Source organism: Shinella fusca (assembly GCF_014203155.1).
Classification (GTDB): Bacteria; Pseudomonadota; Alphaproteobacteria; order Rhizobiales; family Rhizobiaceae; genus Shinella; species Shinella fusca.
Map to the genome: position 1 here is coordinate 1 of NZ_JACHIK010000026.1, position 46,382 is coordinate 46,382.

Annotated in this window: 49 protein-coding genes and 5 pseudogenes; 41 read left to right on the forward strand and 13 right to left on the reverse strand. The window is 62.4% G+C overall.

Translation table 11 applies throughout. From position 1 onward, the window contains the following. The first annotated feature begins 296 nt into the window (after nt 1–296). Nucleotides 297–434, forward strand: a complete 138-nt coding sequence (locus HNQ66_RS22195; protein ID WP_184146884.1) for a hypothetical protein — start codon at nt 297–299, stop codon at nt 432–434. 336 nt (nt 435–770) lie between these two features. On the opposite strand, the gene HNQ66_RS22200 is transcribed toward HNQ66_RS22195, so the two are convergent. Together HNQ66_RS22200 and HNQ66_RS22205 are read right to left on the reverse strand one after the other, a co-directional pair. Continuing rightward, entirely contained in the window at nt 771–1,205 is a 435-nt protein-coding gene (locus tag HNQ66_RS22200; RefSeq protein WP_210308862.1) for a KTSC domain-containing protein, read from the reverse strand. Between the two features lie 868 nt (nt 1,206–2,073). Next, nucleotides 2,074–2,904: a helix-turn-helix transcriptional regulator gene (locus tag HNQ66_RS22205; RefSeq protein ID WP_184146886.1), complete on the reverse strand. Its 831-nt coding sequence runs from the start codon at nt 2,902–2,904 to the stop codon at nt 2,074–2,076. A gap of 95 nt (nt 2,905–2,999) precedes the next feature. On the opposite strand from HNQ66_RS22205, the gene HNQ66_RS22210 reads away from it, so the two are divergent. Next, a complete protein-coding gene (locus tag HNQ66_RS22210) occupies nt 3,000–3,893 on the forward strand; it encodes an SDR family oxidoreductase (RefSeq protein ID WP_184146888.1) in 894 nt (297 codons plus the stop codon). Nucleotides 3,894–3,972: 79 nt separating this feature from the next. On the opposite strand, the gene dinB is transcribed toward HNQ66_RS22210, so the two are convergent. After that, a complete protein-coding gene (dinB, locus tag HNQ66_RS22215; RefSeq protein WP_184146890.1) occupies nt 3,973–5,097 on the reverse strand; it encodes a DNA polymerase IV in 1,125 nt (374 codons plus the stop codon). A gap of 3 nt (nt 5,098–5,100) precedes the next feature. Further along, nucleotides 5,101–7,170: an ATP-dependent helicase gene (locus HNQ66_RS22220; RefSeq protein ID WP_184146892.1), complete on the reverse strand. Its 2,070-nt coding sequence runs from the start codon at nt 7,168–7,170 to the stop codon at nt 5,101–5,103. Between the two features lie 207 nt (nt 7,171–7,377). Here HNQ66_RS22220 and HNQ66_RS22225 point away from each other — a divergent pair, with 207 nt between their 5' ends. The 3 genes from HNQ66_RS22225 to HNQ66_RS22235 are packed head-to-tail and all read left to right on the forward strand — an operon-like array spanning nt 7,378 to nt 12,828. After that, nucleotides 7,378–8,136: an ImuA family protein gene (locus HNQ66_RS22225; protein WP_184146894.1), complete on the forward strand. Its 759-nt coding sequence runs from the start codon at nt 7,378–7,380 to the stop codon at nt 8,134–8,136. Next, nucleotides 8,054–9,568, forward strand: a complete 1,515-nt coding sequence (locus tag HNQ66_RS22230) for a Y-family DNA polymerase (RefSeq protein WP_184146969.1) — start codon at nt 8,054–8,056, stop codon at nt 9,566–9,568. Before HNQ66_RS22225 ends, HNQ66_RS22230 begins: the two co-directional genes overlap by 83 nt. Continuing rightward, nucleotides 9,565–12,828 carry an error-prone DNA polymerase gene (locus HNQ66_RS22235; RefSeq protein ID WP_184146896.1) on the forward strand — a complete coding sequence of 1,088 codons (3,264 nt, stop codon included), beginning with the start codon at nt 9,565–9,567 and terminating at the stop codon, nt 12,826–12,828. Before HNQ66_RS22230 ends, HNQ66_RS22235 begins: the two co-directional genes overlap by 4 nt. A gap of 55 nt (nt 12,829–12,883) precedes the next feature. Here the strand turns inward: HNQ66_RS22235 and HNQ66_RS22240 are convergent, their stop codons facing one another. Then, entirely contained in the window at nt 12,884–13,237 is a 354-nt protein-coding gene (locus HNQ66_RS22240) for a hypothetical protein (RefSeq protein WP_343059604.1), read from the reverse strand. A gap of 143 nt (nt 13,238–13,380) precedes the next feature. On the opposite strand from HNQ66_RS22240, the gene HNQ66_RS22245 reads away from it, so the two are divergent. The 5 genes from HNQ66_RS22245 (at nt 13,381) to HNQ66_RS22265 (ending at nt 17,966) form a co-directional block, all read left to right on the forward strand. Beyond that, entirely contained in the window at nt 13,381–15,519 is a 2,139-nt protein-coding gene (locus HNQ66_RS22245) for a ParB/RepB/Spo0J family partition protein (RefSeq protein WP_184146899.1), read from the forward strand. Nucleotides 15,520–15,598: 79 nt separating this feature from the next. Next, nucleotides 15,599–16,072 (forward strand): hypothetical protein, encoded by a 474-nt coding sequence (locus HNQ66_RS22250; protein ID WP_184146901.1) that lies wholly within the window; start codon nt 15,599–15,601, stop codon nt 16,070–16,072. After that, nucleotides 16,072–16,296 (forward strand): hypothetical protein, encoded by a 225-nt coding sequence (locus HNQ66_RS22255; protein ID WP_184146903.1) that lies wholly within the window; start codon nt 16,072–16,074, stop codon nt 16,294–16,296. The genes HNQ66_RS22250 and HNQ66_RS22255 overlap by 1 nt, the downstream gene beginning before the upstream one ends. Before the next feature lie 211 nt (nt 16,297–16,507). Beyond that, a complete protein-coding gene (locus tag HNQ66_RS22260) occupies nt 16,508–17,698 on the forward strand; it encodes a DUF932 domain-containing protein (RefSeq protein ID WP_184146905.1) in 1,191 nt (396 codons plus the stop codon). 85 nt (nt 17,699–17,783) lie between these two features. Further along, nucleotides 17,784–17,966: a hypothetical protein gene (locus HNQ66_RS22265; protein WP_184146907.1), complete on the forward strand. Its 183-nt coding sequence runs from the start codon at nt 17,784–17,786 to the stop codon at nt 17,964–17,966. A 26-nt stretch (nt 17,967–17,992) separates the two neighbouring features. Here HNQ66_RS22265 and HNQ66_RS22270 read toward each other — a convergent pair whose 3' ends face one another. Beyond that, on the reverse strand, nt 17,993–18,139 hold the full coding sequence (locus tag HNQ66_RS22270) for a hypothetical protein (protein WP_184146909.1): 147 nt from the start codon (nt 18,137–18,139) through the stop codon (nt 17,993–17,995). A gap of 71 nt (nt 18,140–18,210) precedes the next feature. Continuing rightward, on the reverse strand, nt 18,211–19,401 hold the full coding sequence (locus HNQ66_RS22275) for a DUF1173 family protein (protein WP_184146911.1): 1,191 nt from the start codon (nt 19,399–19,401) through the stop codon (nt 18,211–18,213). 398 nt (nt 19,402–19,799) lie between these two features. On the opposite strand from HNQ66_RS22275, the gene HNQ66_RS22280 reads away from it, so the two are divergent. The 4 genes and pseudogenes from HNQ66_RS22280 (at nt 19,800) to HNQ66_RS22295 (ending at nt 21,914) form a co-directional block, all read left to right on the forward strand. Further along, nucleotides 19,800–20,741, forward strand: a complete 942-nt coding sequence (locus tag HNQ66_RS22280) for a DUF2493 domain-containing protein (protein ID WP_184146913.1) — start codon at nt 19,800–19,802, stop codon at nt 20,739–20,741. A gap of 63 nt (nt 20,742–20,804) precedes the next feature. Continuing rightward, complete coding sequence (locus HNQ66_RS22285) at nt 20,805–21,065, forward strand: type II toxin-antitoxin system prevent-host-death family antitoxin (protein WP_184146915.1); 261 nt, start codon at nt 20,805–20,807, stop codon at nt 21,063–21,065. Beyond that, a pseudogene (locus tag HNQ66_RS22290) lies at nt 21,055–21,469 on the forward strand (hypothetical protein). Before HNQ66_RS22285 ends, HNQ66_RS22290 begins: the two are co-directional and overlap by 11 nt. 82 nt (nt 21,470–21,551) lie before the next feature. Then, complete coding sequence (locus tag HNQ66_RS22295; protein WP_184146917.1) at nt 21,552–21,914, forward strand: HD domain-containing protein; 363 nt, start codon at nt 21,552–21,554, stop codon at nt 21,912–21,914. An 82-nt stretch (nt 21,915–21,996) separates the two neighbouring features. Here HNQ66_RS22295 and HNQ66_RS22300 read toward each other — a convergent pair whose 3' ends face one another. Further along, nucleotides 21,997–22,155, reverse strand: a complete 159-nt coding sequence (locus HNQ66_RS22300; RefSeq protein ID WP_246434379.1) for a hypothetical protein — start codon at nt 22,153–22,155, stop codon at nt 21,997–21,999. Nucleotides 22,156–22,157: 2 nt separating this feature from the next. After that, nucleotides 22,158–22,403 (reverse strand): hypothetical protein, encoded by a 246-nt coding sequence (locus HNQ66_RS23640; protein ID WP_246434380.1) that lies wholly within the window; start codon nt 22,401–22,403, stop codon nt 22,158–22,160. Nucleotides 22,404–22,808: 405 nt separating this feature from the next. On the opposite strand from HNQ66_RS23640, the gene HNQ66_RS22305 reads away from it, so the two are divergent. The 20 genes and pseudogenes from HNQ66_RS22305 to HNQ66_RS22400 all read left to right on the forward strand — a co-directional run bounded on the left by HNQ66_RS22305 (nt 22,809) and on the right by HNQ66_RS22400 (nt 40,931). After that, nucleotides 22,809–23,066 carry a hypothetical protein gene (locus HNQ66_RS22305; RefSeq protein WP_184146919.1) on the forward strand — a complete coding sequence of 86 codons (258 nt, stop codon included), beginning with the start codon at nt 22,809–22,811 and terminating at the stop codon, nt 23,064–23,066. A 96-nt stretch (nt 23,067–23,162) separates the two neighbouring features. After that, nucleotides 23,163–23,474, forward strand: coding sequence for a hypothetical protein (locus HNQ66_RS22310; protein ID WP_184146920.1), 312 nt, complete (start codon nt 23,163–23,165; stop codon nt 23,472–23,474). A gap of 117 nt (nt 23,475–23,591) precedes the next feature. Further along, nucleotides 23,592–28,064 carry a strawberry notch family protein gene (locus HNQ66_RS22315; RefSeq protein WP_184146922.1) on the forward strand — a complete coding sequence of 1,491 codons (4,473 nt, stop codon included), beginning with the start codon at nt 23,592–23,594 and terminating at the stop codon, nt 28,062–28,064. Between the two features lie 12 nt (nt 28,065–28,076). After that, nucleotides 28,077–28,361 (forward strand): hypothetical protein, encoded by a 285-nt coding sequence (locus HNQ66_RS23835; RefSeq protein WP_184146924.1) that lies wholly within the window; start codon nt 28,077–28,079, stop codon nt 28,359–28,361. Beyond that, a complete protein-coding gene (locus HNQ66_RS22325) occupies nt 28,361–29,413 on the forward strand; it encodes a DUF7146 domain-containing protein (protein ID WP_184146926.1) in 1,053 nt (350 codons plus the stop codon). The genes HNQ66_RS23835 and HNQ66_RS22325 overlap by 1 nt, the downstream gene beginning before the upstream one ends. 47 nt (nt 29,414–29,460) lie before the next feature. Then, nucleotides 29,461–29,814: an ArsR/SmtB family transcription factor gene (locus HNQ66_RS22330; protein WP_184146928.1), complete on the forward strand. Its 354-nt coding sequence runs from the start codon at nt 29,461–29,463 to the stop codon at nt 29,812–29,814. After that, nucleotides 29,811–30,251 carry an arsenic resistance N-acetyltransferase ArsN2 gene (arsN2, locus tag HNQ66_RS22335; protein ID WP_184146930.1) on the forward strand — a complete coding sequence of 147 codons (441 nt, stop codon included), beginning with the start codon at nt 29,811–29,813 and terminating at the stop codon, nt 30,249–30,251. The genes HNQ66_RS22330 and arsN2 overlap by 4 nt, the downstream gene beginning before the upstream one ends. Nucleotides 30,252–30,266: 15 nt before the next feature. Then, the gene (locus HNQ66_RS22340) at nt 30,267–30,794 is read left to right on the forward strand and encodes an arsenate reductase ArsC (protein WP_184146932.1); all 528 of its coding nucleotides are present in this window, start codon (nt 30,267–30,269) and stop codon (nt 30,792–30,794) included. Next, complete coding sequence (gene arsB, locus HNQ66_RS22345) at nt 30,794–31,852, forward strand: ACR3 family arsenite efflux transporter (RefSeq protein ID WP_184146934.1); 1,059 nt, start codon at nt 30,794–30,796, stop codon at nt 31,850–31,852. The genes HNQ66_RS22340 and arsB overlap by 1 nt, the downstream gene beginning before the upstream one ends. A gap of 2 nt (nt 31,853–31,854) precedes the next feature. Beyond that, a pseudogene (arsC, locus tag HNQ66_RS22350) lies at nt 31,855–32,277 on the forward strand (arsenate reductase (glutaredoxin)). Further along, nucleotides 32,270–32,980 carry an arsenical resistance protein ArsH gene (gene arsH / locus HNQ66_RS22355; protein WP_281396996.1) on the forward strand — a complete coding sequence of 237 codons (711 nt, stop codon included), beginning with the start codon at nt 32,270–32,272 and terminating at the stop codon, nt 32,978–32,980. The pseudogene arsC and the gene arsH overlap by 8 nt, the downstream one beginning before the upstream one ends. Nucleotides 32,981–33,078: 98 nt before the next feature. Further along, a pseudogene (locus tag HNQ66_RS22360) lies at nt 33,079–33,375 on the forward strand (toprim domain-containing protein); the annotation flags it as partial. Nucleotides 33,376–33,699: 324 nt separating this feature from the next. Then, nucleotides 33,700–34,641 carry a DUF2493 domain-containing protein gene (locus HNQ66_RS22365; protein WP_184146936.1) on the forward strand — a complete coding sequence of 314 codons (942 nt, stop codon included), beginning with the start codon at nt 33,700–33,702 and terminating at the stop codon, nt 34,639–34,641. Nucleotides 34,642–34,728: 87 nt separating this feature from the next. Next, nucleotides 34,729–34,995 carry a type II toxin-antitoxin system Phd/YefM family antitoxin gene (locus tag HNQ66_RS22370; RefSeq protein ID WP_184146938.1) on the forward strand — a complete coding sequence of 89 codons (267 nt, stop codon included), beginning with the start codon at nt 34,729–34,731 and terminating at the stop codon, nt 34,993–34,995. Beyond that, complete coding sequence (locus HNQ66_RS22375; protein ID WP_184146940.1) at nt 34,992–35,387, forward strand: PIN domain-containing protein; 396 nt, start codon at nt 34,992–34,994, stop codon at nt 35,385–35,387. The genes HNQ66_RS22370 and HNQ66_RS22375 overlap by 4 nt, the downstream gene beginning before the upstream one ends. A gap of 870 nt (nt 35,388–36,257) precedes the next feature. Further along, a complete protein-coding gene (locus tag HNQ66_RS22380) occupies nt 36,258–37,217 on the forward strand; it encodes a glycine betaine ABC transporter substrate-binding protein (RefSeq protein WP_281396998.1) in 960 nt (319 codons plus the stop codon). A 100-nt stretch (nt 37,218–37,317) separates the two neighbouring features. Next, the gene (locus tag HNQ66_RS22385; protein WP_184146942.1) at nt 37,318–38,187 is read left to right on the forward strand and encodes an ABC transporter permease; all 870 of its coding nucleotides are present in this window, start codon (nt 37,318–37,320) and stop codon (nt 38,185–38,187) included. Further along, entirely contained in the window at nt 38,187–39,257 is a 1,071-nt protein-coding gene (locus tag HNQ66_RS22390) for a quaternary amine ABC transporter ATP-binding protein (protein WP_184146944.1), read from the forward strand. Before HNQ66_RS22385 ends, HNQ66_RS22390 begins: the two co-directional genes overlap by 1 nt. An 89-nt stretch (nt 39,258–39,346) precedes the next feature. After that, a complete protein-coding gene (locus HNQ66_RS22395) occupies nt 39,347–39,640 on the forward strand; it encodes a helix-turn-helix domain-containing protein (RefSeq protein ID WP_184146946.1) in 294 nt (97 codons plus the stop codon). A gap of 49 nt (nt 39,641–39,689) precedes the next feature. Further along, nucleotides 39,690–40,931, forward strand: coding sequence for a mechanosensitive ion channel family protein (locus HNQ66_RS22400; RefSeq protein WP_184146948.1), 1,242 nt, complete (start codon nt 39,690–39,692; stop codon nt 40,929–40,931). 361 nt (nt 40,932–41,292) lie between these two features. On the opposite strand, the gene HNQ66_RS22405 is transcribed toward HNQ66_RS22400, so the two are convergent. Next, the gene (locus tag HNQ66_RS22405; RefSeq protein WP_184146950.1) at nt 41,293–41,718 is read right to left on the reverse strand and encodes a sugar ABC transporter ATP-binding protein; all 426 of its coding nucleotides are present in this window, start codon (nt 41,716–41,718) and stop codon (nt 41,293–41,295) included. A gap of 50 nt (nt 41,719–41,768) precedes the next feature. Between HNQ66_RS22405 and HNQ66_RS22410 the strand changes: the two are divergent. The 4 genes and pseudogenes from HNQ66_RS22410 to HNQ66_RS22425 form a co-directional block, all read left to right on the forward strand. Beyond that, nucleotides 41,769–41,987, forward strand: a pseudogene (locus HNQ66_RS22410) (sugar ABC transporter ATP-binding protein); the annotation flags it as partial. 77 nt (nt 41,988–42,064) lie between these two features. Further along, the gene (locus HNQ66_RS22415) at nt 42,065–42,346 is read left to right on the forward strand and encodes a type II toxin-antitoxin system RelE/ParE family toxin (protein WP_184146953.1); all 282 of its coding nucleotides are present in this window, start codon (nt 42,065–42,067) and stop codon (nt 42,344–42,346) included. Next, nucleotides 42,346–42,648: a HigA family addiction module antitoxin gene (locus HNQ66_RS22420; protein WP_184146954.1), complete on the forward strand. Its 303-nt coding sequence runs from the start codon at nt 42,346–42,348 to the stop codon at nt 42,646–42,648. Before HNQ66_RS22415 ends, HNQ66_RS22420 begins: the two co-directional genes overlap by 1 nt. 62 nt (nt 42,649–42,710) lie before the next feature. Continuing rightward, nucleotides 42,711–42,948, forward strand: a pseudogene (locus HNQ66_RS22425) (hypothetical protein). A gap of 90 nt (nt 42,949–43,038) precedes the next feature. Here the strand turns inward: HNQ66_RS22425 and HNQ66_RS22430 are convergent. Next, complete coding sequence (locus tag HNQ66_RS22430) at nt 43,039–43,422, reverse strand: MarR family winged helix-turn-helix transcriptional regulator (RefSeq protein WP_281396997.1); 384 nt, start codon at nt 43,420–43,422, stop codon at nt 43,039–43,041. Between the two features lie 32 nt (nt 43,423–43,454). Then, nucleotides 43,455–43,973, reverse strand: a complete 519-nt coding sequence (locus HNQ66_RS22435) for a PTS sugar transporter subunit IIA (protein WP_184146959.1) — start codon at nt 43,971–43,973, stop codon at nt 43,455–43,457. A gap of 661 nt (nt 43,974–44,634) precedes the next feature. On the opposite strand from HNQ66_RS22435, the gene HNQ66_RS22440 reads away from it, so the two are divergent. From HNQ66_RS22440 to HNQ66_RS22450, 3 genes are all read left to right on the forward strand, one after another. Further along, the gene (locus HNQ66_RS22440; protein ID WP_184146961.1) at nt 44,635–45,156 is read left to right on the forward strand and encodes an NUDIX hydrolase; all 522 of its coding nucleotides are present in this window, start codon (nt 44,635–44,637) and stop codon (nt 45,154–45,156) included. A gap of 156 nt (nt 45,157–45,312) precedes the next feature. Then, nucleotides 45,313–45,609, forward strand: a complete 297-nt coding sequence (locus HNQ66_RS22445; protein ID WP_184146963.1) for a type II toxin-antitoxin system TacA family antitoxin — start codon at nt 45,313–45,315, stop codon at nt 45,607–45,609. Beyond that, on the forward strand, nt 45,606–46,103 hold the full coding sequence (locus HNQ66_RS22450; RefSeq protein ID WP_184146965.1) for a GNAT family N-acetyltransferase: 498 nt from the start codon (nt 45,606–45,608) through the stop codon (nt 46,101–46,103). The genes HNQ66_RS22445 and HNQ66_RS22450 overlap by 4 nt, the downstream gene beginning before the upstream one ends. Before the next feature lie 10 nt (nt 46,104–46,113). On the opposite strand, the gene HNQ66_RS23435 is transcribed toward HNQ66_RS22450, so the two are convergent. Beyond that, the coding region (locus HNQ66_RS23435; RefSeq protein ID WP_210308864.1) for a hypothetical protein at nt 46,114–46,382 on the reverse strand (269 nt) is incomplete at its 5' end.

The following is a 46,382-nucleotide window of genomic DNA, read 5'->3' on the forward strand; positions in this document are numbered from 1 at the left end:
CAATCATGCGAAAACTCATCGTCCTCGCCAATGCACTGCTCAGCAAAGGCAGAAAATGGGTCCCATCCCTACCTTGACCAACACGGATACTCTAGGACTGCGCCGTCGTTTAGGGATGTATTGCGCGCCTGAATTCCCGCCCATCGAATTTAACCAATACAATGCCCGTAATGGGAAGCCCAGCCACCACCACCTCGGATGCTAGGCCATTTTCGCAAACGGCTAACTTTCGCTGCTTGTCAAATTTGCAGGATACCTCGGCCTGACCGGGAGCCCGGTACCTAATGTGGTCACGTTTGAACGAAATTGTCGCGCCATCATCAGAAAATACCGATGGTGTTCCAGCGCAGCCGGAGAGTAGCCTTGCCGCCAACACCATTAATGCGCTGAAGAAGGCGGGAATTTTTGAAGAACTGGTCATTGATTTCCCATGAAGGCGGGCCACCACTCGCTTTATTGAACACCCGCTGAGTGGGTGGCTCACACGAACAGCCAACCAAAGGAACTCAGGAACAAGATTGCGACAATCCCTATCAGGACAAGCAAAACACCGGATTCATTTTCCGGCTCATATGGCGGTTCAGGTGGGGATTTGTCATATCCGGAAACCATAGTCGGCTTTCAATCTGCAAACGGTCACGAACCGAGCCAGCCGATACCAATTAGGAGCAGAATGACGAATGCTCCCATTCGGACAAGTGCGATACCGGCTTTGGGGTCGTAGGGTGGTTCGGACGATGAACCGTTATATCGATATGCCATTATCAGCCTCAGAACGTCGGCACTGGATGCGTTCGGCAATCGAAACGGCCGTTGGTGGCGCTTCCCTTGATATGCTTGTTGTAGAAGCGGCCAATCGACTGAGAGGTGAGTAGGTCGGATACGGTTGCCGGATCAACGTCGCAGTAATGGTAGTCGGTCTTCTTCAACCGGATAATCATGTAGGCTTTCGCCTCGTTGTAGCAGACGCGCGTGACAACGCTGCTCCGATCAACCTCTTGGCAAGCGAACTGATCCGCCGGAACGCATTTCCCATATTTCGGGCATAACTCTTCGGCACTTACAGGCGAGACGGCAAGGACAGCGAAGACGAACGCGATGCGTAATCTCATTGATACACCTCTCAGCGCAATGAAGATCGCGCCAAAGTTGCGGTAGGTCAACGGATATTTCCCATCCACGCGTCCATCATCTAGCGTGGACATTCTCAGTCTCGATCCGAACAAGGCCGCCAACCTCGGGTGAAGCCGCGGCTCATCGCGTGATCCGCAACTTCGATCTGGTAACGGAGCCAAGCACAATCAGCGAGTAGCGTGGCAATACAAGCGCGTGCATCGCCGCGATGCCAAGCAAGCGCCTCATCGACGGTCTCGGCTATTGGATTTTGTTTGGCGACTGGACGCATGAATGCGATCTCCTACGGGCGTAGTGAGCAGGGGAATTCGGGTGGACTGACGTTCCCATTATGTTCTCACTCTGGCCGGAGTCAAGGACAAGATTCCTAACTGCACATGTTGAGCGCTAGGACTAATCAAAAGCCCTCCAGTGCCGCAAAAAAGGTCGACATCCACTTCGGTAGATAGTCAGGCGTGTAAATGGCGAGCACAACGCTTGCCGCGACTAACAAGGATCGCGGGGCAATCGCGATCTTCATTCCCACGTTCTTTCGCCAAATGAATTCCATTGCCTGCTTACCTCGTTGAGGTCCGTTCAATCATCGAGCCAAGGATAACCCCGAACACTTGTGATGGTATCAATAGATAGTTAATGCATGCATATCTAATTGATTTCGTTGATGGTATTCCAGAAGACCGGATAAATTGATCCCCGCATACCTGCGCCGCCTTGTTCCAAGGCAACCGTGACGCGCTCGACGGCTTCACAGCGGAGGAAACCACTTACTTCATCGTCTTGCTCGATCGCCTGATTGCAAACCTCGAACGGCTTGGAGCCGAAGCATCCGCAGCGCGGGAATCATGATCTAACCCGGTGCGCGGCGCCAAAGCTACCGAACCCAGGACATCACCGACATGGTCCAACAAGGGCAATTCGAGCAATCCCGGTATAACAGGCTCAACGCACGCTAGCGATCAGTGAGCGAAATTGCGCCGCTACCTCGGAATTTGCGGGACTATAGACCATCATCTTGAGGTCGGATCGGCCCTCGACCGCAAAAGTCGAGAACTCCAGCTCGATCGCTCCCAGTTCAGCGTGGTGAAGGCGCTTGATGCCATCGCGCGTGGCCGCGATCTCGTTGTCGGCCCACATCGCCTTGAAGTCTGGGCTACTGGCTGAGAGCTCGTCGACGAGCTTGCGGATTTCTGCCCCCGCGCCGGCGCGCGCGGCGTCGGCTCGGAACGCACCGACGACATAGCGGGCAACGTTGCGCCAATCGTCCTGCGCGGCACGCACGCGCTCGTCGGAAAACATCATGCGCAGGATGTTGCGCCGCTCTATGGGCAGCTTTTCATAATCGGTCAGAATGACGGTCGCGGCCCTGTTCCACGCCACCACATCCCACGTCGCGGTTCGAATGATGGCGGGGCTGAAGGGTATGGCATCCAGCACATGCTGCAGCCGTGGCGTGATGGATTCCTGCTGGTGGTAGCGCGGTTCGGGAGGATGGCCGAAGGCGAGGATGTGAAGGTGATCACGCTCGGGCTCGGTCAGCATCAACCCCCTTGCGATGCGATCGAGCACATCGGCAGATGGCGCTCCGCCCCGGCCTTGCTCCAGCCAGGTGTACCAGGTCGGGCTTATATTGGCGCGCTGGGCGACCTCTTCCCGGCGCAGGCCCGGCGTCCGTCGTCGTCCTGCCTCGAAGCCGAACGCGACTGGATCGAGGCGCATGCGCCGGTCACGCAGGAATGTGCCGAGCCCATTTTCGGGAATGCTCTCGCTCATGCGACCCTATTAATGATTATACTAGGATAAACTCACTACTTTAACAGGATAATTTTTCATGAGATCGCTTGCTTCGTCAATGCAGGAGATTCAGCATGCGTGTTTTTCTCACCGGTGCCACCGGATTCATAGGATCGCGTATCCTCGGCGAACTGCTCGCCGCTCATCATGACGTGATCGGCCTTACCCGTTCCGAAACAGGCGCGAAGGCTCTGGCGAATGCCGGCGCCGCCGTTCACCTGGGAACGCTTGAAGATCCGGCGGCCCTGGCCAAAGGGGCTGAGAATGCCGATGCTGTCATTCACACGGCGTTCGACCACGACTTTACCAATTTCCTTGCCAATTGCGAAAAGGATCGCCAGGTCATCACCGCCATTGGATCGGTTCTCAAGGGTTCGGATCGGCCGCTGCTCATCACCTCGGGCGTCGGCATCGGCGATCCGGGCAATGGCGAACTCGCGCGCGAGGACGTCTTTGACGCCCATCATTTCAATCCCCGCACTGCCTCTGAACTGGCCGGACAGGAACAACTCGAGGCGGGCATCAACCTCGGCGTCGTCCGACTGCCGCAGGTGCATGATACCGCCAGGCAGGGCCTCGTCTCGTACTATATCGAATTGGCCCGCCAGAAGGGCGTCGCCGCCTATGTCGCGCAAGGGGCCAACCGCTGGGCCGCCGGCCATGTGGATGACGTGGCCAAGCTCTATGTTCTGGCGATCGACCGTGCCGAGCCCGGTGCCCGCTACCATGCCGTGGCCGAAGAGGGTATTGCCGCGCGCGACATCGCCCAAACCGTCGCGACCGGCCTCGGTCTCGCTGCCGTCTCGATCCCGCAAGGCGAGGCGGAAGACCATTTCGGCTGGTTCGCTATGTTCGCGTCGGCAAACATCACGGCTTCGAGCGTGCAAACGCGGGAAAAGCTGCGCTGGACGCCTAAGGGGCCGACCCTGCTGGATGACCTAAGCGCAATGGACTATTCGGCGAGATAGGTCTGAACCTCCAAGGCAGCTTTTCCGGGCTGCAATTCACACCTCAAAAAGAGCGCCTTGGACCGGCCCACCGGTGCACCTAGATCTCGAACTGGAGTTGACCGGCGGATCCGTTCGCGGCCTCGTCGGTGAACGACGACAGCGTGACGCCGAGGAGGCGGATCCCTTTCGCCGTCGGGAACAGGGGATCGAGAAGTGCCTGGACCGTCGCCACGACCTCGCCGGGCGCGCCGAACGGGGAGGCTTCGGTCCTGCTTCGCGTGATGATCTGAAAGTCGGCATACTTCACCTTCAAGGTGACGGATCGGCCGTAAAGGTTCTTCGCCTCGCAATGCCGCCAGACCTTGTCGACCAATGGGGAGATTTCCGCACGCGCTGCATCCAGATCGACGATATCCGTCATGAAGGTGTCTTCGGCGCCGACGGATTTTCGCTCCCGATTGGGTCGGATCGGGCGATCGTCGATGCCGCGGGAGATATTGTAGTACCAGACGCCAGACTTTCCGAAATGCTCCTGCAGGAAGGCAAGCGACTTTTCCCTGAGATCGGCGCCGGTCAGGATGCCGAGCCGCTCCATCTTGGCGGCGGTCGCAGGCCCCACGCCATGGAACTTCTTGACGGCCAGTCCCTCGACAAACGTCGGGCCATGCTTAGGCGTGATGACCGCCTGACCGTTCGGCTTGTTGAGGTCGGAAGCCATCTTGGCGAGAAACTTGCAATAGGAAATTCCGGCGGAGGCATTCAGCCCGGTGACATCCTTGATGCGGCCGCGAATCCTCGTGGCAATCTCCGTCGCGATCGCAATGCCATGCTTGTTGTCGGTGACATCGAGATAGGCCTCGTCGAGCGACAGGGGCTCGATCAGATCGGTGTATTCGGCGAAGATCGCATGAATCTGCGATGAAACAGCACGATAGACGTCGAAGCGGGGCGGAACGAATATCAGGTCGGGGCAACGCCGCTTGGCGGTGATCGATGGCAGGGCGGATCGCACACCGAAAGCGCGCGCCTCGTAGCTTGCCGCCGCCACGACGCCGCGGGCGGCCGCGCCGCCGACAGCGACGGGTTTGCCCCGCAGCTCCGGGTTATCGCGCTGTTCGACGGAGGCATAAAAGGCATCCATGTCCACATGGATGATACGCCGGACCCGATCTTCGCGATCCGGTTTCTGCGCCTCGATCTCGGACGAAGTGATGGGCTGCATGGCTCATTTCCACATCGATCGCATCCGCGCACCGATATCGACGCGAACCTGGCGGTTGCTTTGCTCGCTCGCAGTGGCCGACGCCTTCGGCCAGCTTGCCATCTCGAAAAATTGCAAGAGGGTGGCCGGTATGAAGCGGGTCCGCGACGCATAGACATGACGGTCACCCTTGGCGTTCTGGCCGTGCGAAAAGAAGCGCTGCGGCGTGATCAGCGTGAGGCTGTCGCGCGCCCGGGTCATGCCGACATAAAGGAGGCGTCGCTCTTCTTCGATCTCGGCTGTGGTGCCGGCGCCAAGATCGGAGGGAATGCAGCCGTCGATGACATTGAGCATGAAGACGGAACGCCATTCCTGTCCCTTGGCCGAATGGATCGTGCTCAAGACCAGGTAATCCTCGTCGAGGAGCGGCACCCCGGCCTGGTCGCTGGTCGCCTCCGGCGGGTCAAGGGTCAGTTCGGTCAGGAACCGCTCGCGGCTCGCATAGCCGCTGGCGATCTGTTCGAGCTGCAAGAGGTCGTCCTTGCGGGTGTCCGCGTCCTCGTGGATGCGATCGAGATGCGGGTCGTACCACATCCGAACCGTGCCGATCTCCGCCGGCCAGCCCGCTTCGCCCTTTCGCAGCGCCGTGACCAGCGTCACGAAGGCGCCCCAGTCGTCGCCGGTCTTGGCCGGCGGCGGGATTTCGGCGAGCGACTGCAGCGGCTCGGGGTCGGCGGCAATCGTGTCGAGAATCTTGCCGGCCGTTTGCGGCCCGATGCCGGGCAACAGTTTCAGCACCCGAAAGCCGGCAACGCGGTCGCGCGGATTCTGCGCGAACCGCATGACCGCCAGCATGTCTTTGACGTGCGCGGCGTCCAAAAACTTGAGCCCGCCGAACTTTACGAACGGGATGTTTCGTCGGGTGAGCTCGATTTCCAGCGCGTTGCTGTGGCTCGAGGTTCGAAACAGCACCGCTTGCTGTTTCAGCGCCATGCCGATCTCGCGGTTGGCCAACACCTGCTCGACGATATAGGCGGCCTGGTCGATCTCGTCCTTGACCGTCACCAGCATCGGCCGTTGCTCCGAGGCGCGGTCGGTCCAGAGGTTTTTCGTGTAGCGCTCCCGTGCGAGTTCGATGACGGCATTGGCGGCAGCCAGGATCGGCTGGGTCGAGCGGTAGTTGCGGTCGAGCGTGATGACGTCTGCCGGCTTGGGTGAGAATTCCTGCGGGAAATCCAGGATGTTTCGGATGGTTGCCGCACGGAAGGAATAGATCGATTGCGCGTCGTCGCCGACAACAGTCAGGCCGCGACCGCCGGGCGCCAGCGACATGAGGATCGATGCCTGCAGGCGATTGGTATCCTGGTATTCGTCCACGAGAATGTGGTCGAAACGGTTGCCGACGTCCTCGGCCAACTCCGGCTCGCAAACCATCTGCGCCCAGTAGAGCAACAAGTCGTCGTAGTCCAGAACGTTCTGTGCCTGCTTGGCTTCAACGTAGGCCGCAAAAAGCTGCTTCAGCTCCTCTTCCCACTCCAGCACCCACGGATAGGACGATTTCAGGATCTCCTTGATCGAGGCCTCGGAATTGACCACGCGGGAATAGATCGCGATGCAGGTGCTTTTGGTCGGAAATCGGCTCTGCTTGGCGGAAAAGCCAAGGTCATGCCGGACGAGGTTCATCAGATCAGCGCTGTCCTCGCGATCGTGGATCGTAAAATCGACACTGAGGCCGATCTGCTCGGCATACATCCGCAAGAGCCGCGCGCCGATCCCATGAAACGTCCCGGCCCAGGCCAGCGCGTCGGTCATGATGGCGGCATTGTCGCCCAGCACTTGGCGGCAGATGCGCTGCACCCGGCGCGCCATCTCGGATGCCGCACGGCGGGAAAACGTCATCAGCAGGATCCGCCGCGGATCGGCGCCATTGACGATCAGCTGCGCGACGCGGTGCGCCAGCGTATTGGTCTTGCCGCTGCCCGCGCCGGCGATGATCAGCAGCGGTCCGCCGATTTTTCCGTCCGGCAGGCCAATGCCGTGCTCGACCGCCTCGCGCTGCCGGTCGTTGAGTTTTTCGAGATGCGCCGCCGCCATTTGTCCCCAGACACCATAAGAAAATTTCCCTGACCCTCCTATTGCCGGATATCTCCTTGATGCAGCTAAGGGATTCGTTTCAACGACTTAGCCGAGGGGCGGTTTCCGGAGCGGAGGCCCGATTGACTCAGTTGGGCAATCGGAACAAATAATGAACATATCAGCTTAAAGAACCGCTGGAAACCCTGAAGGAGCAACAATTCTGCCGTGGTCAACCATGCCCTCAACCCCGTGCTGGCGGAGCTTCGCGAGCGCATCGGCCAGCTTGAAGGCGGCTCACAGCGCGCAAGGCAGGTCCTGCCCTTCGGCCTCGCCGAGGTTGATCGAGCACTGCCGGGGGGAGGGCTCGCCTTCGGCGCGCTGCACGAGGTCGCCGGCGGCGGGGGAGGGACGGTCGATGGGGCTGCTGCGGCACTTTTCGTCGCCGGCATCGCCGCCAGATCGCGCGGCAAGGTTCTCTGGTGCATGACGCGCCCTGACCTGTTTTTCCCCGCGGTCGCCCAGGCAGGACTCCATCCGGATCGCGTTGTGTTTTGTGAAAGCGATCGGGAGGAGGAGGTGCTGTCCGCCATGGAGGAGGGGCTTTCCTTCGGCGGGCTTGCCGCCGTCGTCGGTGAACTGGTCCGGCTGCCGATGAACGCCTCACGGCGCCTGCAGCTGGCAGCAGAAAGGACCGGCGCCATGGGCATCGTGCTGCGGCGATGGCGACGACAGAACGAAGCGTCGGACTATGGGCAACCGACAGCTTCGACGACACGGTGGCGCATCAGCACCCTGCCGTCGGAAAGACTACCTGTTGCCGGCGTCGGGAGGGCGCGCTGGCTGGCGGAATTGATGCGCGTAAAGGCCGGCGAATGCGCCGAATTTGAAATTGGAGCCCCCGATGCCCAGGGTCGTATCTGTCTACTTCCCACAACTCGCGACGGAGCGGATCAGACGGCACGCTGGCGAAGCCTTGCCGGCTGACAAGCCGCTTGTCGTCATTGCCCGCCGGGGTTCGAAACGCTGGATCTCTGCCGCCGATCCCGCCGCATTGAAGCTCGGCCTGCGCATCGGCGTGGCCGCCAGCAAGGCGCAGGCCATGGTCGCCGATCTCCTCATGGTCGATGCAGCCCCGGCCGAGGACGCGGCTGCGCTGGAACGGCTGGCATTGTGGGCGCTTCGGCAATATAGCCCGGTCGTCGCGGTCGATGGTGCCGACGGTCTCGTCATCGATACGGAAGGCGCTGATCACCTGCACGGTGGCGAAGCGCTGCTCGTATCGGGCCTCGTCAACATGCTGCGCGGCCGCGGGCTGACGGCGCGCGCCGCTGTCGCCGATACATGGGGCGCCGCGCATGCGCTTGCCCGGCTGCTGGCCGCGGAAACGACGGTGGTGCCGGTAGGTGACGTAACGAAAGCCGTCATCGACCTGCCGATCCTCGCGCTGCGGCTGCCGGCGGAGATCGTCCAGGGCCTGCGTGTTCTCGGCATCGACACGGTTGGCCAACTCTCGGCCATGCCGCGAGCACCTCTGACGCTACGGTTCGGGCCGGAACCTGGACGCAGACTGGATCAGATGTTCGACCGCGTCGCCGAACCGATCGAACCGATCCGCACGCCGGAGCTTGTCGAAGTTGCCAAGAATTTTGCCGAACCGATCGGTGCGCCGGAGACCATCGCCAAATATGTCCGCCGGCTGGTTGGCCAGCTTTCGGCGCGCCTGGCCGAAGACGGTCTCGGCGCGCGGCGCTGCGACCTCTTCATCCATCGCGTCGACAACACAAGGCAGCATCTCCGCGCCGGTCTCGCCAAGCCTGTCCGCGATCCGGCGCGCCTGTCGAAGCTGCTCTGCGACCGCATTGAGACGATCGATCCCGGTTTCGGCATCGAGAAGCTGGTGCTGGTCGCCGTCTTCGCCGAGCCGCTGGAGGAGCGGCAGGTCGCCTCCTCGTTGATCGAGGAGGAGATCGCCGACATCACGCCGCTGGTCGATATCCTCGGCAATCGCGGCCACCGGCTGTTTCGCGTCGCGCCCGTCGCCTCCGACGTACCCGAGCGATCGGTCCGGCGCATCGCAGCGACCGCGCCTGACATTGGCGAGGCCTGGGCGGTGAAATGGCCGCGACCGACGCGGCTCTTCGCAAACCCTGAGCGCATCGAGGTCATCGCGCTTCTGCCCGACCAGCCGCCGGCGGTATTTACGTGGCGCGGCAAGCGCCGCAAGGTCGTGCGCGCCGACGGCCCGGAACGCATCTTCGGCGAATGGTGGCGAAGGCCGCGGGAATTTCAGGCGGTCAGGGACTATTTCGTGGTCGAGGACGAGCTTGGCGAGCGTTACTGGGTCTATCGCGCCGGCGACGGCATCGATCCGGAGACCGGCTCGCATCTGTGGTTCGTGCATGGGGTGTTCGGATGACACGTTATGCCGAGCTTCAGGTTACGACGCATTTTTCGTTCCTGCGCGGAGCATCCAGCGCCGATGAACTGTTTGCCACAGCGGCCGCACTCGGCATCGATGCGCTCGGCGTGGTCGACCGCAATAGCCTCGCCGGCATCGTACGCGCCTGGGAGGCGGCCAAGGCGACCGGCATTCGGCTTGTCGTCGGTTGCCGGCTCGACCTGACCGACGGCATGTCGATCCTCGTCTATCCCATGGATCGCCCGGCCTATTCGCGGCTGACGCGGCTGCTGTCGCTCGGCAAGAGCCGAGGCGGCAAGGGAAACTGCCTGATCGATTTTGTGGATGTTGCCGAACACGCCGCCGGCATGATCGGCATCCTTGTGCCAGACGAAGCCGATGAGATCTGCGCCGTCCAGCTTCGCAAGATGGCCGATCTATTCGGGGATCGGGCCTATGTCAGCCTGTGCCTGCGCCGCCGGCCGAACGACCGCATGCGCCTGCATGGCATTGCCACCATGGCCGCCCGCGCAAAAGTGAGGACGGTCGTCACCAACGATGTGCTGTTTCATGAGCCGAGCCGTCGGCAGCTGCAGGATGTCGTGACCTGCATCCGCACTCGCACGACAATCGATGATGTCGGCTTCGACCGCGAGCGTCATGCCGATCGCTTTCTCAAGGCGCCGGAGGAGATGCACCGGCTGTTTGCCGAATACCCGGAAGCGCTCGCCCGCGGACGCGAGATTGTCGAGCGATGCAAGTTTGATCTGAAGGAACTGCAGTACCAGTACCCGGAGGAGGCCATCGTCCCCGGTCTCGATCCGCAGCAATCGCTGGTCAAGTTCGTCTGGGAAGGTGCCGCGGTTCGTTATCCGGAGAGCGTTCCCGACAAGGTGCGGAAAACCCTGCGCGATGAGCTCGAACTGATCCGGACGATGAACTATGCGCCCTATTTTCTGACGGTTTTCTCGATCGTCCGTTTCGCGCGATCGAAGGGCATTCTCTGCCAGGGCAGGGGCTCGGCCGCCAATTCGGCCGTCTGCTACTGTCTCGGCGTCACCTCCATCGATCCCGACACCAACGACCTTCTCTTCGAACGCTTCATCTCCCAGGAACGGGACGAACCGCCCGATATCGACGTCGATTTTGAACATGAGAGGCGCGAGGAGGTCATCCAGTGGATCTACAACACCTACGGTCGCAGCAAGGCGGCGCTCTGCTCGACCGTAACTCGCTATCGCGCGAAAGGCGCATTGCGTGACGTCGGCAAGGCGCTCGGTCTGCCCGAAGACATGATCGGCCAGCTATCGTCGGGCGTCTGGGGCTGGTCGGAAGGGGTCTCAGAGCGCCAGATCCGGGAGAACAACCTCAACGCCGCCGACTACCGGCTGAAGCTGACGCTGGAACTGGCGCAGCAGCTGATGGGCGCGCCGCGCCATCTCGGCCAGCATCCCGGTGGCTTCGTCTTGACCCATGACCGACTCGACGATCTCGTGCCGATCGAGCCGGCGCGCATGGACGATCGCCAGGTCATCGAATGGGACAAGGACGATATGGAGGCGCTGAAATTCATGAAGGTCGACGTGCTGGCGCTCGGCATGCTGACCTGCATGGCCAAGGCTTTCGCGCTGATGGCAGAGCACAAAGGTGAGGTTTGGGATCTCGCGTCCATTCCTTCCGAAGATTCCCGCACCTATGCGATGATCCGCAAGGCAGACACGCTCGGCACCTTCCAGATTGAAAGCCGGGCGCAGATGTCGATGCTGCCGCGCCTGAAGCCCCGCACATTTTACGACCTGGTCGTGCAGGTGGCGATTGTCAGACCCGGACCGATCCAGGGCGATATGGTGCATCCCTATCTCCGCCGGCGCGAAGGCAAGGAGCCGGTTGTCTATCCGACACCCGAACTGGAGGCGGTGCTCTCGAAAACCCTCGGTGTCCCGTTATTTCAAGAGTCGGCCATGAAAGTCGCCATGGTCTGCGCCGGGTTTACCGGCGGCGAGGCGGACCAATTGCGGAAATCCATGGCGACCTTCAAGTTCTCCGGCGGCGTCAGCAAGTTCAAGGACAAGCTCGTGGCGGGGATGGTCAACAACGGCTACACGGCCGAGTTTGCCGAGCAGACGTTTTCGCAGCTCGAAGGGTTCGGCTCCTATGGCTTTCCCGAAAGCCATGCCGCCAGCTTTGCGCTCATTGCCTATGCGTCGAGCTGGGTCAAATGCCATCATCCGGATGCGTTTTGCGCGGCCTTACTCAACTCGCAGCCGATGGGATTTTACGCGCCGGCGCAGATTGTGAGGGACGCCGCCCAGCACGGGGTCGAGATCAGGCCGGTCTGCGTCAACGCCTCGCGCTGGGACTGCACGCTCGAGCAAGTTGACGGAAGCCGTCATTGCGCGGTCCGCCTCGGCCTGCGGATGGTGAAGGGGCTCTCGACGGCGGACGCCGCCCGGATCGTTGCGGCGCGCGCCGACGATCCCTTTACCTCGGCCGACGATCTTTGGCGACGGTCGGGCGTTCCTACGGCCGTGCTGGTGAAACTCGCCGAAGCCGACGCCTTCCTGCCGTCACTACGGCTTCAGCGGCGCGACGCGCTATGGGCGATCAAGGGTCTGCGTGACGAGCCGCTTGAGCTTTGGGCCGCGGCCGCCGAGCGCGAAGCGCGCCAGATCGCGGAAATGCAGGAGCCGTCGGTTTCCTTGCCCTCCATGAGGGCAGGGCACGAGGTCGTCGAAGATTACGCCCACACCGGCCTTACCCTTCGCCAGCACCCGGTCGCTTTTCTCCGCAAAGACCTTCGCCAGAAGGGAATGGTCACATGCGCCGAGGCGATGGCCGAGCGTGACGGCCGCTGGCTGATGACCGGCGGCCTGGTACTCGTTCGCCAGCGCCCCGGCTCAGCCAAGGGCGTTATGTTCCTGACGCTCGAGGACGAAACCGGGATCGTCAATGCGGTGGTCTGGCCGACGCTGTTCGAACGCCAGCGCCGCGTTCTTCTCTCCGCATCGATGATGGCGATCAACGGAAAAATCCAGCGGGAAGGGGACGTCGTCCATCTTGTCGCGCAGCGGCTATTCGATTTGTCGGACGATCTCGGCCGGCTGGGTGAGCGGGACGAGCAGTTTCCCTTGCCTCATGGAAGAGGAGACGAGTTCGCGCACGGCAATGGTGCGCCGGATCCGCGCGAACGGCCGAAGGCGGCGGCGCCCGCACGCGACATATTCGTCCCCGATCTTCTGATCGACCGGCTGAAGGTGAAGAGCCGGAATTTTCACTGATAGCCTGGGGCTCTCCGGCTCAGCGAAGAGCATTTCGCTCCAGCGTCCAGGCGGCCTATCCGATTTCCGGGAGGACGTATCGGGTAATCACGAGCGCGTCCTCCTCGACGGAAATCTCGATGATTTCGTTGAGAAGCTCCTCACTGTTCGCCAGCTCGTCCAGCACGGCATCGAACATCTCGCGTTGCCGAGCCGGCAGAACCTGCGGGACGATGATGACGAGGCCCGCATGCAGCTCCTCCTTCGCATAGAGCTTTCGGAAGTCGCGGGCATTGTTCGTCACGAAGGTGAAATTGCCTGGAGCTGTTCCAGGAGGATGATTTTGTGAGGGGAGCGCGCCGGTCACGGAAATCTGCGCGCCGATCGGCATGATGCGCCGCCAGATGACGATCTGGCTGAACAGGTCCACGCGAGACGCCAGCGGTGACGCGGGCGCTGGCGGCAGGCGGTGAGGGGGGCGGCTGGTAAGAGAGGGAGAGGGGGGAAGGGGCGTTCGTGGCGGATTGAGATGGCTGGAGAGAGGCTCCGGCCAGTCCGCTGCGGAGAATTGATATGGCACAGGCCATTCAGAAAATCGCGCTCAACGTCGGACGCGATATCCCCTTCAACAAGCTCGTTCTCAGCCAGCAGAACGTGCGCAAGACCAAGGCCGGCGTCTCTATCGAAGACCTTGCCGACGACATCGCTCGCCGCGGGCTGCTGACCAGCATCAATGTGCGCGCCGAAATCGATGCCGAGGGTAAGGAAACCGGCATCTATCGCATTCCTGCCGGTGGCCGCCGCTATCGCGCCCTCAAGCTGCTGGTCGACCGGAAGCAGCTGACGAAAACCACCGGCGTCCCCTGCATCGTCAGCGAAGGCGAAACGCTCGAAGCGGAGGACTCGCTTGCCGAAAACGTCAATCGCGCCGATCTTCATCCGCTGGATGAGTTTCGCGCGATGATGGTCCTGCGCGAGCAGGGGCTCGACGAGGAGGAAATCGCCGCCCGCTTCCACATCTCGGTTGCGACGGTGAAGCAGCGCCTCCGCCTGGCAACGGTATCGCCCCGTCTGCTCGAACTTTACGGCGATGACCAAATGAAGCTCGGCCAGGTCATGGCGTTCTCGATCACCAAGGATCATGCCCGGCAGGAGCAGGTCTGGGAGACGATTTCGCGCACGCAAAGCACCGATCCCTACTACATCCGCCGCCTGCTGACCGAAACGGCGATCCGCGCGAGCGACCGCCGCGCGGTCTATGTCGGCATCGAAGCTTATGAGGCCGCCGGCGGCATTGTCATGCGGGATCTCTTCGAGCAGGACAACGGCGGATGGCTCCAGGATCCGGCGCTGCTCGAACAGCTCGTGCTGGAAAAGCTGACGGCTGACGCCGAGGCGCTGAGGACCGACGAGGGTTGGAAGTGGGTTGATTCCGCCATCGACTTCCACTTCGGCCACGCGTCCGGCCTTCGCCGCCTTTACGGCAAGCAGCCGGAACTCACCGAAGAAGAGCTGGCGCTTCATGATGCCCTGACGGCAGAATTCGACAAGCTCAACACGGAATATGAAGCCGCCGACGACTATTCGGCGGAGACGGAAGCGCACCTCGATGATCTCGACGCTCAGTTGACGGCGCTGAATGAGCGACCCTTTGTCCTCGATCCCGAGGACGTCGCTCGCGGCGGCGCTTTCATCTCGCTGGCCGGCAACGGCGAACTCAGAATCGAGCGCGGCTTCGTCCGGCCGGAAGACGAACCCGTTACCGATGCTGAGGGCGGCGATGACTTCGAGCAGAACGGTGACGATGGCGACGACACCGCCGCGGAAGGTGGTGGTGTGACGATCAACGGCAAGCCCGTTGGTGTCGAGGAGCCGGACGAGGACGACGGCAAGATCCGGCCGCTGTCGGAACGGCTCGTCGAGGACCTGACTGCCGCCCGCACGCTTGCGCTCAGGAATGCGCTCGCCAATGAGCCGCTGGTGGCTTTCGTCACCGTGCTCCATCTTCTCGTGCTGAAGACCTTCTACCACTACGGCACGGCGTCTTGCCTGGAAATCACCGTGCAGCATACGGTCTCGACCAAGACGCAGGGCCTTTCCGACACGGTCTGGGCGAAGGAGGTCGAGCAGCGCCAGGAGAGCTGGGGGCACGATCTTCCCGGTGACGCGGACGCGGTTTGGGACTACCTGATCGCGCTCGATCAGGACAGCCGGATGGCGCTGTTTGCGCATTGCGCGTCGATGTCGCTGAACGCCACGATCCAGCAATGGAATCGCCGGAGCAAGGAAAACCAGCATGCCGTGCAGCTGGCCCAGACGATCGGGTTCGGCATGGTGGGGGCGGGCTGGACGCCAACGGTCGACAACTATCTCGGTCGCGTGACCAAGGCGCACATCCTGCAGGCCGTTCGTGAAGCAAAGGGCGAGCAGTCGGCCCAGCTTATCGATCACCTGAAGAAGCAGGACATGGCGCGCGAAGCCGCCCGGCTGCTCGACGGCAGCGGATGGCTCCCGGAAGTGCTGCGCTATCCTGCCGATGCAATCTGCGAGGAGGTCGGGATTTCGGAGACGAACGATGTGGTGGCCGTGGACGAGGACGTCGAAGCCGGCGAGGTCGTGCTACCCGCTTTCCTGACCGAAGACGTGGATGGCGAGCAGACGGCTTCCGATCCTGATGACGACCAGGGCGGGCATCTCGAGGCCGCGGAATAATTCCTCAGACCACCAGCGATCAATCCAGGGCCCGGCCGTCGCGCCGGGCCCTTCTGTTTTTCGAAATTCGGAGACGAACATGTCCGTCATGACCATCTACGAACGCGCGCCGATCGGCGCGATGATCGCCTTTCGCAACTCTGTCCCGCGGCCCTCCGAAGAGGACGCCGATGCCCTCGCTGCCTGGAAGAAAGGCAATGGCTCAGGTTGGCTCGTTCGATGCACGCCGCCTCGTTCCAGTATCATTTGGTCGGTGGCAGGCGCGATTACGCTTCTACCGGGCGCGTTTCAAATGGATCTCGATGCTGCGATCGCCGCCCGGCAAGCCTTCCCACTCGATAGCGATCTCTCGTTCGAGGTTGTCCGTCGCCCCGTCGCCGGCGAAGTTCGTGTCCTTCAGGAATACGGCGCCCACAGCATCTTGCTCTACCTTGCCCCAAGCATGGTCGACGCCCGTCGCTGGGTCGAAGAGAGCGGTCACATCAATATCCGCCTCGAAGAGGTTTGCGTCGAGGAGATCTGCGCGGATGTCATCGAAGGACGGGCCGCCTGATGCGCAACGACACCTACGACGAACTTGAGCGCATCGCCAACAAAGCAGGAAGGGACGTGGTCATCCTGCTCTTGCCGGTCAGCCGCCGGGCTGAACGGAAAGACCTTTCGCGCCGCCGTATGGAGCGCCTCTCGGACCTCGCCAGTTCTAAGAGCGGCTTCAGTCCTACCCTGCGTGATCGCAACGGGGATCCGGTTGACGGTTTGCCGTTCGACGACTGGTAGCGCGACAAGAAGCTCGCGCTCCGACGTGCTCGTCAGTCGCCGCAAGAGGAAGAGGCGGGCAGTTCGGGGGTGGGTTGCGGGTGCTCGGGGAGGGTGTCCGCAGCTGACTTCTTGCCGCGCCGGATGGCTCACCCTGCGGTTCATTTTCATCCCACCGGCCCGGTTGGCGCGATAGCGCCGGCCGGGCTCTCTCGTTTTAGGAGAACTCAACATGCACTCCATGATTCCCAGTTCGCCGGCTGTATCGTCCGGCTTCAAGGTCGATATTTCGCGCGGAGAGCGCATCGGCCGTGTATCGTCCGAATGGTTCTCACGGCCCGACGACGAGCGTTATCTTTCGCTCTCCGACCTCCATCGCGCAGTCAGCGAGCGGACGGAACGCGCCCGGGTTCACACTGTCGAAAGCGCGGATATCCGCGTCGAGGCAACGCGCGACAACGCCGAACGCCTTTCCCTTGTCGTTCCCGGCAACCGTGTACCGTTGGCGCCGACCCATTGGAGCTACGGCCAATTGTGCAGCCTTGTCGGCGCGCCGGCGAGCTACATGCGCCAGCTTCCCGCGCCGCTCGCAGCAATCAATCTCCAGCACGGGCTGCTCAACCACAGTGCCGAACTGGTCAAGACCCTGGAGATGGACGACGGGCGGGTCGAGTTGCGGGCGGTGACGGGTCCCGAATACGGCCGCATCTGGGATAAGGAACTTGTCGCGGCGGTGATGAGCATCGCCGGGAACGGAACCGGCGACACGATCTGGAAGGTGCCAGGCGTCCTCGACTGGTCGACCATGACCCATAATCCTTTCGTCGACGTCACCAAGGACACGACGACGCTCTACGCCAGCGACAGGGACGTCTTCCTCTTCTTGGTGGACGATACGCACCCCATCGAGGCGGGACGGCTGCCGAACGGCGAGCCGGATCTCTACTTCCGCGGCTTTTATGCCTGGAACTCGGAGGTCGGCTCGAAAACACTCGGGATCGCCAGCTTCTACCTTCGTGCCGTATGCATGAATCGCAACCTCTGGGGTTGCGAAAATTTCGAGGAAATCACCATCCGGCACTCGAAGTTCGCGGCAAAACGCTTCGCGCATGAGGCCGCGCCGGCACTGATGAATTTCGCGAGCTCATCGCCGGCGCCGTTTATCAACGGCATTCGTGCTGCCCGCGAGAGGATCGTCGCCCGCAACGAAGAGGATCGGTCCAGCTTCCTGCGCAAGCGTGGGTTCTCGAAGGCGGAAACCGGCAAGATCATCGACACGGTCCTCTCGGAGGAGGGGCGACCGCCGGAGAGCATCTTCGATTTCGTGCAGGGCATCACCGCGCTTGCGCGCGGAAAAGCGCATCAGGACACCCGCCTGGACCTGGAAGGCAAGGCGCGCAGGCTGCTCGAAAGTGCGGCCTGACCAGGTTCACTCCCGCAAACACCCGCCTTGATCTCATCAGCGCCCGGCCATCGTGCCGGGTGTTCGCGAACATGGAGAACGCACAATGACCAGCTTTTCCTTTCATGCACAGGTCGCCGCGCAGGCTATCGAAAAGGTCGGCCGCCTTTTCAACGCCTCGTTCGATGATATTCTCGCTGAACGGCTCAAGAACGCACGGCGCGCCGGCGCCGCGAAGGTCTCGATCGACCATGTCGACGATCCGCGGTTGGGCCGGCAATCCGCATGACCGATGACGGCGCGGGGCCGGGGGCATCAAAGCAGCTTCGTTGCCGTCTGTTCGATCGCGACCGCGTCGCTGGCGGCCTTCAGGTCGATGCGGCCCGAGATCGACGCTTTTTTCCAAGGCAGGCGTCGCCGATTCTTGAACGCGACGACGAACGGCTTCTTCCCAGGCTTCATGATGGCCCGGCTGAATGTGGCACATGACTGTCTTCCATCAGCTGCTCTTGCTTGCGGGAGCCTGCCCACGATCAGGGAAGGCGAGGGATTTCGCCATCGCCGACACGCCAGACCCAAGGTGTGATCTCGGGTCTTGTCCCAATCATGTCGGCGAGCGCGCGCTCGTATTCTTCGTCGGCGCTCGCCGGAACGATGAACATGGCCACCGGCGCGGGTTTTTGCTCGGGCAGCGTAACCGACACGATCGGCGCGTCGCGCGGAAGGTTAAAGCGCAGGCCCTTCACGCTCTTCCTCTTCAGATGGCTGAGCTTTTCCAGCAGTCGCAATTCGTTGATGTCCTCGAAGGGCAGCCAGTGCTCGTTCACAACCATCAATGCAACTTCATCGGCCGACGCGATGCCGGAAGTCGAGATGCCGAACGTGGCAATGAGGATCAGATGGAACGCCTCGCTGGAATGCCATAGTTCGAGCTCGATTTCGTGGCGAGCTGCCAGCCGCCGCCAGGCTCGATCCTCGATCATCACAGGGAAGGGCATGTGCCGCACGACGATCCTCTGCCCCTCGCGGGCCGGGCAGACCTCTTTCACCTCCGCGACAATCATCATCAGCTTGCGCGGTCCCGAACCTGTCGCCTGCACGCCTTTCAGCGTGCTCGCGCGCCGTGCGGCGATGCCGTCCTTGTCGTCCGTCTGGTAGACCTCCGGCACATAGAGCATGTCGCTGAGCGGGCCGCCTCTCGCCGTCATCTGTGACGCTGCGTTGATCAGGCTGGTGCGGACACGTCTCCAGCCGCGCCGCCCGGCCCAGACGGAACGCCATTCCGTCAGTTCGCCGGCCTCCCAGAGATAGTGGAGCATGGCCTTGAGCGACAGTTTGCGCGGTTCGCTGCGAATGCCTGGTTCCGACCGTTCCGTCGGTGTGCCGGCCGCAGCGCGCGGACCCCGCTTCGCCAGGGAAAAATCGAGCTTCAGATCGGCTTTGCCGCTGGCGTCGATCTGGATGGCGCTGCCGATGAGCGGCCCGAGCCCGGACAGCTCATATGGCGGTTCATAGGAAGGGCAGGCCGGATCGTGCTCGCGTCCGGATAGCGGCATGCGCTTTACAAGATACTGATCATCCAGTCGGGCGATGTACATCGCGACGGCCGGCTGCCTGCACATGCACATCGGACGAAGCCGTTCTTCATAGGCGTGCGGAAGAAGTGCCCGGAATTCCGGGGAATTTTCCGAGAATGCCTGATCGCCGATCATGAATGTCCGCACTGTCTCTCTCCTCTTTCCAGACAAAGCCCTGCGTGGTGTGACGATGTTATACTGTCATCGATTTGTATAGTAAAACATCGTGCCGGGCGGCTGCGACAGGCGACGAGGCTGGAGGGTCGGGTGAGAGGGAGGCTTCGGGCCAGGCGGCCTGGTTAAAGGCTGGAGAGCGCGTGCCGCTGAGGCGACCCTTACCGCGTTCGGGCCTCCAACCGCCGGCGGCCAGCTTTTTCCCCGCGCCGGCGAAGCCGGCGCTCCTCGCGGAGCAAAAAACCTGTCCCCGGCGGCCCGGCGCTGCGCTGGGCCGCGGCGCAAGCGCCGCGGTTCCGGCCTGCCCGCCGGATGGAAAGGGATCGCCGTCAGGCCGCGAGAGGCGCGGCCCCCAACCGACGGAGACCATCATGAACGTCCTGCTTCCCATCGACGCCGCTGTCGAGCCCCGCCACGCATCGTCCCCGACCGACCGCATCATCTACGAGATGCAGGTCTTCGGTTATCGTCCGTTCCAGGACGAGCCGGATCCGCGCCCCCTGCCGGCGGAGCCGGTCGTCCAGTCCGCGCTGACCGCGATGTTCGACGCCATGTTCGAGATGCTCGGCGACACGCGCCTGGAACCCGATCTCGAAGACATGCTCTGGTCGACCGTCAATCTCTTCCACCGTGCCGGCGAGCGTATCCAGCGCGAGTTGCAGCGCAACGAGGACGCCCAGCGCAACGGACAGCGCGAGCAGGACGGCTCGGAGGTGAAGAGCGTCGAGCTCGAACGCCATGTCATGGAGGGCATCTCGCTCCTCGAGCGTCGCAACGCCTTCGAGTTCATGCGCGATTTCGCCGGCGACCTCTTCGAGGCGCAGACCGGCTCGGCATGGCGGCCGCGCACCGGCTCGAAGGTCAATCACGCCAACATGACCGCGGCGGTGATCGATAGCAGAGACTTCCTTTCCGCCCGCCGGCGCGTCGAGACCGAGGTTCTGATCCCGGCCGGCACCAAGATCGCCTTCGCAGGCGGCCTGGACTACAACGATCACGAGCGGATCTGGGCCGCGCTCGACAAGGCGCTCGCCAGGCACGCCGACATGGTGCTGCTGCACGGCGGCTCGCCGAAGGGCGCTGAACGCATCGCAGCGTGCTGGGCCGGATCCCGCGGCGTGACGCAGGTCGCCTTCAAACCGAACTGGAGCAAGCACGCGAAAGCCGCCCCGTTCCGCCGCAACGACGAGATGCTCTCCGTCATACCGGCAGGCGTCATCATTTTCCCGGGCTCCGGCATCACCGAAAACCTTCGCGACAAGGCGCGCCGCTTCGGCATCACCGTCTGGGAGCTGACAGGAGGCGGCGCGTGAGCGCCGTTTTCTTGCAAATCTGGAAAATCTGGATGTTATGGAGATCGATGAAGGAGAGAGACTATGCGTCACTTTACGACAGGCGATCTCAACAAACAGGTCGGTGACGTCACAGACGCCGCCGCCCGCGAACCGGTGGTTCTCACGAAGCACAGGAAACCACGCTTCGTGCTCATGAGCTACGATCATTACGAGCGCATGCGCACTGGCGGCGATCTGCGCGAGGTACATCGTGCATCGCAGATGCCCGATGCGCACGAAGAGTTGTTCGGTTTGGCAATCGACCGGCTGGTGCGCGGCGAAGGCTATGACGATGAGCCATGAATATCTACCTGGTCAGGTCATCACATAATCTCTGGGCTTGGCAGAACGAACGCGGTGAAACCGAAGGCCGAAAGGCCCGCCCGACCTGTGTCGTTGTCGCCGTGCGTGGTGCCAATGATGGCCTGACTCATTTGGCGCTTCTCGCCATCACGACACAACCGCCGCAGGCCGATCGGATTGCCTTGGAGGTTTCCGCAATTGAGTGCCGGCGCGCCGGTCTCGGCGATCTCAAGCAATGCTGGGTGATCGTCGATGAGTATAACTATGACATCGCCGAGCGTTCTTGGTACATTGAGCCTGACAAGAAAACCCTTGGGCGGTTCAGCAAGACATTCATGATGAAGATCGCGACCGCTTTCGGAAGCGCACGCAACTCCGGACGTCGTGTAAGCCATCTCGACTGACCCGATGCGTACGCCTTGGCGTCTAATCTCCACGTGCGATCGCTTCTCTTAACCGCATCTCCAGCACATCGAAAGACCAAACATGACGATGCTCCGAGATGCCATAACCATGGCTGCGCTCGCCCACGACGGACAGACCGATAAGATTGGCGCGCCCTATATCTTCCATCCATTGCGAGTGGCCTCAACATTTTCGGACGAGATGCTGCAGGTGATCGCCGTGTTGCACGACGTTGTCGAGGACACAGACACGGCGCTTTCAGATATCGACGCCCGGTTCCCGCAGGCTGTCGTTAATGCGGTTGAGGCGCTCACCCGGCGCAGCGAGGAAAGCTACAAAAAGTTCATCGATCGTGTGGCGCTGAATCCGAACGCTAGATTGGTGAAAATTGCCGACATCCGTGACAACCTTCGCCCTGGCCGAACACCTTCGTCTGCGGTATGAGGCGGCATTGAAGGTGCTGGAGCAAGATTAAAGCGACACATAGGGATAGGATCGTCAGGCAGGAGAAGGTGGCCTGCGGCCACTATCGCAGTTCCGCGTCCAGTTCCGTGTCGATGATGTCCAGGGCGGACACAGGTAGCATCTCCCCGCGCCGGAATTCGTCCTCCGCCTTTAGCAAGGATCGGACCGCATAACGACGGTCTTCCCCGTGCGCCATATCTTCGCGGATCAGCGCGCGCATATTCACTCGGCGTGCATTTCATCGGGAAAACTTACATGCAGGTTGGCGGTCATGGCCGCGCCCTCCCGGATGGCTTTGTCGTTCTGGATTTCGATCCCCGTGAGTTCAATGTCAATATTTGACATCCGTATGACAGCTACGACGTTGGCAATGAAGGGCATCGCCGCAGGTCTCGGGCGGGCGCTGGCACGGCTGGTTCCCTCTTTCTCCCCGCGCAGCAAACGCGGGCCGAAGGCCGTCTTCACCATCTGCCGGCCCGCGGAACGGCTTGGCCGTTCCGCTCCTTCGAGACGATGCGGTCGCTGAGAGGGAGATGCGGGCCGGGAGGGGCAGGTCTGTTGGTGGAAAAAGGAGAGCGGCCATGGCGATGATATTCATAGGCGGATCACGCGACATATTCGAGCTGCCGGAACCGGTGATAGCGCGCATCGGCGCGATGATCGCCGCCGAGCATGGCCTGCTCGCCGGCTACGGCTATGACCGACGACAAAGGGGGCGGTCATGGAGACCCACAGTAGAACGCGACCGGGTGCGCCGCGGCAATACCTCGCCCATTCCCTCTATTCGGCCGATCTTGGCGGACACGATCCAGGCCGCTATCGCGCCGTACGCCACCATGCGCCCCCGATGCCCCGGCTCTCATGCGTCCCGGTATGGCTGTGCGCACGTCCTACGGCACCGGCGGCATCGTCATCGCGGTCAAAGGACCCGCCATTCATATCGCCCAGGACGGTAACGAGTATCCGCATTTCACGATCGTCTATGTCCCGGCCGATCTGTGTGGCCGACACTCGAAGCTGGATCACAACTGGATCAACGAGTGCGTTGTTGTCGATGGGCGCATTCTGAAGCTGCGCGAAGCCAACAGCGACGAGGTTTTCGTCGAGGCCATGGCTCCCGGTCCATCCTGATCGATCGCGATCAAACGCCCGCCTGCCGTTTCCATCTCCCCGCCAGGCCCGGTGCTCGCGAGAGCGCCGAGCCTGTTCACGTTTCAGGAGAGTCCTATGACCCTCTCACCATGTGCCCATTCGCCCACCGCCGCGCCGGTCTTCCTCAACTTCCGTTCCGAGATCGTCCAGCCGGTGTGCTTTGCCGTCGTCTATTGGGACGGTCCGGGCGACACACTCTACGCCTTCGAGGATCGTGACGCTTTCGACCGCCAGCGCCTCTGCGCGGAGCGCAACCTCGTCCATGTCCAACAAATGTCCGCCGGCGAAGCCGCGGCGTGGATCGCTGCCGGCGGCAAGGCCGTGCTGCACGAAGTCTCGGTTGCCGGCATCGCTGCATTCGGGAACCTCAAGCTCGCGCCCGGCTGAAGGCCGGGCGCCGCCGCCCGTGCCGCCGAGAGGGAGAGAGGGGCCGGGAAGGTGTGGCCTGGCGGGGTTGGAGAGCGCCCGGCGGCCGGCTCCTTTCCGCTCTCGATGAGGTTTCCCATGAACGCTCGGTCCTCCTTTGCCACGAACCCGTTTGCCAGCAAGCCCCGCTTGCCCGAACAACGCAGCCGCGCCAGCACCATCTTTGCAGCCGGGAGTGCGCTCGTGCCACTTCTCGAAGCCGGCCAGTCCATCACATCGGCCCACCTGCGCGCCGTCCTCACCACTGAATCCGGCGGCTCGGACGCCGAGGGATTCTGGTCGTGGAAGGACGCATACGAGGCGACCGAAGTCGCCCAGGTGCTCTTCCTTCGCAAATTCGGCTCGGCCATATCCGCCCGGACGAATACGCCCGAGGCGGCTCTCTCCATCCTGACCAGGCTCAACGCGCTCATTCCGACACACACGCGCCGATCCGAGGAAAGCCAGAGACTCCAGCAGTTTTCGACGCCCGTCGAACTTGCCTATGTTGCGGCGCGGGCCGCCTCCATCAAGGCGGACGACGTCCTGCTCGAGCCGTCCGCCGGGACCGGCCTCATGGCGATCTTCGGCGAGCTCGCCCACGCGCGCCTCGTGCTCAACGAATATGCGCCGGTTCGACACGCCCTCCTCGAACATCTGTTTCCCGGAGCACCGGTCACGCACCACGACGCGGCCCATATCGATGACTATCTCGATCGCGCCGCTCGCCCCACCGTCGTGTTGATGAACCCGCCGTTCTCCGCCGGGGCACATGTTGAGGGCCGCATGGCCGATGCAGCATGGCGGCATCTCACCTCGGCTTTCGCCCGTCTCGCTTCGGGCGGCCGCCTTGTCGCCATCACCGGCTCCAGCCTTTCTCCCGACAACCCGAAGTGGCGTGACGCCTTCCTTCACTTGCAGGAGCGCGGCACGGTCGCGTTCAGCGCAGCGATCGCCGGCAGTGTCTTCGCCCGCCACGGCACGACGATGGAAACGCGGCTGACGGTCATCGACAAGATTGCGGCGGCCGATCCGACGAAGCTGGTTGAAAGTCGCGGTGTCGCACCCGATCTTACCACATTGCTCTCCTGGATCTCGGGCCTGCCGCCGCGCTCTCCGTCGGCGGCATCGAACTCCATAGGCGCGCTGTCCAACGGCATTCTGCGGGCCTGCGCCGCGAAAATGGCTGCGCGCAAGGCCGCCGAAACACTGCGCCCCGCCGCTGTCGCGGGATTGCGGCCGAGCCCCGTGGTCTCTCCCCGCGCACCGACCCGGGCGTCATTGGCCCCCGCGCCTGCCCATGAGGAGATCGTCGAACTCGCCTACGAACTGCGCGATGCGCCGCCGTCGACGCGTCTGGATGCCGCCGACGGCATCTACGAGCCCTACGAGCTGCGAGCGATCCGCATTCCGGACGCCCAGCCGCATCCCGACAAGCTGGTCGAGTCGGTCGCCATGGCATCGGTCGCCCCGCCCAAGCCGAGCTATCGGCCCCACCTCCCCAAGAGCGTGATCACCGCCGGCGATCTGTCGGACGCCCAGCTCGAAAGCGTGATCTATGCCGGCGAAGCCCATTCGGGCCATCTCGCCGGTTCTTGGAAAGTCGATGCCTCCTTCGACAATCTCACCGCCGTCAGCCCGGAAACCGAAGGCGCGGTGCGATACCGTCGTGGGTGGTTTCTGGGTGACGGCACGGGAGCCGGGAAGGGCCGACAGGCCGCGGGCATCATTCTCGACAGCTGGCTAAAGGGTCGCCGGCGGCACGTCTGGATCTCCAAGTCCGAGACGCTGATCGAGGATGCCCAACGCGACTGGAGCGCGCTCGGTCAGGAGAAGCTGCTGGTCACGCCTCTCTCGCGCTTCCGGCAGGGCAAGCCGATCAAGCTGGACGAGGGCATCTTGTTCGTGACCTTCGCGACGCTCCGCACGGACGAACGCGAGGGGAAGTCCTCCCGCGTTCAGCAGATCGTCGATTGGCTCAGCGAGGGCGAAGGTAAGGAGGGCGTGGTCGATGAAGCGAGGCTATTCGACGGCGTCATCATCTTCGACGAGGGCCATTCCATGGCCAATGCCGCCGGCGGCAAGTCCGACCGTGGCGACAAGGCTGCCTCCCAGCAGGGCCGCGCCGGCCTTCGCCTTCAGCGCGCGCTGCCCGACGCACGCGTCGTTTATGTCTCGGCGACCGGTGCATCCGAGGTCGAGTCGCTCGCCTATGCGGAACGGCTCGGTCTTTGGGGCAGCGCCGACTTCCCCTTCGCCACGCGCAGCGAGTTCATTGCCGCCGTCGAGGATGGCGGCGTCGCGACCATGGAGGTGCTGGCGCGCGACCTCAAGGCGATGGGCCTTTATGCCTCTCGCTCGTTGTCGTTCGAGGGCGTCGAATACGAGATCCTCGAACATGCGCTGACCGAGGAGCAGATCCGCATCTACGATTCCTATGCCGAGGCCTATCAGGTGATCCACAATCGCCTCGATCAGGCGTTGGAAGCCTGCAGCATCACCTCGGCGACCGGCACGCTCAACAAAAACGCCAAAGCCGCGGCGCGCTCCGCCTTCGAGAGCACGAAGCAGCGTTTCTTCAATCATCTTTTGACGAGCATGAAGACGCCGACGCTGATCAGCACGATCAACCAGGACGTGGCGGACGGTCATGCCGCCATTGTCCAGCTCATCTCGACGGGACAATCGATAACTGAACGGCGGCTCGCCGAAATCCCGACAGAGGAATGGAACGACATTCAGGTGGACGTGACCCCGCGCGAGATCGTCGCGGAGTACCTGATGAACTCGTTCCCGACAGCGCTCTTCGAGGAATATTCGGACGACGAGGGCAATCTGCTTTCCCGACCTGCCTATGACGGCGACGGCAATCCGGTCTTGTGCCGCGAGGCCGTCGCCCGCCGTGACGAATTGCTGGAAAAGCTCGGTAGCCTGCCGGCGATCCCGACCGCGCTCGACCAGATCGTCCAGCACTTCGGGACGCAAAAGGTTGCCGAGATCACCGGGCGCTCCCGTCGCATCGTTCGCCGGGATGGCGACGGCGCCTTTGCCCGCTTCGCCGTCGAGAGCCGTGCTGGCAGTGCCAATCTCGACGAAACGCGCGCATTCATGGACGACCAGAAGCCAATCCTGGTCTTCTCGGAAGCCGGTGGAACCGGGCGCTCCTACCATGCCGATCTTGGCGCGAAGAACCAGCGCCAGCGCCTGCACAACCTGCTCGAAGCCGGCTGGCGCGCCGATGTCGCGATCCAGGGTCTCGGCCGCAGCCATCGCACGAACCAGGCCCAGCCGCCGCGCTTTCGCATGGTCGCGACCGACGTCAAGGCAGAGCGGCGCTTCCTGTCGACGATCGCCCGGCGGCTCGACACGCTCGGCGCGATCACCCGTGGCCAGCGCCAGACCGGCGGGCAGGGCATGTTCCGCAGCGAGGACAACCTCGAATCCCAATACGCCCGCGATGCGCTCAGGCAATTCTACAAGCGCGTCCATAGCGGTGCGGTCACCGGCTGCTCGCTGGAAACCTTCGAGACGATCACGGGCCTCTCACTCTGCGACGAGGATGGTGGGTTGAGGGATGAATTGCCGCCGATCCACACCTTCCTCAATCGCATGCTGGCGCTGACCATTGCCATGCAAAACGTCCTCTTCGAGTCCTTCGAGGAACTGCTGGCGGCCCGCATCGAGGGTGCCATCGCCGCCGGCGTCTACGACAAGGGCCTGGAGACGCTGACGGCCGATCGCATGACGCTGAAGGATCGCAAGCTGGTCTACACGCATCCGGTCACGGGCGCGCAGTCGCACCTTCTGACCATCGAGCGCCTGGACCACAACCGGCCGATGCTCCTTGAGGATGCCCTTCGTCTGGTGGCGCGGGATCCGCGCGCGAAGTTGATGATCAACGCAAAGTCCGATCGCGCCGCGGTTATGGCCCCGACACGCTCCATCATGCTCGACGACGGCTCGCTCCAGCCGCGCGTCGCGCTGATCCGGCCGATGGACGAACTGCGCTTCGAGATCCGTCATCTCGAAGAGACGAACTGGGAGGAGGCGGACGAACAGGTGTTCGCCGCCGCCTGGAATGCCGAGGTCGCCAAGGTGCCGGAATTCTCGACCTCGACCTTGCATGTCGTCTCGGGCCTGCTACTGCCGATCTGGAAACTGCTGCCGCAGGATTATTGCCGGGTCTACCGCCTGCAGACCGACGATGGCGAGCGCATCGTCGGCCGCGTGATCGCCCCGGCCGGCCTCTCCCGGCTGTGCAACAATTTCGGGATCGACCGGAGCGAGGTGCTCGACCCGGAGCAGGCTTGGCGGTCGGTGGTCGATGGTTCCTCAATCATCAGCCTTGCCGGTGAGATGACGGTGCGCCGCGTCCGGGTCATGAACGACAACCGCGTCGAATTGACCGGCTTCACGGACGGGATGCGCGACTGGCTGCGCGCGATCGGCCTGTTTTCGGAGATGATCGCATGGAAGCTGCGCTTCTTCATTCCGGTCACCGAGGAAGGCGCTGCAGTCCTTTCGCGCCTGATGCAGCGTCATCGGTTGCTCGATGTCGTCAGCCGGAATTGAAGGAGGATCGCCATGCTATCGGCCTCCGAACTGGCGAACCGTCTTGCGCGCGATGCCGAGGCGGTCTGCCGGCACTATTTCTCCGCCGGCCGCAGGGCCGGCAATTACTGGATCGTCGGCGACACCGCCAACAGCAAGGGCAAGTCGCTCTACGTTCATCTGTCCGGTCCACGCGCCGGCCGGTGGACCGAATATGGTGCGGCGCGGGTTACGTTACGGTTCGGCGATCAGGCGCTGCCCTGCAGACGGTCGACGGTTTCCACGCAACAGAATGTCAGCACGCGGGGGATTTCGTGATGCCCCGCGATGCTTCCGAACTGGCACGCCGTTTGGCTCGCGACGCCGAGGCGGTCTGCCGCCATTATCTGTCCAACGGCCGGCGTCGGGGCCGCTACTGGACGGTGGGCGACGCTCGCAACACGCCCGGCCGATCGATGTTCGTCCGGCTGAGTGGACCGGAATCCGGCCCCGGCGCTCAGGGGCATTGGACCGACGCCGCCTCGAGCGAGTATGGCGACCTTCTCGATGTCATCCGGGAGAGCTGCGGGTTCATCGACTTTCGTGATGTCGCCGATGAGGCGCGGCGCTTTCTGAGCCTGCCGCGCGACGAGCCGCACGGCACCCTGAAATCCTCTCGTTCGCCTGCCTCTGCCGGATCGCCGAAGGCCTCGCGGCGGCTCTTCGCCATGTCGCAGCCGATCCCTGGAACGCTGGTCGAGGCCTATTTAGGCCACCGCGCCATCACCATGCTTGCTGGAACCGGATCACTGCGTTTCCATCCCCGATGCTTCTACAAGCCCGATGAGCATTCCCCGACCGAGACCTGGCCGGCGATGATCGCCGCCGTCACCGATCTTTCCGGCGCCATCACCGGCGTGCATCGGACCTGGCTCGCCCCGGACGGCTCAGGCAAGGCGCCGCTCGATATCCAGAGGAAGGCGATGGGTGGTCTTCTCGGTCATGCCGTCCGCTTTGGGGTGGTCGAGGATGTTCTCGCTGTCGGAGAAGGCATCGAGACGATGCTGTCGTTGCGGTGCGCATTGCCTGCCATGCCGATGGCGGCCGCGCTGTCGGCCAACCACCTTGCCGCCCTTCTGTTTCCGCCCGCGCTGCGCAGGCTCTACATCGCCCGCGACGCCGACGCCGCGGGCGACATGGCCTTTGCAGCATTGTCCGAACGCGCCGAAGCCGCAGGTATCGAGGCGCTCGCTCTGTCGCCGCGCATGGGCGACTTCAACGAAGACCTGCAGGCCTTCGGCCTCGCCAAGCTACGAGCCAACCTCCAATACCAAATCATCCCGACGGACAGGAGGCGGTTTATGCGCATCGGAGCGGCCAGCAAAAAGTGACCGGCCCGCTGTCTTGACAGCGGCTATGTATCCTTTATTCTGGATATATGGATAATAATACGGCAATCGCGGCGCTCGGTGCCCTGGCCCAGACCACGCGGCTGGAGACCTTCCGGCTTCTCGTTCGGCACGAGCCTGATGGCATCCCGGCCGGCGAACTGGCCCGCCTTATCGACGTGCCGCAGAACACGATGTCGGCCCATCTCGCGACGCTGTCGCGGGCGGGACTGGTCACGAGCGAACGGCAGAGCCGATCGATCATTTACCGCGCCGCCCTCAACGGCCTGCGTGAGCTGACGCTGTTCCTGCTGAAGGACTGCTGCGGCGGATCGACGGAACTTTGCGCCCCGCTGATCGCCGAGTTGGCACCCTGCTGCAGCCCCGAGGCGAAGGTGTCATGAGCATCATCAGGCTGGAGCAGATCACAGGCAGCGATGCCGGCCTCAAGGCGGCTTTGACCGACGCCCATCTGCCCATAGACGACATCGAGGATGGCGGCCGGACCTTCTTCAAGGCGCTGTCAGCCGAAGGCCAGATCGTTGGCTTCTCCGGTCTCGAGCGCTGCGATGGCGACTACCTCCTCCGCTCGGTCGTCGTGCATCCGGATCGGCGCGGATCCGGTCTCGGCAAAGCCATGGTCGAGGGGACGGTGGCGAGTCTCGCCCCTGGCGGCGCCGTCTTCCTCGCGACGACGAGCGCGGCGCCCTTCTTTGCGCGCATCGGATTTTCCGAAGTCCAGCGCGATAGCGTACCCGCAGCGGTGCTGGCCACGCGCCAGCTTTCCTCCATCTGCCCATCGTCAGCGACCATCATGAAGCTTATCAAGCCGCCGACCTAACCGCGGACCACGACCATGACCGACAAGACCGACAACGTGCTGTTCCTCGGCACGGGCAATTCCGCTCGTTCTATTCTCGCCGAATCCGTCCTCGACAAGGAAGGCGGCGGACGGTTCAAAGCCTATTCCGCCGGCGGCCAGCCGAAGGGGGAGGTCAATCCGCACGCCCTGACGGAATTGGAGGCGCTCGGCTATCCCTCGACGGGCTTCTTGTCGAAGAGCTGGGACACGTTCGCCGAACCCGATGCCCCGCAGATGGACTTCATCTTCACCGTCTGCGATAGCGCCGCCGGCGAAGCCTGCCCGGTCTGGATCGGCCATCCGACGACGGCCCATTGGGGCGTCGAGAATCCGGCCGCCGTCGTCGGATCGGACGCCAAGATTCAGCGCGCCTTCGCCCAGGCCGCCCGTTTCCTCAAGAACAGGATCATGGCCTTCATCAATCTCCCGCTCGCCTCGATCGAACGAATGGCGATCGAGACCAGGCTTCGCCAGATCGGTGCGATGGAGGGCACGACCAGCCTCGAAGGAAAGTCCGCCTGATGTCCACGTTCGAACGCTATCTCACCATCTGGGTCTTCCTCTGCATCATTGTCGGCGTGGCCCTTGGCCATTTCATGCCCGGTCTCTTCCAGAGCATCGGCGCGGCCGAGGTCGCCAAGGTGAACATTCCCGTCGCGATCCTGATCTGGCTGATGATCATTCCGATGCTGCTCAAGATCGATTTCCGGTCTCTGGCGCAGGTCGGCACCTATTGGCGCGGTATCGGCGTCACGCTGATCATCAACTGGGCCGTCAAGCCATTCTCCATGGCGCTGCTCGGCTGGCTGTTCATCGGCTGGCTGCTGCGCCCCTATCTGCCGGCCGATCAGATCGACTCCTATATCGCCGGCCTGATTATCCTGGCCGCTGCACCCTGCACGGCCATGGTGTTCGTCTGGAGCAACCTGACGCGCGGCGAGCCGTTGTTCACGCTGTCACAGGTCGCGCTGAACGACGCGATCATGGTCGTCGCCTTCGCGCCGATCGTCGGCCTGCTGCTCGGCCTCTCCGCCATCACCGTGCCGTGGGACACGCTTGTCCTGTCGGTTGCCCTCTATATCGTCGTGCCCGTCATCATGGCGCAGGTCATCCGCCATCGGCTTACGGCCGACGGAACGACGCGGGCGCTGGATGGAATGCTTGCGACGTTGCAGCCGGTGTCGCTGGTGTCGCTTCTTGCAACCTTGATCCTGCTCTTCGCCTTCCAGGGCGAGCAGATCATCGCCCAGCCCGCCGTCATCGGCTTGCTTGCCATCCCGATCCTGATCCAGGTCTATTTCAACTCCGGGCTCGCCTATCTGCTCAACCGGATGACCGGCGAGCGGCATTGCGTTGCCGGCCCATCGGCTCTGATCGGCGCCAGCAACTTCTTCGAACTCGCGGTCGCCGCCACCATCAGCCTGTTCGGCTTCCAGTCCGGCGCGGCACTTGCCACCGTCGTTGGTGTGCTGATCGAGGTTCCGGTGATGCTCTCGGTTGTCTGGATCGTGAACCGCTCGAAGGATTGGTACGAGGCTGCTCCCGCCGTTTCCCGAACTACCGTCACCGAAAGGCACTGACCATGGACGCGACCATCTACCATAACCCCGCCTGCGGAACGTCGCGCAACACGCTGGCGCTGATCCGCGCGGCCGGGATCGAACCGACCGTTGTCGAATATCTCCAGGAGCCGCCGACGCGCGAGCAGCTAGTAGCGATGATCGCAGATGCTGGCCTGACGGTCCGGGAAGCCATCCGCGAGAAGGGCACGCCCTATGTAGATCTCGGTCTCGACAACCCGGACCTGACCGACGAGCAGTTGCTCGATGCGATGGTCGCGACACCGATCCTCATCAACCGCCCCTTCGTCGTGACCCCGCTCGGCACGAGGCTGGCCCGCCCGTCCTAGGCCGTGCTCGACATCCTGCCCGACACCTTCAAGGGGCCGTTCTTCAAGGAGGACGGCGAAGAGGTTCTCGACCAGGAAGGAAAGCGCATTGCCTGACACGTTCCCCGCTTTGCAGGATCAGCACCTGCGCACGACCGACGTCGATGCCCTGCGCCCTTCGTTCTCGACGCACAAGCCCCGTATCCTGATCTTGTACGGCTCGCTGCGCGAGATCTCGTATAGCCGCTTGCTCGCATTCGAGGCCCGCCGGCTGCTCGAGCGGCTCGGATGCGAAGTTCGTGTCTTTGACCCGAGGGGTCTGCCGCTCCCTGACGAGGCGCCAGTGAGTCACCCGAAGGTGCAGGAACTGCGCGAGCTTTCCCAATGGTCGGAAGGCCAGGTCTGGGTGAGCCCGGAACGCCACGGCGCGATGACCGGCATCATGAAGTCGCAGATCGACTGGATACCGCTCTCGGTCGGATCGGTTCGGCCGACCCAAGGAAAGACCCTCGCCGTGATGGAGGTCTCGGGCGGCAGCCAGTCCTTCAATGCCGTCAACCAGATGCGGATCCTCGGTCGCTGGATGCGGATGATCACCATCCCCAACCAGTCCTCCGTCGCCAAGGCCTATCAGGAATTCGACGCCGACGGCCGGATGAAGCCCTCGTCCTATTACGACCGGGTGGTGGACGTCTGCGAGGAACTGGTGAAGTTCACCGTCCTGACGCGCGATGCTTCCCCCTACCTCACCGACCGCTACAGCGAGCGCAAGGAACAGGCGGCCGAGCTTGAGAAGCGTGTATCGTTGCGGTCAATTTGACGGGCTCGGCGCGGCGACGAGGCTCCGCTTCGTCGCCATCGCCACCGCGACAAACGCCGCAATACCGATCGAGCCGAGTGCGGCGCTCAAGACGAGCGGCGCACGTCATGGCCGCCATGCCAATGGTCTCGGCGCTGACTGCCAAGCACCTCGCCACCTTCGAGCTGCCTTCCGGTTGCGTGCGTCTCAACATCGCCGCGGACGCGGATGCCGCCGGCCGGAACGGCATCGAGCGATTGAAGTGCCGGGCGCGCGCCTGCGGGATCCTGCCGCTGGTGCTCGCCCCGGAACTTGGCGACTTCAATGACGATCTGCGGCTGGACCCGAGCCGGCTCATCGCCAGTCTGAGAGCACAGCTCGCCCGGGAAGACGCAACCGTCTTTCTGCCGTCGTGATGAGGCCGTGATGAGGAGATGCAGCGGGGTGGGAGCGGCGAAGGAGAGGGCAGGGCATATCGCTCGCCGCACGGAGGACCGCGCCCGCGGGCCTGCCGAGAGGCGACCCTTACCATCAGGCGTTCAGGCCTCCAACCGCCGGGGCCCCAAGTTTTTTCCCCGCGCCGGCTCCGCCGGCGCTCCTCGCGGAGCAAAAAACCTGTCCCCGGCGGCCCGGCGCTGCGCTGGGCCGCGGCGCAAGCGCCGCGGTTCCGGCCCGCCCGCCGGATGGAAGGGACCGCCGTCAGGCCGCGAGAGGCGCGGCCCCAACCGACGGAGACCATCATGAACGTCCTGCTTCCCATCGACGCCGCTGTCGAGCCCCGCCACGCATCGTCCCCGACCGACCGCATCATCTACGAAATGCAGGTCTTCGGTTATCGTCCCTTCCAGGACGAGCCGGATCCGCGCCCCCTGCCGGCGGAGTCGGTCGTCCAGTCCGCGCTGACCGCGATGTTCGACGCCATGTTCGAGATGCTCGGCGACACGCGCCTGGAACCCGATCTCGAAGACATGCTCTGGTCGACCGTCAATCTCTTCCACCGCGCCGGCGAGCGCATCCAGCGCGAGCTGCAGCGCAACGAGGACGCCCAGCGAAACGGACAGCGCGAGCAGGACGGCTCGGAGGTGAAGAGCGTCGAGCTCGAACGCCATGTCATGGAGGGCATCTCGCTCCTCGAGCGTCGCAACGCCTTCGAGTTCATGCGCGATTTCGCCGGCGACCTCTTCGAAACGCAGACCGGCTCGGCATGGCGGCCGCGCACCGGCTCGAAGGTCAATCACGCCAACATGACCGCGGCGGTGATCGATAGCAGAGACTTCCTTTCCGCCCGCCGGCGCGTCGAGACCGAGGTTCTGATCCCGGCCGGCACCAAGATCGCCTTCGCAGGCGGCCTGGACTACAACGATCACGAGCGGATCTGGGCCGCGCTCGACAAGGCGCTCGCCAGGCACGCCGACATGGTGCTGCTACACGGCGGCTCGCCGAAGGGCGCTGAACGCATTGCAGCGTGCTGGGCCGAATCCCGCGGCGTGACGCAGGTCGCCTTCAAGCCGAATTGGTCGAAGCACGCGAAGGCCGCCCCGTTCCGCCGCAACGACGAGATGCTCTCCGTGATGCCGGCAGGCGTCATCATCTTCCCGGGCTCCGGCATCACCGAAAACCTTCGCGACAAGGCCCGCCGCTTCGGCATCAGGGTCTGGGAACTGAAAGGAGACGGCGCGTGAGCGCCGTTTTCCTTCATGTGGCTCGATGCTCAGCCCTTGCATTTCCGAAGGAATGTGTACGCATTTCCTCGGAAATGGAGCGACGCAATGGCTGGACCTCGACAAAACACATCGTCTCCACGCCGTGTCGGTGTGCGGGAGTTTCGCGGCAACCCGACATCCTTCCTGCGGCAGGTCGAGGACGGGCAGCGCTTTGTCCTGACGTCCCACCACAAGATCGTTGCCGAGATCGGCCCGCCCTCATCCGACGTCGCAATCCGCAAGCCGGGTGCCTTGCGCGGCAAGATCAAGCTTGCCGATGATTTCGACGCTCTGCCTGCGGACGTCCTGAAGGTGATGGAAGAGGGGGCGTGAGACTTCTGCTCGATACCCACACGCTTCTGTGGTGGTTGAATGACGACGAGAAACTGGGCGGGCGTTCACGCAGCCTTATCGGCGACCCCGCAAACGACGTTCTTGTCAGCGCGGTTTCCCTACGGGAGATCACCGTGAAGCTGCGCATCGGCAAGCTCGATGCGGATATCTCTGAAATTCTTGGCATCCTCCCGGGCGAAGGCTTTCAGCGCCTGGACATCACCGATGCCCATTTGATTGCGCTGGCCGGACTCGCGATTCACCATCGCGATCCGTTCGATCATCTCCTCATGGCGCAGGCGCTCGCCGAGGGTGCGCATTTCGTTTCCGAAGATCGGAACGTACCACTCTATGGTGCTTCCTTCCTGGCCCGCTCGGAACCTGCTGCTTGACCAACTCCATGGCCGGCGCGGGTGACCAAAATGCTCAAGCCAGTTCCTGGGCGACCCCGATAGACAGCCCTTCAGGCGTGCGTATATCGCAGAGCCGACAAACGTCCTTATTTCCCGGATTCTGGCATCGCCGAAAACCTTCGCGACATTGGCCCGCCGTTTCGGTATCACCGTCATGGCCGATAGCCTGAGCAAGGCGATGCGCTTCTGGATCCTTCACGTTAAGACCCATTTGGCAACAGGTCGCTGGCACCTATGCACGCGGTGAGATCTGCCGCCTGTGCGGGTAGGGCAGGCAATGGAGGGGCTGGGGGCCGAAAGTCATCTATGAGCGGGATGAGTGGGAATGTTTCCTATGATGAATTCTTGCTGGATAAAGCATAAATGCTGCGTTGTGCATGAGTCGTTATTTTATATTTAAAGAATAAATTATTTTATTACTGTGAATTATAGAGATTTTGTTACTTTTATCTTTAGTTTCCTAAATTTATTCGGAAGTTCTCTTCGTTCTGAATTTTTAGAGCTGTAGGAATTCGTCGGCACGGCGGCAACGGCATGCAATCTTGTAGAAAGAATTTTTTTCTCATGTTAAAGATATTTTTGCGGGAAAAATTTCACGCTGTTGAATTATATTCGACTGCGTAAAACTATTTATTGAAATAATATTCCTTGGATATAAATGGAAAATGAGGATAAATTTAGGTTCTGTCTGTATGTATATCATTGATTTGACATAATATTATGTGAATGTTAGCTTTTGTGCGTATTTAATTGTGCATGGGGCTGAATATGCTTGAAAAATCGGGTGCTATCGCCACCCTTATGGGGGTTTCCTTTCTTTCCGTCGGCATGATTTCCACCTTGCCCGGTATGGCGAATGCGCAGGACGCTGCCGCTTGCGGGACCGAGAGGAAGATCGACATCGCGGAAATGACCTGGCCATCGGCGGCGGCGCTTGCGCATATCCATGCGATCATCCTGGAGCACGGCTACGGCTGCTCGGTGGAGATCGTGACGGGCGACACCGTTCCGACCTCCGCCTCGATGATTTCGCGCGGCGCGCCCGCAATCGCGCCGGAACTGTGGACCAGCACGGTCGAGGAGGCCTGGGAGAAAGGCATCGCGGACGGCATTGTCGTCAAGCTCGGCGATGCCATCACCGACGGTACGGTCGAGGGCTGGTTCATCCCGCGCTACGTGCAGGAGAAACATCCCGAACTGACGAGCGCCGAAGCGGTGATCGCCCGGCCCGATCTTTTCCCGGACCCGGAGAGCGGCGACAAGGGGCGGCTGTATTCCTGCCCTCCCGGCTGGGCGTGCGAGCTGTCGACGTCGGCGCTTTATGAAGCCTTCGGCATGTCCGGCAAGGGGTGGAACCTGTTTTCGCCGGGATCCGGCGGTGCGCTCGACGCCTCGATCGCGCGCGCCTTCACCCGTGAGGAGCCGATCCTGTTCTACTACTGGGGGCCGACCTCGATCCTCGGTAAATACGATGCGGTTCAGCTCGATCTCGGGCCGGCGAAGCCGGACGTCTACGCCTGCAACACGGACACCGATTGCACCGATCCACCCGGCGTCACCGCCTATCCGTCTTCCCCGGCGATCATCGGCGCGGCCTCCTGGCTGCCGAAGGAAGCGCCGGCCGTCGCCGCCTACCTGGCCAAGGCCGGATTGAGCAATGCCCAGATCAGTTCGCTTCTCGTCTATGGCGACGAGAACAAGGCGGACGCAGCCGAGACGGCCCGCAACTTCCTCAAGACCGAGCAGGACGTGTGGACGAAGTGGGTTCCGGACGCGGTTGCCGGGAAGGTGCGGGCCTTCCTGGATTGATGCCGCTGCGGCTATTTCCATGCCTGCATGCGACCGGGCCGTCCGCCCGGTCGCATTTTCTTCCGGCAGGCTTTCCAATTGCATATCGTAAGGGGGACGGATGTTTCCGGAACTGATCGACACGCGGCCGCTTCGGCGCGCTGTGGACGACGGGTTAGGCTGGGTTGTGCGCAACTGGGGTGGGGAACTCGAGGCCGCGGCCCATCCGCTACTGGTGCTGCTGAATTGGATCGAGCGGTTGCTCATCGCAACGCCGTGGTGGCTGTTCATCGGCTTCTTCGTCGGCCTCGCCTTCTTGGCGACGCGCAACTGGCGGCTGCCGCTGGTCGTCTTCCTGGGGCTGGTCTTTCTCGGCCTGATGCAGCTGTGGCGCGACGCGATGATAACCACGGCGCTGATGATCGCAGCGACCTTGACGGCGATCGTCGTCTCCATTCCCGTCGGTGTGGGGATGTCCCGCTCCGAGCGTGCGCGCCACATGGTGACGCCCGTGCTCGACCTCATGCAGACCCTGCCGAGCTTCGTCTACCTCATTCCGACGGTGATGATCTTCGGGCCGGGCAAGATACCGGCGCTGCTTGCGACCATCGTATATGCCTCGCCGCCCCTGATACGGCTGACGGATCTCGGCCTGCGCAACGTGGACCCGGCGGTGATGGAGGCGAGCCGCGCCTTCGGCACCTCATCGACGCAACGTCTGTTCGGGGTGCAGATCCCGCTCGCGCTGCCCACCATCCTTGCCGGCATCAACCAGACGACGATGATGGCGCTCGCCATGGTCGTCATTGCCTCGATGATCGGCGCTGGCGGACTTGGCTACCAGGTGCTCCAGGGCATCGGCCGGCTGGAGGTCAGCCGCGGGCTGTTCGCAGGCCTCGGCATCGTCGCGCTTGCCATCGTCTTCGATCGCATCACTCAAGCCTATGGCCGCCGCCTGCAGGAGCGGATCGGTGTCGGGGAGGTCCGCTGATGACAGACCATATCCAGCTTTCCAATTCCGCGCTCTCTGCCGGTCCAGATGATCTTTCCATCGTCATGCGGGGCGTCACCAAGATCTTCGGCCCCGATCCGCAGGCGGCGCTGGCGCTGCTGCGGCAGGGGAAGTCCAAGGCCGACGTACAGGCTAAGACCGGGCATGTGGTTGGCCTCGACAATGTCTCGCTCGATATCGAGCGGGGGCAGATCTATGTCGTCATGGGGCTTTCGGGGTCCGGCAAGTCGACGCTGATCCGCCACGTCAACCGGCTGATCGAGCCAACGGCGGGCGAGATCGTCGTCAATGGCGAGAAGGTGCTCGACATGACGATGGCACAGCTCGGCGATTTCCGGCGCAACCGCATCGCCATGGTGTTCCAGAAGTTCGGGCTGCTGCCGCATCGCTCCGTCATCGACAACGTCGCCTACGGCCTGGAAACGCGTGGCGTGAACAGGGCCGAACGGCTGGAGAAGGCCGCGCACTGGATCGGGATCGTCGGCCTTTCCGGCTACGAGAAATCGCGGCCGCGCCAGCTTTCCGGCGGCCAGCAGCAGCGTGTCGGTCTTGCCCGCGCGCTGGCGATGGACACCGACATCCTCTTGATGGACGAGGCCTTCTCCGCGCTCGACCCGCTGATCCGCTCGGGCATGCAGGAGCAGCTTCTCGATCTGCAATCCTCGCTGAACAAGACCATCTTGTTCATCACCCACGATTTCGACGAAGCGCTGAAGATCGGCAACCGGATTGCCGTGCTCAAGGATGGCGCCGTCCAACAGGTAGGCAAGCCGGAGGAGATCGTGCTCAACCCGGCCAATGCCCATATCGAGGAGTTCGTCCGCGATGTGAACAAGGCGCGGGCGATCCATATCCGTACCATCATGGAGAAGGGTGTATTCGAGCCTTGCGAGGTGGCGATGCCGGCCGATGCGCGCTGCGAGGACGTGCTGCCCTGTTTCGACCGGCATGAATGGGTGGGCGTCCTCGATGACGCAGGCAGCCAGATCGGGCGCGTCAGGGCGCGACAAGTCATCCGGGCGCTGGCCCGCTACAACGGGCAGCCATAGGGCAGGGGCCCACGACAATCACCGTGAACGGTTCTTCCCGGCCGGGCCGTTTGCGCTTTTCTCGATTCCGATGAATTGGAGACTGAACGATGCTTTGCAGCGATACGACACCCCATTGCGACGATACACTCGGCGGCCGCATCTCGACCGCCCGCGAGGCCTGCGGGCTTTCCGCCGCCGATGCCGCCCGCCGACTCGGCGTTCTTTCGGCAAGCTGGAATGCGTGGGAGCGCGACCGCGACGTTCCGCGCGCCAACCGGCTGGTCATGATGGCCGGCATCCTCGCCGTCAGCCCGTCCTGGCTGCTGACCGGGCTTGGCTCCGGCCCCTTCGAGAAAAGCCCCGAACGCGAGACCGGCGCGCAGCCGCTCGCCGCGCCGTAAGGGACAACGCTCCCGCGCGCGGTGAGCCGCGAGATTTTCAGGATAAACGATGATCTGGAATTTTACCGATATACATCCGGTTCTCACGATTGCAGTGGCACTCTTGCTGCTCGCCTTCATGGCGCTGTTCGCCAATTTTGTCGTTAAGGCGCTGCTGGTGCGCGTGCTCAACCGTGCGCTGTCCTTGACCGCTTACGGCCGGGACCCGGACCTGCGTCGGCACGGCCTTGTCGAGAGGCTGGCAAACATCATGCCTGCCCTAGTGGTGTCGACGGGCATAGCACTCGTGCCTGGCCTGCCGGCTTTCGTCGTCGTCGTCGTCCGCAACGTCTCCAGCGCCTTCATGATCCTGACGGCCGCCATGGCCGTCAGCGCGGCCCTTAACATCGTCGACACCATCTATCATCGCCGGCCCGAGGCGCGGCTTAAGCCCATCAAGGGCTATATTCAGGTCGTCAAGATCGCGGTCTACGTCATCGCCGCGCTCCTCATGATTGCGACGCTGATCGACCGCTCGCCGCTGATCCTGCTGTCCGGCCTTGGCGCGATGGCCGCCGTCCTCATTCTGGTCTTCCAGGATACGTTGCTGTCGCTGGTGGCGGGCATCCAGATTTCGTCCACCGATATGGTGCGCGTCGGTGACTGGATCGAGATGCCCGGCCAGAATGCCGACGGTGATATCGTCGAGATCGCCCTTCACACCGTCAAGGTGCAGAATTTCGACAAGACCGTGACCACCATCCCGATCCGCAAGCTCGTGACCGAGCCGGTGAAGAACTGGCGAGGCATGCAGGAATCGGGCGGCCGGCGCATCAAGCGCGCGCTCCTTCTCGATCAGACCAGCGTCCGTTTCCTCGACGGCGAGGAGACCGAAAGGCTTTCGAGCCTCGACCGCCTGGGGGGCTATCTCAAGAGCAAGCGGGAAGAGATCGCCGAATGGAACGGCAGGCTCGGCGAGCGCGGCCGCATTCCCGCCAACACCCGCCGCGTTACCAATATCGGCACGTTCCGCGCCTACGTAGAGGACTACCTTCGCAATCATCCGGGCGTCCACCGGGGCATGACGATCATGGTGCGCCAGCTTCCGCCGCATCCCGAAGGGCTGCCGCTGGAAATCTACTGCTTCACCGACACGACGGTCTGGGCTGCCTACGAGCGCATCCAGTCAGACATCTTCGATCATCTGCTAGCGATCCTCCCGGAATTCGGCCTGCGTGTGTTCCAGAGTCCGACCGGCGAGGACTTGCGATTCCTTCTGCCGGAAAGGGAGAGCACTGGCAGGTACGGGTAAAGTTCTGAAGAGCAGGGCGGGAGCATCGTCTCCACATTGGCCGCCTCCAATCTACAGGGCTGAGGGCCGCCGCCAGTCGATGTTCGTTATCGAGCAACAAAAGCCTTATCTTGCTGATCTGACCGCCAACCGCATCCCCTCGCCGAACTCCGAAGGCGCTGCTGTCCCGCCTGCCCGAAACCAGGGCCGGGCTTAGGACCGGCTTCTCAAAGCCACTGCCACGCCATCCAAAAGAAAGCGTAGGCAATTACCCCGATCACAACGCAAAGCGCGATCTGCCGAGCCATGACGCAGTACCCTTCCTAGTCCGACAAGGAGGAGGATGCTCCGTCGTGGAGTTTGAGTCGAGAGGGTGCTTCTTTCATTGTCCTAGGTGGAGGGTAGAAACAACCTCGCCGCGTTTCACCAGCTTGCCGTAGAAGATGTTCTGGGCAATCCCCATCGTGTCGAACAGGTCGTCGAGCTCGCGGTCCCCGGTGATATAGGCGATGCGGTTGTTGATGGCGCTACGCGGCACGTCGAAGCGCACGGTCTCGCCATTGAGCTTGATCCGGCCGCCATGGAAGAGGCCGCGCTTCAGCACCCGGCGGCAATCTTCATCCCTTCCTTGCGGCAGGCGACCAAGCCGAACATGCCGGTGGCTCTCCAGCGCCAGCACCTTCCTGTCGGCAGGCCGGGCGACGCGCCTGTTTACCTTGCCGTAGAGTTCGTTCTTCAACTGGCGGCCAACCTTGGCCTGCACGATCCGACCGTGGGTGAAATTCCTTGTCTCGTCAGTGACGCCCAACTCGCCGTCGCGCAGGATCGAGATGCGGTCAGCAATCGCCAGGGCCTCTTCTGAGCGTCCATGTCGAGCCGACGGCGCTCGTCTCCTTGCTCGGCGCCGCCAAGAAGCAGATGGTCGAGATCGCCTGCGCGGTCCAGCACAACGCCGGGATCTTCATCCTCGACGAGCCGACCGCGACGCTAACGCCGGAGGAAAAGCAGCATTTCTTCGCCCTGGTCGAGCAGCTTAAGGCCGACGGCGGTTCGATCATCTTCATCAGCCATGTGCTCGCCCTGAGGGATGGCGATTGTGCTGTGTGTCAATTATCAATTGACACGAGCCTTGCTTGTCGTCTATGACACGACACATGGAAATCGAGAGCATCAGGCATAAGGCCCTGCGAAGCCTCGTCGAGAAGGGCCGTGTGAAGGGTGTCATCGAGGCCGATCGTGTTATCGACATGATCGCATTTATTGTCTCGGCCTCCAGCGTCGACGAGCTTGGCATTCCGCCGAACTTCGGTTTCCACGCTCTTACCGGAGATCGCGGGGGCGTTTATGCCATGACAGTTACGAAGAACTGGCGGCTAACATTCACTCTGGCTGATGATGCCACAATCGCTGATCTTGATTTGGAGGATTATCACTAATGGCTATTAAGATTCATTCTTCGATCCACGTTCATCCAGGCCCTTGGCTCAAGCGTCAGATCGTGGAGCCGCGTGGCGTCAATGTGAAGGCGCTCGCCGAGCATCTCGGCGTTTCCCGACAGAACCTGAGCAATGTTCTGAACGGCCATACCGCGCTGTCGGCGGAAATGGCGATCCGTTTCGAGAAAGCCTTCGGATTGCGAGCGGAAACGATCATGCGGATGCAGGGGGCCTATGACCTCGCGCAGGTGAGGGCACACGAGCGTGACATCAAGGTCTCACCCTTACCTACGGCGGCGTAGCGAAGATCGGTAGCGACGAGATCGGAGAGACGGACGCTGGATTATAAAGGTGGATTGAAGGGATGTTGAAGACGGATACGCGCCAGGCCAATTGGCGTCGCTCGAATCCAGGTAAATCACCTCGCTGTGCAGGCCGGCGCACTGGAAAAGCAAACATGTAAGGTCTGTGGGATCGAAGCGGTCGATGCCCATCACGATCAATATGATGAGCCTTTGAAGGTGCGTTGGTTGTACCGCCGGCATCACACCAGGCTTCACCACTACGGCGAACACATGTTTCCGGTTAGGAGCGCATGCTAGACGCCCTCAAGTCCGTGAGCGTCATGTGTAATCACCCTTTAAACTTCCGCGAGCCTGATATCAGACAAGATCGATTACGCGGAAATCAGTTCAGCCTTCCACCGATGGCTCTGATCTCCCGTCGGTCGAAGTCTGACCCTTGCGGCGAGCAAGCAATCCCTCGTCCACTCGTCGCAGGACACCGTTGACCAGATCAATAGCCCCCTCATCCTCGATGAGGCCATCCAGCATTCTGCTCCATGAATTCCGCAAAAATTTCAGATTGGCGTGAGCTAAATCCGTCAGATAAAGACGGACAGCCCTGGCGTCCTTAAGGTCGCTCTCTCGCCGGATAAGTCCCTTCTCTTCAAGCCCGCGCAAGATCCTCGCCAGATTGCTCGAAGATAGCATCGTCGCATCCGAAACCGCACGGCCGGAAATGGCCGGATTTTGGTTGATGAAGCGCATCACCGTGCTCTCGACAGGGGAACGCATCGGAGCCGAAAGTCTTTCCGGGGTGCCGCCGCTCAAAGGCGCGGCAACCCGTCGACATGGCCTGCCGTATGGGCGCAAGACGGATTGGTGGAGCGGAACGCGCGGCTGCGGGCACGGAAAAGGTTGCGAATGCGATCGGGGCCGATCGCGCTCCTGACGGCATCCACGACGACTGGATCGAGCAGAATCCGGCTGGTCAGCGAGGAGAGCCGTATGAAATCCGCGATCCTGCTTTGGGGCCAGATCAGCGCAAGTACCACGTCGACGTCGATGCTGTCCGGCGCGCCGAACTCGACCGGCGTTGCCAGGCCGATGAGCGCGCAGGCAGGACGAGAGCACGCCCGTGCCATCGCGTGCGGCATGGCAACGCCCCGGCCGAGGGCGGTGGAGCGCAATGCTCCCCGGCCCATGAGCGCGGTTTTGACGTCCTCATAGGCCATGCCGGCTTTCTCCGCGAGCCGGTCGGCCGCAAGGGCGATTGCCGCTTCCTTGTGCGGCACGATGGCAGCCAGGGATATGTCCATGGCGAGAAACGGTGCGTGATTGTCCAATGCGCTCTCCGACAAGCATCCGATGCGTGCCGGTCCGGTCTCCTGCGGGCAGATGCTCCGCGCCTGGGAAGAGGCGCCGGAACGGGCTTGCATGGACATATTGGGACAGGCGGGCGGAAGGGTTCCCTGGACGGCCACCCGAGAGGGAGGACCGGCCAGGGTCAGGAGCCCGTGAGCAGACGTGGCCTGGGCCTGTGACCGGCGCGATGCGTGTTCATGGGGCCTCTATCGGCCACCGGGAAGAGAAAGTCAAATAACTGAAAAAAAAGAAAAAATCGGCGCATCTTGCTTTGCCCCGCGGGTGACACCACATTGCTGGCATGTGCATGGAAACGTTCATCAGGGTCTCGAGGCTTGCCGGCGAAGCACGTGCTTCGTCCCGGAGCGGCGTTTTCCCAGTTCTTGATCGCCGCACATAGCCTGCTCCGGGAATTTTGAAGATCGCGGTTCATTCCAGCGGTGCCGTTACGCCGCGCAGATGGAGCGTATCCATGAGACATTCCCTTTCCATGCGGTTCTGCATTTCCTGCAACCGCCCCCTGCCGCGCGCAGCCCGTCGCTGCCCGTGGTGCAAGCGGCTGAGTGTCGGCCACGCCGACCTGCCGCTCCCGCGCAGGAATGACCGATCGGCGCGCCGGGCCGGCCCTGTGGGAGAACGGCCATGATGGGCGCGGTGAGGGAGCAGGGTGTCGGCGTGCCCGCCGAGGGCCTGTTGCAGCAATATGGCGTGATACCCTGGAGGAAGGACCGGCTTGGCGGCATGCGTGTGCTGCTCGTGACGTCGCGGGGGCGCGGGCGCTGGATCGTGCCGAAGGGATCGCTCCGGAAAGACAGGCCGCCCTATCTTTCGGCGGCGATGGACGCTTTCGTGGAGGCCGGCGTGATCGGCGATATCCTCACGCACCCTCTGGCGCGCTATCGCTATGTTAGGGAGGCGGCCGGCGGGTTGCTACAGTATTGCCACGTGACGTTGTTCGGCCTGCGCGTACGCGGCACGCTGACGAACTGGCCTGAGCGGGCGCAGCGAATGCGCGGCTGGTTCGATCCAGAGGAGGCGGCCGGCATGGTCCAGAATCCGGAACTTGCACGGGCTATTTACGCGATACAATCCACGAAAGCTGCGTCAAGAGTCCCTGCCTGTATGCATCGCCATCGTTTACGTGGAGCGGAAACCTGTTGCTGAACGAAGCGACCTTGCCTAAGCTGCGGGTTCGGATCCGTTCGAGAGCTTAACAGCCACCGGTGACGCGTTGCGTGATATTTGTAACGACACCATCATTACGGTAATTGTAATGATGGTGTCGTTACGTTATATGAAGTGGCCACGTTGGAGTTTCTCATGTCGATGTCACACACGAGTAAGAGTATGGACGCAAGCGTTCCACTAAATATGCGGATTAAGCCAGCGACGCGCAATTTGATTGACCGCGCGGCTGAGTTGCTCGGCAAAACGCGCACGGACTTCATGTTGGAGGCGTCTGAACGACGGGCTGAAGAAGTGCTGCTCGATCGTACCATCTTCACTGTCAGTCCCGAGGTCTATGCCGAGTACCTTGCCCGCCTCGATGCGCCTACGCAGATCAATGAGCGCTTGAAACGCACCATGTCGACCAAAGCGCCGTGGGACAAGGCGTGACCATAACTGCGCCTGCTCCCTTGGCTGACCACCATGAGTTGGCTGAATTCGACTCCGGCGTTTCTGAATTGGATGATTGGTTGCGTCGGCGAGCCCGTGTAAATCAGGTAAGTGGCGCGTCGCGCACCTTCGTGGTTTGCGAAGGAAACCGCGTTGTTGCCTACTACGCGCTTGCCTCGGGTGCGGTGAAGCCGCCGGAAGCACCCGGCCGATTTAGACGCAACATGCCGGATCCGATCCCAGTTGCCGTGCTCGGCCGACTGGCTATTGACCAGTCCTATCAAGGCCAAGGTATCGGTCGCGCGCTCGTCCGCGATGTAGGGCTGCGCCTGCTCAATGCCGCCGAAATACTTGGTATCCGTGGCGTGCTGGTGCATGCGATTTCAGATGCGGCGCGAGCTTTCTATGAGGCCGTCGGCTTCCTTCCTTCTCCGAAAGACCCGATGATGCTGATGGTAGGGCTGCACGACCTCAAAAGTGCGCTTGACACCTAGCGTGAACTTATCATTCCGCGTGAGTTAATGCCTCATCTTTTGCGAACATGTCGAGCTTGACAAGCGATGTTCGAAATGAAGCGTCGTCGGCTCGATTCCTTTCAAGTGGCTTATGACGGCCCACCATCGCTTCGCATTTTCCTGGCTGATGGCGGCGTATTGCAACGCGTACCCGCATGATTGTCGCTAGAGTATCCGTGTTGGTCAAGGTAGGGATGGGACCCATTTTCTGCCTTTGCTGAGCAGTGCATTGGCGAGGACGATGAGTTTTCGCATGAT

Coding starts and splice junctions, on each gene's coding strand:
- HNQ66_RS22200 (WP_210308862.1), bottom strand. CDS start 1,205: ATGTCCACGCTAGATGATGGACGCGTGGATGGGAAATATCCGTTGACC.
- HNQ66_RS22205 (WP_184146886.1), bottom strand. CDS start 2,904: ATGAGCGAGAGCATTCCCGAAAATGGGCTCGGCACATTCCTGCGTGAC.
- HNQ66_RS22210 (WP_184146888.1), top strand. CDS start 3,000: ATGCGTGTTTTTCTCACCGGTGCCACCGGATTCATAGGATCGCGTATC.
- dinB (WP_184146890.1), bottom strand. CDS start 5,097: ATGCAGCCCATCACTTCGTCCGAGATCGAGGCGCAGAAACCGGATCGC.
- HNQ66_RS22220 (WP_184146892.1), bottom strand. CDS start 7,170: ATGGCGGCGGCGCATCTCGAAAAACTCAACGACCGGCAGCGCGAGGCG.
- HNQ66_RS22230 (WP_184146969.1), top strand. CDS start 8,054: ATGCCCAGGGTCGTATCTGTCTACTTCCCACAACTCGCGACGGAGCGG.
- HNQ66_RS22235 (WP_184146896.1), top strand. CDS start 9,565: ATGACACGTTATGCCGAGCTTCAGGTTACGACGCATTTTTCGTTCCTG.
- HNQ66_RS22245 (WP_184146899.1), top strand. CDS start 13,381: ATGGCACAGGCCATTCAGAAAATCGCGCTCAACGTCGGACGCGATATC.
- HNQ66_RS22250 (WP_184146901.1), top strand. CDS start 15,599: ATGTCCGTCATGACCATCTACGAACGCGCGCCGATCGGCGCGATGATC.
- HNQ66_RS22255 (WP_184146903.1), top strand. CDS start 16,072: ATGCGCAACGACACCTACGACGAACTTGAGCGCATCGCCAACAAAGCA.
- HNQ66_RS22260 (WP_184146905.1), top strand. CDS start 16,508: ATGCACTCCATGATTCCCAGTTCGCCGGCTGTATCGTCCGGCTTCAAG.
- HNQ66_RS22265 (WP_184146907.1), top strand. CDS start 17,784: ATGACCAGCTTTTCCTTTCATGCACAGGTCGCCGCGCAGGCTATCGAA.
- HNQ66_RS22270 (WP_184146909.1), bottom strand. CDS start 18,139: ATGAAGCCTGGGAAGAAGCCGTTCGTCGTCGCGTTCAAGAATCGGCGA.
- HNQ66_RS22280 (WP_184146913.1), top strand. CDS start 19,800: ATGAACGTCCTGCTTCCCATCGACGCCGCTGTCGAGCCCCGCCACGCA.
- HNQ66_RS22285 (WP_184146915.1), top strand. CDS start 20,805: ATGCGTCACTTTACGACAGGCGATCTCAACAAACAGGTCGGTGACGTC.
- HNQ66_RS22295 (WP_184146917.1), top strand. CDS start 21,552: ATGACGATGCTCCGAGATGCCATAACCATGGCTGCGCTCGCCCACGAC.
- HNQ66_RS22300 (WP_246434379.1), bottom strand. CDS start 22,155: ATGCGCGCGCTGATCCGCGAAGATATGGCGCACGGGGAAGACCGTCGT.
- HNQ66_RS23640 (WP_246434380.1), bottom strand. CDS start 22,403: ATGGTGAAGACGGCCTTCGGCCCGCGTTTGCTGCGCGGGGAGAAAGAG.
- HNQ66_RS22305 (WP_184146919.1), top strand. CDS start 22,809: ATGGCTGTGCGCACGTCCTACGGCACCGGCGGCATCGTCATCGCGGTC.
- HNQ66_RS22310 (WP_184146920.1), top strand. CDS start 23,163: ATGACCCTCTCACCATGTGCCCATTCGCCCACCGCCGCGCCGGTCTTC.
- HNQ66_RS22315 (WP_184146922.1), top strand. CDS start 23,592: ATGAACGCTCGGTCCTCCTTTGCCACGAACCCGTTTGCCAGCAAGCCC.
- HNQ66_RS23835 (WP_184146924.1), top strand. CDS start 28,077: ATGCTATCGGCCTCCGAACTGGCGAACCGTCTTGCGCGCGATGCCGAG.
- HNQ66_RS22325 (WP_184146926.1), top strand. CDS start 28,361: ATGCCCCGCGATGCTTCCGAACTGGCACGCCGTTTGGCTCGCGACGCC.
- HNQ66_RS22330 (WP_184146928.1), top strand. CDS start 29,461: ATGGATAATAATACGGCAATCGCGGCGCTCGGTGCCCTGGCCCAGACC.
- arsN2 (WP_184146930.1), top strand. CDS start 29,811: ATGAGCATCATCAGGCTGGAGCAGATCACAGGCAGCGATGCCGGCCTC.
- HNQ66_RS22340 (WP_184146932.1), top strand. CDS start 30,267: ATGACCGACAAGACCGACAACGTGCTGTTCCTCGGCACGGGCAATTCC.
- arsB (WP_184146934.1), top strand. CDS start 30,794: ATGTCCACGTTCGAACGCTATCTCACCATCTGGGTCTTCCTCTGCATC.
- HNQ66_RS22365 (WP_184146936.1), top strand. CDS start 33,700: ATGAACGTCCTGCTTCCCATCGACGCCGCTGTCGAGCCCCGCCACGCA.
- HNQ66_RS22370 (WP_184146938.1), top strand. CDS start 34,729: ATGGCTGGACCTCGACAAAACACATCGTCTCCACGCCGTGTCGGTGTG.
- HNQ66_RS22380 (WP_281396998.1), top strand. CDS start 36,258: ATGGCGAATGCGCAGGACGCTGCCGCTTGCGGGACCGAGAGGAAGATC.
- HNQ66_RS22385 (WP_184146942.1), top strand. CDS start 37,318: ATGTTTCCGGAACTGATCGACACGCGGCCGCTTCGGCGCGCTGTGGAC.
- HNQ66_RS22390 (WP_184146944.1), top strand. CDS start 38,187: ATGACAGACCATATCCAGCTTTCCAATTCCGCGCTCTCTGCCGGTCCA.
- HNQ66_RS22395 (WP_184146946.1), top strand. CDS start 39,347: ATGCTTTGCAGCGATACGACACCCCATTGCGACGATACACTCGGCGGC.
- HNQ66_RS22400 (WP_184146948.1), top strand. CDS start 39,690: ATGATCTGGAATTTTACCGATATACATCCGGTTCTCACGATTGCAGTG.
- HNQ66_RS22415 (WP_184146953.1), top strand. CDS start 42,065: ATGGAAATCGAGAGCATCAGGCATAAGGCCCTGCGAAGCCTCGTCGAG.
- HNQ66_RS22420 (WP_184146954.1), top strand. CDS start 42,346: ATGGCTATTAAGATTCATTCTTCGATCCACGTTCATCCAGGCCCTTGG.
- HNQ66_RS22430 (WP_281396997.1), bottom strand. CDS start 43,422: ATGCGTTCCCCTGTCGAGAGCACGGTGATGCGCTTCATCAACCAAAAT.
- HNQ66_RS22440 (WP_184146961.1), top strand. CDS start 44,635: ATGATGGGCGCGGTGAGGGAGCAGGGTGTCGGCGTGCCCGCCGAGGGC.
- HNQ66_RS22445 (WP_184146963.1), top strand. CDS start 45,313: ATGTCGATGTCACACACGAGTAAGAGTATGGACGCAAGCGTTCCACTA.